We start from the raw sequence: 57,671 nt of genomic DNA, 5'->3' as shown, positions 1-57,671 counted from the left end.
TTATCGCAGGCAAGCTGCATGAAATAGTCGTCGAGTATTATGAGAATCTTGGTGATGCGCGGGTCGTCCTGATGTGGCAAAGCCCCAGCCAGGCCAAAACGGTGATCCCGCCGGAAGCTTTCTTCCTTCCATAAACAATAGGTTCGTCCTAAAGCCGGCATGTGCAGAGTTGTCCATAAACAAACCCCGGAGAGTTCTCCGGGGTTTGTTCAGATATGATCACGGTAGCTGATATTATGGGCAGCTTTTTCATCACGTACGGCTTTGCGCAGTACATCTTTTATGGTCTGGGCATTGCGGATTTTCCGGATCAGCAGTTGGGGCGCCGAAGCATCGTCGGAGAATACAATCAATGAACCGATCCCAAGCATACGGTCCGGGATGGATTGGACCACCGATAAATCGCGTACCCGCAGGAGTTCGATCTCCTCCACATTTTTGCCGAACAAGCCGGTCTTTATAATGATTCGCTGGGTGGTCAGGGTATAAGTGGTCGTATTAAGACGGAAGATTCCTTTGAAGCGGTCGGACAGACCTGCAGGTTTCCCTTCCCACAGTACAATTTCCTGCTTCGAAATCTCGTTCATTGCCTGACGGGGGACTGCTGACGGAGCGGCACCTTGCGTGCTTGCTCCACATTCTCCGCAAAATTTGGCGCCAGCGCTGTATTCTGCTCCACATAATGTACAATAAGGCATTAAATCTCATCTCCTCGAGAGTAAGGTTCATCTTGAATACGCTTCATCTTGGGGATTTGTTTCACAACCCCGTCTTTTACATTAATTTCATTTGCGCTTTACAACAAGCCACATTATTCTGTTTAGTGGGGGGAAAGAAAATGAAACATATGTTACGTACAGGGATGGTTATGGTATTCATTCTGCTTAGTGCATGCAGTGGCAAAAATTTGGCGTCAACCGTTCCGGATTCAGAAGAAGAGGTGCAGGAATCGGTACAGAATTTCTACAATCAGATGTCCGAATTCGAGCAGCTGGGGAAATCCTCCTTAGCGGCTTTTAATGAGGCACTCACTTCTTATTCGACTGGTCAGGCTACGGACAAGCAGCTTGAGAAAGCTGTAACCAAGTTCCAGAATGCGGCAGCCGAAATAGCAGACAAAGCGGAGGATGTAAAGGTGTCCTCAGATCTGCCGGAGAACATCGGAAAACTGCTAAGCGAGGCCAAAATCGCTTTTGAGAGCGCCTATGCCATCAAAGAGGAAGCTTCCAAAAGTGCAGTATCTCCGGAAGTTACTGCCGAACAATTTGAAGAAATGAATCAAAAAGCGGATGTAGCGATGCTGTATGGCATCTCCAAGCTAAATGAGGCCAGGGTTGCTTCAGGCCTGCTTGAGCCTGAGGATGGAGTGCAAAACTTACAGCAATAAAATATCAGCAAGAACAGGCGCTGTCCGCATCAGTCAGCGCTTTTTTGCTGTATACAGAATTATACATTTCTTTGGCTTAGAGCGGAAGGTTAAGGTGTCTTTTTTCCTTCTTGATTAAACCAAGCAGATACGGATATAATACAAACATACGTTCGTGTGTTGTGGAGGTTCAGTACAACTGCGGTAGGAGGAATAGCCATGAGCAAGAAGCTGGCGGGAAATGGACTGTGGGAGAGCAGCCGGATGATGCTGCCGGAGCACAAAGGCAGAATTCTGAGGGATGAGCGGGAGACCTTGCGCCGGATGAAGCCTGTTCTGGATGAACAAAAGCAGGAGGAGATTGAATGCACACTGGCTTTGTCGCTGCGCAGTCATGTGCGGGTAACCGTGGTGCTGTTTGATCCTTTTAAGGATCAGTCACTAAGCGGTTTTGTGACGTCGATTCATACCCATTCACGTGAGTTCAAGCTGCAGTGGGCGGAAGAATGGAAATGGATTGATGTGGACAGCATCGTTGAAGCTTATATCGTTTGAATTCTATGAGTCAGGCGTAGCTGCACCCGTTCCATGACAAAAGCAGCCCTATACAGGCTGCAGAGAATCAATAGCCGCTTCAATTCCGCTGACGAGGAGTCTCGTTCCTCTCGTAAGCGATCAAGGTCACCGTGGGATTGCCTGTGAGCGCAGCAAGGGCTGCTTCGGCGCTGCGGATGATCTCAACCGCAGCCTTCTGCTCACTGAGTGGAGCGACCTTGTACGCATCACTATGAATGTCCATAAGTGGATCCCGCCTTTCAGGAATAGGTTCAGGATTAGATTGCCCTTTTGGGCGGATATCATTCTTTGGTGGGCGAAGCTGCCTTGCGCGATCTTTACGTTGCCCCGGACCCTGGTCCGGGGTTTATTTGAGCATAAGCGCCGGTAGATGGGCATACCATGGAGGTTATCCGTACAAGCACAAGCACGTGAGGGGCATTAACTATACCAGAGGGGTGAGAATATGCCAACTTTGGATGAAGTGAACAATAAATCGGCAGCACGCCTGAACGGACTGAATCCTGCTGTTCGGGCTGGAACGGTGGCTCTGATTCAGCGCAGCTACGAGAAAGGCGTGCCAATCGTCATTACCCAGGGCTTACGGACCATCGCCGAGCAGAATGCGCTGTATGCCCAGGGCAGAACCAAACCCGGTCCGATTGTAACCCATGCCCGGGGCGGCACCAGTTACCACAATTATGGCCTGGCTGTAGATTTTGCGCTGCTGCTCCCGGATGGACGTTCCGTATCCTGGGACATGAACCGTGACGGGGACAAGGATACACGTTCAGATTGGCAGGAGGTTATACAGGAGGCCAAGAAGCTTGGCTTTGACTGGGGGGGCGACTGGAGTTCTTTTAAAGATTACTCCCACCTGCAGATGGACTTTGGACTATCAACGAAGCAACTGCAGGCTGGCATGCGCCCGACTGCGCAGCAGGTCAATAACGCTTTACGCCGGATTGACGGAGGTGACGACGAGGTGAACAAGGACATTAAAGTAACTGTAACCTTGAACGGGAAGAAACTTACCGATGGTGTACTCGACAGCGATACCGCCTATGTACCTGTGCGGGCTTTGGCTGAAGCCTTGGGTGCCAAGGTTACGTATGATGCCAAGACCAAAAGTGTCCATATCGTCAAGGAATAAATTTAGCATGTATAGATTATCCGGCATACGGGGAAATTATCAGCGATAACACATAAAGGGAGGCATAACATCTTGAACAAGCTGATAACAAGCCTTGCATGCTGTACTGTTTTGTCAATGACGCTTATGGGTGCCAGCTACGCCAGTCCAGCCAGTGTGACAGGCATGGGAGGCACTACTCAAGGTAAAATGGATACAAACGACGGCATTACGAACAACGGAACCGTAAACAATCCGCTGGGCAATGACAACCGTATGACGACCCCGGATGGCAACATGATGAATGGCACCACAGGCACAATGAACCGGAATAACCGCGGAGACGATTACAGAATCTCACCGCTCACTACCGCCGGACCTAATGGTAACTACCGGGCCAGAGCTACAACAGGAGCTACAAATAATGGAAACGACAATGGTGCTAACTGGGGTTGGCTGGGTCTGGTTGGGTTGCTGGGTTTGGCGGGCATGAGAAACAGATCCACAGGAGATCGCCGTTAATTCAGGTACGCATGAATGGATGGATAGGGAATGGCTCGGGCCAGTTACAGCTGGAACGGGCCATTTTTTAGATCAGCTCACCCGGTATTCCAAAAAATAGTCGTCTCTCCATATAAATTAGGATTGCGCCTTTTCCGGATACATGATATTATATTTCTTGTCGCGTTACTTAACGCAACTTACATTTCATGCCGGGGTGGCGGAACAGGCAGACGCACAGGACTTAAAATCCTGCGGTACGTGAGTACCGTACGGGTTCGACCCCCGTCCTCGGCACTAGTAGAACAAGGGTTTCAGCTCATTAGAGCTGGAACCCTTGTTTGTTTTTAAACGGGTTTGCTAACATTTTGCTAACGCCGCTTCTTTTTCGTGTAGATTCGAGGTTTCCGGTACGCTTGGAATGATGTTTGTACCGACTTTATGATCAGTGGTTCTTATTCAGGTTCTATGTTCGAGGATTCTGTCACGTTCCATTTTCAGTCGCTGGATTTCTGCTTTAATGACTTCTTTACGGCAAGATAAAGTATTTTTGTTGCTGCACTCTAAAGCAAGCTTTACATGGAGTACAGCAATGTCCAGCAGGGTGGAATTGATCTCTTCATCATCCAATACTCGCCAAACGGTATACTTCATTGAGCTGCTTCATTTGCTTTTTTGGAAAATAGATCGTTGATCTTTTGTGCTGTATCTTTTTTAGTCTCCATATCAATGTGAGTATAAGTATTGGCTGTTATGTTGATGGTTGAATGTCCCAGCCATACCTGAATTTCTTTCAGGCTTACGCCATGTTTAATCAAGTAGCTGGCTGTCGAGTGCCTGAGATCATGAAATCTGATGCGGTAATTCGTTCTTTGCGAGTATGTCTTTGAATTTATGGTTCAGGTATTCCGTCTTCTTCATGGGACTGCCGTCAGGGCAGCAACATACAAGACCGCTATCGACGTAATCTTTGCCGTACGACAGTTTGTTTTTCTTCCGCTATTTCTTTAGATGTAATAAGTAGTCTTCGAGTTTTTCCATCAAAGGCAAAATACGCTGGCTTTTTTCGCTTTTAGGTTTCTTTACGACAACCGTTTTGCCGTACTTCACGCGAACTTCTTTAATCGAGATTGTCTTTTCTTCGAAATTGATGCAATCCCACTTTAGCGCAAGCACCTCGGAACGCCGAAGTCCATAATGAGCCGCGAGATATACTGCCGTTTCTAGAAATATTGATCTTTATAATTGGGAGTTAATTTGGAGGGTTATTGGAGAGATGGCTCCTTTTAGAAAAAAAGTATCTATATAAGCTGAACAAAAGAAAATAACAAAAGGCGAAAAGGAGGGAAGGGGAAGTTTGGAACTGTAGGAGCGGTAGCGACCGCCCGAAAGCTTTCCGTAGGAAAGCTAGCATCGTAAGCATAAGCTGTCTTCGAATTTCAACCACAGGTAGGGGTTAAATTGAAGAAATTTGAAGACGGGCAGCGGCCGGAAGTCCAAACATTCACCGTAGTGACGAAAGAAGCTTACGTTAGGCTCTTAAGTTCAGCTTATATATAAGTAAAAATATAAAAGGTACCATAGTGGGCAAAGATCAAAAAATGACTCTAAAATAAACGGCATGAGACAGACTAAAAGATCCGATGGCTCCAGCCGTTAAGCTTGGCGAATGCCTCCACGAAGTAGTAGTCTCCGTATATAAGCGATACGTTGATGTTGGCGTTCTCAGGCTTATGTCCGGTGCCTTGGAGAAGAATCGCTTCATGGTCCGGATTGTCCCAGGTCGCATAATTCTCGCTAAGTGAATACAGGATTCTCTCGGCAGCCGCGTTATAGATCCGGCGTTCTGTGGATGGAACCAGCTCAGCAAGTTCGAGCAGACCGGATGCTGCGATGGCGGCAGCGGAAGTATCGCGCGGCTCGTTTTCTATGTTTTCTACGCGGAAATCCCAATACGGCACATAGTCTTCCGGCAGGGCGGCGACAAAGTAATGCGCTACCCGCTTCGCAGCGTGCAAATAACGCTCAAGTCCGGTGCATCGGTAAGCAATCGCGAGGCCATGAAGCGCCCAGGCATTGCCTCGGCTCCACGCCGAGGAGCCGGAAAAGCCTTGACCGCCCAGCGGTTCTATAAACGCGCCCGTCTCCGGATCAAAAGATAAAATATGACATACCGAGCTGTCCTCGCGAATGGCGTAACGGAGGAAGGTGTCCGCGTGACGTATCGCGATATGCTTGTAACGCGGGTCGCCGGTCGTGCGGCTTGCCCAGAACAACAGGGGGATATTCATCATGCAATCAACAATGGCCCAGCCGAGCGCCTCTTGCCCGTTCCACGCACGAATAAACTCGCCATTCACGTTGAAGCGGCCCGCGAGGAAGTTTGCCGCCTTCAAGCCAATTCGCAGACCTTCCTGATCGCCCGTTAATTCGTATTTGATGACAGCAGTCGGCAGAAACTGAAAGCCGACATCGTGATGCAATTGTACGGGATGCTCGCAGAAGCAGCGCTCCAGCTTGGCGTCCCATTCCCAAGTGGCTGCCTTGAATGACTCTTTCCCTGTTACATCATGCATAACCCAGAGCAGGCCGGGCCAGAAGCCGGACGTCCACCAGTTATCGTCTGTGCTGTCATAGATGCCGTTGGCTTTTGCCACATGTGGTGTTTTATCTCCAATTTGGTTTATCATACGCTCTACCTTTTCGGTTAATTGCGCCAATATTTTTTCTTTGTATGCCTGATTCATTTTGTAGTAAGCCTCCTCGTTGACCCATGATTGTGGTTAAGCTGCTTGCTAACATTATAGTCTCTGACAAATGGGCAAAGTTACGCTACAATGGTTAAAAATGTTGTTCTGTTGACTTGTTGAAATGAAGGGGTGCAATCAGTGAAGGGGACGCTGTTTCAGGAAATGGATTACGGGGGACTGACTTTTCTTTGGTCATACCGCAACTGGTCGCAGCAAGATTTCGAGGGGTATTACCATTGGCATCGGGGCTTCGAGGTGCTGGCTGTGCATCAGGGACACGGCTCGGTTACCGTCAATCAGAAGACGTACGAGCTTAAGCCCGGCATGCTGTTTTATTTCCAACCCTATCAGCTGCATAATGTTTATGCGGAAGTGGATGAAAGCCGGCCGTATGAACGCAGCGTCTTTCATTTCGACCCTGTATTTATGAAGGGCTACTTGAGGACGTTTCCGGCTCTTTATGACGTCTATAAACGAATGCTTCAAGGGCTTATCGCTTTGCAGGGCATAGATATGATCGATTGCAATGAAGAGTTGAATGCCGCTTGCTCCGCATTCCAGAATAGCCTGCTCGCTTCCTCCGCCAGCAGCAAGGACGAGCAGAGCGCGCTTTATTTGTTGAAGGTGCTGTCGTTAATTATACGAAAGGTTATTCCGGGGCCCAAACAGGAGGAGCATATGAAGCCGATTCGCCAATCGGAACGTGTTATGGCATGGATTGAAAATCATTACGGGGAGCCCTTTCAGCTGGAGCTGCTTGCGGACGAGCTTCATATGTCAAAATCTTATTTGTCCCGGCTGTTTCGGCAAGAGACGGGTAGCAATATTACGGGCTATTTGACAGCCCGCAGAATGCAGCAGGCTTGCAGTCTGCTTCAAACGACGAACAAATCCGTAGAAGTGATCGGCGAACAGGTAGGGTTTACGAGCACCTCTTATTTTATTAGCCTGTTCAAACGGATTATGGGCGTGTCTCCGCATCAATACCGCCTGAGGCTGTAGCGGGGAAGCAGCGGTAATATAATAGCTGCTTCGTTCCAATTAAGGATTCTCTACCTTGTGAAGCTGGTTCTGAACGCGGTATTTGCTGGGACTGGCGTGAAAATGAGCCCGGAAGGCGCGGCAGAAATAAGGATAGCTGCGAAACCCGGAGGCTTCGGCGATATCTTCCAGTTTCATGTCGCTGTATAGAATTTTCTCCGAGGCAATAGACAGCCTGATCTCGATGACATAACGCATTGGAGATTGTCCGAACGCTTGCTTGAACAAGTGGGAGGCAGTCGATACGCTGATGCCATAACGTTCGGCGATATGGGTCAGCGTCAGAGGCTCGGTAGCATGCTTCTCCAAATACTGCTTCATTTTGTAAGGAATGTTGAGCTCCGGCCTGGAGGCCGCCGCCGTCTGCTTCCGTACATACCTCTCGATAGTTAGACATAAAACTTTGATCAAAGCGTCCATCATCTCCGCATTATCCCCATGAATATTCCGCTTCTCATAGATCAGTTTTCTCCACAATGCCAAGAAGTCTTCCGCCGTATCCAGATGAACCTTGCTTGGAAAATCGTTCCGGCTGCACCACTGCTGAACCCATGCTCCGCTGCAGGATAAGTAGTAATCGGCGCTCTCAATTGGCTGAGAGACGTCAGCGTCTTTATCGGCCTCAACCACTAACCGGTAGTATTCCCCTGGCTTGCGGATGATCAGATCGCCGGGCTGCACAACATGTGTCTGATAGTTAATCTCGACACGGCATGTCCCTTTTACCTGGAAGCGCAGGAGCAAGCGATTGTCGGCTGTGCCCTTTTGCAAGGAGCCGGTGAATGGAGAAGTATGATGAGAATAACCGATCAACAGGCAATCGATCCACGATGCGTCCATCATTTGCTGCCACCTCCAAGTGAGTAAACTATTTCTACTATCATAAATGTTGCAAAATAAGTCAACAAGCAGAGAATCGGATATTCACTTCTAAATCAGTTATCACTATACTGGGGATTAATGAAGTAAAGGGAGATGGTAGTTTGTTAAAAGATAAGATTGCGGTTCAATTGTATACGCTTCGCGAGGAATGCCATGCAGATTTCCCGGGAGTTCTTCGTAAAATAAGTCAAATTGGCTATGGCGGCGTACAGTTTGCGGGCTTTCAAGGCTATGACCCGCAGGAACTCAAAGCGGTTTTGGACGAAGTTGGATTGAAGACGGCGGGCATGCATGTTGGTTTCCATGACATTGTTGCGAACACAGGCAAAGTGGTCTCGGACGCCAGGCTGTTCGACACACGGGATATTATTTGCCCGAGTATTCCCGCTGAGCTGCGAAATGAAGGCGGATACAAACAACTGAAGAAAGATTTGAACGGTATTGCGAAGCATTTGAAGGGCGAAGGCTTCCGAATCAGCTATCACAATCATGCTTTTGAATTTGAAACAGTGATAGAGGGGCAGAACGCGCTTTCGTACTTGCTTGAGGCTGCTGTAGACAATGAAATCCTTGCAGAGCTGGATGTATACTGGCTTCAGAAGTGTGGTTTAGAGCCAGTAACATTCTTCAAGCCATATTCGGACAGGATGCCGATTGTACATATGAAGGATATGACCGCAGATGGTGAGCAGGCATTTGCGGAAATCGGTACAGGTTCGATTGAATTCGAACCGATTATTCGCTGGGGAGAGGAGAACGGAGTCGAGTGGTACGTAGTAGAACAGGATGTTTGCAGAACAGCACCGATGGACTGCGTGCAAACTAGCTTTACCAATCTATATAATTTAATGTCAAATCTGCAACCGAATCTGTTCGGTGAAGCCTGAGAACGCGACTGCCGAAAGGGCGGGCCTCAGTGAGCCGCGAATTGAACAACCGGAACAGCTTTGCTGGCTTTTTTTGTAGAGAGAGGACAGCTCGTCCGAACATCAAACCATCCGGCGCTTCTCAGCTGAAGCGCCGGATGGTTTGCCCGTTATGGAAAGGGCCGGCAATACGGATATGCTCGCAGGGCTCGCCCTGGTTGGCGAGGCGCCACAGCATTTTCTCAGCCGCTTTATATCCGGTCTCCCTGATCAGAAGCTGGGGGCGGCTTAAATGCGGCAGCGCCGCCACCGGTCCGTTGGCCAATCCGACTAGGGAGATGTCCTCCGGGATGCGATAGCCCAGGGTGGTAAGGCTGTCGTACAGCCTTACGATATCTTCATCGATGCCGGCAATGATTGCTGTTGGTTGGCTGCTGCGCAGCTTGTCGATCAGCATGGACTCGTCCCAAACGTCCGTTATATGCAGTTCTGCGTCATGATCCAACTGAAGCTCACCCATCATTTCCTCAAACGCCTGCCATCTTCTTGTATACCCCCGCTGGCTGTGAGTATCTCCTACGTACATAATACGGGTATGGCCAAGCTGCGCGAGCCGGTCCACGGCCATGCAGACGGCTTCGAACACATCCCAGATTACGCTGTCGATCCGGGAAAGCGGTCTCGGATAATTAATCAGCACCTTGGGTAAAGGCAGCTCTAACAGCTTGCGCTCCGTGGAGTCCGAGAGCAGCCGGGGCGCGATGAACAGACCGTCCGCCGTCGGCAAATTGCGCTTCTCCATCCAGTCCGAGAATGCGTGATCCGGCACATCCTCATCCAGCACATAGCTTTCCAGTCGATGATCCAATTGATCGAGCCTCTCTCTTAACCCCTCTGTCAACAATACGTTGTAATTCATAGATTGCCGGGATTGTATCAATACAAATCGAAATTGGAAGGTAGGGTAGGGCGCGATGCCGCGGCTGACCATCTCACGTGCCTGAGATACAGTCAAATAGCCGCGCACGGAGGCTGTTCGTATAATGCGGCTCCGCGTTTCCTCGGACATGCCGGCTCGTCCGCTCAGTGCTTTGGATATGGTCTGAATCGAAAAACCAAGTTCTTTGGAAAGATCGTGCAGAGTAATTGATTTACGAGTCCCCAACTTCAAAACCGCCTTCCTCTTTTCTCCGTGTGGTTAGGGGATGCGAACGTAAAGCTATCGTCCACGCTAACGCTTGACAGCTCTATTTTAAACTAAAGTTCAACTACTTTAGAAGTCCCCCGGCTCCTATAATGAAAATACTTTCAGAGGAGGGGTTAAGCATGAGAAAAATAGAGACGGATATTGTGGTATGCGGCGGAGGGCCGGCGGGGATCAATGCGGCGCTGGCAGCTGGAAGAAGCGGGGCTCGAACGCTGCTGATTGAACGATACGGTTTTCTTGGCGGCATGTCGACTGCAGCTCTGGTCTATCCATGGATGACCTTTCACACGATGGATGGCAAGCAGGTCATTGCCGGAACAGCGCAGGAAATTGTAGACCGCTTGATGGCCGAGGGAGCTTCACCCGGTCACGTTCGCGATACGGTAGGTTTTGTAAAGACGATCACCCCTTATGATCCTGAAGTGTATAAGGTGTTAATCATCGATATGCTGCGCGAGGCGGGCGTGAAGGTGCTGCTGCACAGCTTCATGGACGAAGTGCAGACCAGGGACGGCCTCATTGAAACGGTACGATTGGCTACCAAGTCCGGGAAGTACGAAATTTCGGCGAAGCAGTTCATCGATGCGACAGGGGACGCCGATCTGTCCTATCTGTCAGGCGCGCCGTGCTTGCAGGGACGCGACAGCGACAATTTGACGCAGCCGATGACGATGAAGTTCCGAATGAGAGGCGTTGATCTGGCGAAGGTGAAACGGTATATGATCGAGCATCCGGACGAGTTTTACAAGAAGACACCTTTCGATGAACTGGAGGAACTGCCATTGTCCGGCGTATTGGGTTACTTCAAGCATTGGAAGGAGGCTGACCTGCCTATTAACAGAGACCAGGTCCTGTTCTTCACAGGTCCGGGACCGGACGAGGTGCTTGTCAATACGACTCGTGTTCAAGGGCTGGACGGAACTGAACTGGAGGATTTGACGGAAGGAGAGGTTCAGGGCAGGAAGCAGGTGCGCATGGTCGCGGATTTCATGGCCCGCTGCTTGCCAGGCTTCGAGAACGCTTCCATCTCTTCGGTCGGAGCGCAAATCGGCATACGTGAGAGCCGCAGAATAGACGGCTGCTATTCACTCCAGGTACAGGATGTTGTGGATGGACGCGCGTTCGACGATTGCATTGCACGAAGCGGATATCCCATCGACATTCACGATCCGTCCGGCAAGGGCGTACAGGCCGCATGGGTCCAGGGAGATGGGGCATACGATATTCCTTACCGCTGTTTGCTGCCGAAGCGGATTGACAATCTGCTCGTGGCAGGCCGCTGCATCTCGACGACGCATGAGGCGCTGGCAACGACGCGTCTGACACCTAGCTGCATGGCGACAGGACAGGCTGCGGGTACGGCGGCAGCAATTGCATGGGAGCAGGGTATATCACCGGGAAAAATCGACATTGGACTGCTGCAGGAGCGGCTAATTCATAACGGCGCGCTGCTTCGCAGCGGGCAGACTGTATAGCGCGTATCCGCCAGCAAGATAACGGCCAAATTCAATTGAAGAAATAATTGGAACATGGTAGACTTTCTCATAAGGTCGCCTCGTATCGGAAGTTTGTTGGAAAACAAACATTCTACCGGATGAGCGGCCTTTTTTACCATGTGATAGTATTTGTTTTCGCTTACAATCTGTCAGGAGGAATCGGTGAAATGAAGCGGTATATTTCGATACGAGCCAAATTTATAACCCTGTTCGTTCTGCTTATCACCATTCCATTCCTGATAAGCGGAATCAGCACTTACAACAAATTTGCGGAGGAAACCGAAAAAAACTCGAGGGCGTACTCCATGCAAATTATGAATCAAGTGAAAATTAATTTGGAAAATACGATAAAAGACGCGGACAGAATAACTGTGGCTCCCTTGTATAACGAAGACGTGCTGCGTATTTTGGAGAAGCACAGTTATGAAGAACCAGGTGAAGAGAAGCTTATTCCGTCGGAGGAAATTACCAAAATGGCAAGAGTAGCGGCTTCGCTTACATTGGATCAGCCCGGAATTGAACGAATGATCTTTTTCACTGGCGACGGCATTATGTACAGCGTCGAAGAAAAACTGACGCAGCGTTATTGGAACGAGAAAGGGAATAGCTGGCTGCAGGAGGTGCTGGATGCGGAAGGAAGGCTTGTCATTATCGAACCTCACGAGACAACTTATTACAAACGTTCGGAGCGGGTTATTTCCGCTGCCAGAGCATTGAATCACCCTGCAACAGGCCAAAGCATCGGGGTTGTCAAAATTGATTTTAACATGAAAGAGCTCGAAGCGTTATTGTCAGAAGTGTGGTTGAGCGACAACAGCCAGTTTTACTTGACAAAGGATAACGGCGAGCTGTTATTTCCGGATGAACTGGTTAATTTCCCGGATACCGGTCCGGGGGACGGAACGATAGATTGGAACGGCCAGACTTATCTGTACACAACCATGCACTCCAAATCAACGAAAGTGAATATTCACGGACTTATCCCGATGGCCGATTTGCAACGGGGCGGCAAGGAAATCGTCGGATTTACGATCCTCATTTCAGTCATATCGCTTATCATTGCCTATTTGCTTGCGATCTTTACGTCAGAGCGGCTGGTCAGGCCGATTCGTTATCTTCAGTCGCGCATGCGGCGGGTAAAGGACGGGGCTTTCAGCGAACGGGCAGATTTGAGCTTGATGAATCGCGATGAAATCGGGCAATTGGCCCAGGGTTTCAATCTGATGGTGACGGAAGTGGAGAGACTGGTCAAGGAGGTATATGAAACGAAACTGCGCGAACGCGAAGCCGAGCTGTCGGCTCTGCAAAGCCAGATTAATCCGCATTTTCTGTACAACACGTTGGAATTGGTAAGCATGCAGGCGCTGAAGGAGAGAAATCTCGAAATCAGCGACATTGTTGCCAGCTTGGGGAAAATGCTGAGATACACGGTTGACAAGCAGGAACGGCCGGTGCAATTGAAGGAGGAGATACGGTTCGTTCACGCTTATTTGCAAATTCAGTTATCCAGGCATGGCGAGAAGCTGAGTTCGGAAATGTATGTGGATCCGTCCTTCGAATCTTGTCTTGTACCAAAGCTGCTGCTTCAGCCGCTGGTTGAGAATGCATTGGAGCACGGAATGGGGAATAGCGGATTAACGATAACGATCAGGGCATCCGTGCTGGATCAGGATTTGCTCCTGACTGTACAGGATAATGGGGTGGGGATGCCGCCGCAACGTTTATTGGAGGTTCGCGAGCAGATGTTGTGCAAGCCGGAGCGGGACGGCAGCCGTCCAAAGTTTGGAGATACACTTAAAGGCTATGCCATCAAAAATATTCACCACCGCATTCAACTGCTTTATGGCGTGGAATACGGCTTAAGCGTGGAGAGCGATGAGGCTTCCGGAACACTATGGAGAATCCGGCTGCCATTACGATGGGGGGAATTGGAATGTACAATGTGATGCTGGTAGAAGACGAGAAGAAAATTCAGGAAGGGTTAAAGATAATGATCGAGGAAGTGATCGGCAGTTACAGGGTAACCGCAGAAGCGGAGCACGGTTTCGCCGCGCTGGAGCTTCTCAGAATGCAATCGGTAGATTTGCTGATTACGGATATCCGTATGCCCCAGATGAACGGAATCGAGTTATTGCGGCATGTCCGGGGGCTATATCCCGACCTTCCCGTATTAATCATCAGCGGGCATGAAGATTTCACTTATGCCAAGGCGGCGATGCGTCACAATGCGTCGGATTACATCCTGAAGCCGGTGGACCGGATTGAGCTTTCCCATTTTCTATTGAATTTGAAAGCGCGGCTGGACCGCGAGAGGGCGGTAGAGACGCCTAACGCCGAAGCGGCCCATGAAGATCTGACGATTCGAAGAGTGAAGGAACTGGTCGTCTCTTGTCTGGATCAGGATGTTTCACTTCCATTCATCGCGGAGCAAGTGCATTTGAATCATCAATATTTATCCACGTTGTTTAAAGTGAAGACCGGACAAAATTATTCTGATTATGTGACGGCCTGCCGGATGAGTAAAGCCAGAGAGCTGTTGACCCATACACATTTGAAAATATACGAGATCGCCAACCTTTGCGGCTATGCCGGCGCCAATCACTTTATGGCCGTGTTCCGGCAGCATTGCGGAGTGAAGCCTACCGAATATAGAAAAAGGCCGCTGAGTTAAGGCCGGTCAGATGATTGAGCACAAAACAAAACAGATGCTATGAATATCGTAGTTTTTCTCGAAAATGTGTTGTTTTTCACTGACAGGCTGATTTGTATACTTATTGTTAAGCGCTTCCAATTGGCGCGGAGACTTCATGTATTGCGACAGAATGACTACATTCGGATGTCCGGGAGGTGCAAGAGAAGAGCAAATGAAATGACATGAAAGAAAGGATGTGATGGATAATGACTAGTCTTACAAAAAGATCTACTGCGTTATTATTAATCCTGAGTATGCTGTTCACGGGTTTGATGGGCTCGAGCCGCGTGCAGGCCGAAGCCGATGCGGAGCCTGCCAACCGAATCGTATTCGAGGATTTCGAGAACGGCGCTCCGGATGAGTTTGTTCTCGATTCCGTCTCAGCCCCATACTCGGTTGTTCAGACGGATGATGGGAATCACGTTTACAGAAATTTTAATTCCAGTGACAAGCAGTATGCTTATTACAAAAAGGATAACTTGCCGGACGATTACAGTGTTGAGGCGGATATAAGTCTTGACTCTTGGGGCGGTCTGACTCCTGCCGTTCCCGGGCTGTTACTGAAGTATGCGGATGCCGACAACTATTATGAAATCGGTTACAAGAAAAGCGGCGGCACAGCTTCCGCCAAGTTCCATATTCGCAAGCGCTATAACCATACGACATCGTATTTGGCGATGAGTGCGCCGACAAGTTTCAATACGAATAAAGTCTACAAGCTGAGGGGTGAAATCGTCGGCAGCCGGATTCGGCTTTATGTAGACGACGTACTAATGCTTGACGTTGTCGACAGCAATAATCCGCTGACATCGGGATACCCGGGGTTGTTCGCGCTGCGGACGAATGTGGATTATGATAATTTCGCGGTGTACGACGCTACGCCTGTGGAAGTGCCGGAAGCTCCGTCCGGCCTGAACATGTCCGAGAAAACGAGTTCAACCGTGACCTTGCGATGGAATCCTTCGCCGAGTGAAGAGGTACAATCGTACCAGCTGTTCAACAACGGGGCTCAGGTTGAAGATGCTACGAGTCCGGTTTTGGATTCCGATACGGACACCTGGAGCGCCACAGCGCGCAATTTGACTCCGGAGACGGCGTACTCCTTTACGGTCAGGTCGGTGGGAAGCAATGGTCTGATATCCGAAGACAGTGCAGCAGTTCAAGTGACAACTGAGGAGGCGGCGGTTGGGCCGGAACCGCCATTCGCTGTTCACGTTATGGAGACGACGAGCACAACTGTCAAGCTGCAGTGGAATCCGTTGCCAAGCTCGGATGTAAGCCAATATGTGATCTACAACGGCGACAGCCCCGCGGTTTCCGTAAGTTCTTCCACTTATGATGCGAATGGCGGTTTATATAGCGCGCTTGTGTTCAATCTGGAGCCTAGCACCGAATATGCCTTTACCATAAGAGCGTATACGATGACTGAGCTGGCCTCTGTGCCGAGCAATGAGGTGATCGTATCCACACCGGCTCTTAGCGGAGCTTCAGCAACCCCGCTGACGGTCGCGGGTTATCGGGCCAGCGGCAGCGATTCCAATATTCCGGAATATGCCATTGACGGCGATATTCAGACAAGGTGGTCGGCGTATGATGACGGGCAATGGATAGAACTGGATCTGGGCTCGGAACAGCTGGTTTCTTATCTGGGAGTCGCTTTCTACCGGGGAGACAATCGCCGCAAGACCATTGATATCGAGGTTTCGAACGACCAGACCAACTGGACCCGCGTATACAGCGGCGACAGCAACGGCACGACGATCCAGGTTGAAGCCTTTGGTTTTGAAGCCGTCACCGCCCGTTATGTACGGGTTGTCGGGCGCGGAGCAAGCGAATGGACAAGCATAACGGAAATTCAGGTTTACCCTCCCCATGTGGACGGGTTTATATTAAGTGATGTGGAGATTCCGCCAACGGGACCGGATCCGGATTCCCCAATTCCGACAAAGGCAGGTCTCTATTATGCGGATGGAACACCGCATGTGCCACATGAGGCTCAGACAGTGACCGGCTCTACGTATAATGTCCTGGACTTCGGCGCCGATCCTGCCGACAACGGAATAGATGACGCTCAAGCTATCCGGTCAGCGCTGGCTGCAGCGGCGCTTGGGGACGAAGTGTATATTCCGAACGGACACTATCAATTAACGAGCACAGATAAGGACGGAGTTACCCATTTCATTATGAAATCCGGCGTGCAGGTGCGCGGCGAGAACCAGGATGGCGTTCTGCTGGTCTCCGACCATGCTAACGAACAGGGAGAATATGCTACGGTTGAAGGCATCGTATTCCGCATGGCCGGACAAAACAATATTAAGATCAGCAACATGACGATTACGTCCAGCTGGGACTTAAATTATTCAACGAATACGTCGGTTGCGAATCCGGATCGGGGCGGACCTAAGCAGATGATCATGATTACCTCCGCTTCCGGCAAACCGTCCTATAACATTATGCTGGACAGACTGACGATCGAGAAGTTTCAACGGATCGGCGTTGTAATTACGAACAGTCATGATGTTATCGTGGAAAATTCGCTTTTTCGCAACGCGACGGACTTAGCCGAGGGCGGAAACGGATACGGCGTTTCCATCGAAGGCAAGTCCAAGGAAAGCCGGCTCGGCAGAGAGGACGACTCTCGTTTCAATGTCGTTCGCAACAACGAGTTTATCGGTCCCTATCTACGTCACGGAACGCTGGCGCATTCTTACACGCATAACAATCTCATTGAAAACAACTACTACTTGAACTCGGCATTAGACGCTATCGATTTCCACGGAGAAGACGAGTATATGAATGAAGTAAGCGGCAACCATATCGTTGGCGGCGGCGAAGCGGCTGTCGGCGTCGGCAATCCGGGCGCTACGCATGATGCCGCGGGACCAGGCAATTACATTCATAACAATTTAATCGAGAATGTGAAGCGGTATGGGGTACAGGTGTATTTGGGATCTCCCGATACGATTATCGAGAATAATACCATTACCGGATTTACGAACGCGGGGAGCCAGGGAATACGTCTGAAAAATGCGCCCGGAACGATTGTGAAGGGCAATCAGATCGTGAACAATACGGCTTCCGACTTCTGGGGCATAATTGCCATGAAAGACGACGGCGATCCGACCAACGCCGGGAACGGCGCAGGCATACCCGAGAATATTGTCATTCAGGACAATCATGTTACGGGGAATACGAATGGCGTTATGATCTCGGACGGCACGAATATTCGTCTCTCCGGTAATGAGATCAGCGGAAATACTGGGATGGATTATGAGAATCAAGTGGCGGTTTCCGAACAACTGCCGGCAACCAAGACGGCAAGCGTACAGAAAAATGCTCAGAACGCCCCGGTTGCGGATCTCTTACAGATTAAAGGCGGAGAAGATAGCGAATCGGCGAGAAGCTATCTGCAATTCGATCTGAATTCCATTGAAGGCAAGCTGGCTACCGCATGGCTCTACGTGTATGGACAAGCGCTGGAGAGCCCTGCTGGAGAGACGGGAGCTGCAACTTCTCTCTATGCAGTGGATAGCAATGACTGGGACAGCGATACAATGCAATGGAATACGTACCAGTCTCCGCCAGAGCTTGGCCAGAAGCTCTCGACTGTGCAGCTGAATAATAACGGCGAGAACGTCTGGTATGTATTCGATGCGACTGTGTTCGTGCAAGAACGTCTGGATGGAGATCGGACGGTATCGCTTGCTTTTGCCCAGGATGCCGATCAAACCGGTTACTTGACGCAGCTATACAATGGACCCGACTCCAGCTATAGGCCTTACCTGCGGGTTGAAACTTACCCTCCCGTCGAACTTGCGGCCGTAGCGGTAACGGCGGATCGTTCGCAGCTGGTGCCGGGCATGACTACCCAACTGCATGTGACCGGCACATACAATACAGGATCGAACGTTTCGTTGGAAAATGCGGACATATCTTTCATAAGTCTGACGCCGGATCTAGTGACTGTTGATAATACGGGCGTGGTTACCGCGCTTCAAGCTGGAGAAGCAACATTGCAGGCAGCTGTCGTCTTGGATGGCGTTGCTCGCACTGGAACGTTCGTTCTTAATGTAACCAATAATCTAGCGATTACTGCGCAGTTGTCGGTCGACTCCACGCTGGGTACAAATACAAAAGATAGAGTACTTGACGGAAGCTTGGAAACCCGGTGGATATCAAACGGCTCCCAAACGCCTTATCTGATGCTGGACTGGACAACGGAGCAAACGATCAACCAAGTGAAGCTGTGGAGCGGACATGTACCGGTTATAGGCTCGGCCAACTGGCATGTCAGAGATTTTGATCTGCAGTTCTTGGAAGACGGAGAATGGAAGACGATAGCCGAAGTCCGAGATAATGATCAGGACGCTTTTTGGGGTCAGTATACGATGTTGAATTTGGAAAACCCCGTCGTGACGACTGCCTTGCGCTTCCATTTTGTCCGTCCGTCATGGGGCAATGGCAATTCGAATGATATGATGGCCAGAATCAATGAGGTGTTTGTCGGCTTCGTCAACGATTAGGAACCATCTCGGCCTAAGTCCTTGTCACGCGGGCTTAGGCCGAAGTTCTGTTATACAGCTGGTTCTATTAAAGTACTCGAATTTACATAGTTTTTCTCGATTTCGTGTTATTTTTTCTGGAAGCCATCAAATTTATACTAGTAGTAGAAAGCGATTACAAACATTGAGAGGGGCATAACAATGAAGAAATACGGGGTAGTCTTGCTGTCTGTTGTATTGCTGCTCGGCTTGCTGAGCGCATGCGGAGGAAATGGAAAGAACAATAATGGCGCCGCAAAGGCAAACAAGGAAAATGCGAACAATACGCCGAGTGCGGAAGTGGCTGCTGAGTCAAAAGATCCTGTGGAGCTTGAGATGTCCGTTTGGGGCAGCGATGCCCAGGTGGCGTTGTATGACGAGCTTGCTGAGGAATACAATAAGCTCCATCCGAATGTGACAGTCAAAACTACCGTGATTCCGTGGGCGGACTACCAGCAAAAACTGGCGATCATGGCAGCGACCAAAACCTCGCCTGATATCGTATGGATCTCAGAGCGCATGATTCCGCAATTTATGAATGGGGGCCAACTGCTGGATATTTCGTCCGTGAAAGAGGATGCGGCTTATGCGTTCGATGATATAATACCATCCACGCTCACTGCATTTGAAAAGGACGGCAAACTCTACGGCATTCCATTCTCTACGCCGCCTCAGGTCGTTTTCTACAATAAAAATCTGTTTGAAGCGAATGGATTGAAGTCGCCAATGCAGCTTTATGAAGAGGGCAACTGGACTTACGATGAGATGGTCAAAGCGTCCGAAGCGATCTCCAAACCGCAGGAAGGGGTATACGGCGTGAAGTTCATACAAAATTCCTCCAACTGGTCTGACAATCTGATTCCATTGATTTGGGCGATGGGCGGCGAAATCTTCAACGAAGACACAACGCAATTCGCTATGAACACGCCGGAGACGGCCAAAGCGATCAATCTTTTTAAAGGGCTGCTCGAAAAGAAAGCGCATCCAAGCATTGGCGAGCAGTTAACTTTCGATACAGGTAAGCTTGGTATGGCGTTTGAGAACGTTACTCGTACAAGCGCTTACCGTGACAAAGTCGATTTCGAATGGGATATTGCTCCGCTTCCGGAAGGCGACCATGGCGTCAAGATGCCTATTGGCTTTGGAGGCTATTCTATCTTCAAGGACGCAGAGTATCCGGAAGAAGCATTGGAATATTTAAAATTTATAAGTAATAAGGAAAATGCAGCTAAAGTAGCCGAGTTTTTTGTGCCGCAGAGAGAGTCTGTTCTGTACTCCGATGAGTATCTGAACAAGTTCCCGTTCCCGACTGTTGAAACGATGAAAGTGGCTGCGTACGATCGGTTGGCCGAAGGTACAATCCGGCCTTCCCATCCGAACTGGGTCAAGATTGACGAGCAGGTGACATTAAACCTGGACGCGATTTTGCTCGGTTCCACGACAACCGAGCAAGCGTTGAAAATTATGGAAGACAGCATTAATCCTCTATTGAAGTAACCCTCCAGAACGATGGAGCATTGCGAGATCGCCATATGAACAATAGGGTGATCTCGTATATTAAAGGGAGGGTTTCGTCATATTCACAACAGGAGGTGGGCGCAAATGGCCGGAGGTAAGCCAGCAGGTTTAGCAACTTTGAAATCAAAAGAAATGTGGATGGGATATTTGTTTATACTGCCTATTGTGGCGGGATATTTAATCTTTCTGTTTGGCCCGATCGTTTACGCTTTCGTGATGAGCTTTACGAATTGGTCGTTATTTGGAAATACGGCGTATATTGGTTTGGATAACTATATTTACGCCATGCGCGATGATCCTGTCTTCTGGGATACGGCCGTGAATACCGTATATTTCTCTGCGGGCTTGGTCCCGCTGAACATTGTATTATCGCTTTTGCTGGCCATGCTGTTGAAACGGAAAATATGGGGTATCGGCTTGTTTCGGACCGCGATCTTTACGCCGGTAGTCGTTTCCCTCGTGGTTTGGGGGATCGTATGGAAGTTTATTTTCTCTACGGACGGTGGATTAGTCAATCTGCTGATCCGAACGTTTGGCGGAACGGAGATTCCCTGGCTTTTCTCGGAAACTTGGACGATGCCTACCGTTATAGTGGTCAGTGCGCTTAAAGGTGTGGGCATGAACATGGTCATCTTCCTGGCCGCTCTGCACGATGTGCCGAAGGATTATTACGAGGCTTCCAAAATTGACGGCGCTTCACGCTGGGAAACCTTTAAATCCATTACACTGCCAATGATTACGCCAGCCGTATTCATGGTAACGATAATAACCGTTATCGGTTCTCTTAAAGTGTTCGGACAAATCTATGTGATGACAGGCGGAGGGCCGGGAACAAGCACGTACGTGATGGTCTTCTACATTTTCAAACAAGCGTTCCGCTCCTACGAATTCGGTTATGCATCGGCACTGGCATTTATTTTGTTCAGCATTATCCTGGTTCTGACTTTGATACAGTGGAAACTAAGAAAGAGATGGGTACATTATGAACAATAAAAAGATAACATCCAACCTTGCATCCTATCTGGTTCTAACAATCGTTTCCTCCATCGTGTTGTTTCCTTTTTTTTGGATGGTCAGCACATCCTTGAAGACGGAATCCGAGGTGTTTCTATTTCCGCCCCAGTGGATACCCGCAGCTTGGGAATGGATCAATTATATTCGCGTGTTTACGGAAATGCCGTTTCATCTCTACTTTTTTAATAGTATGTATATCGCGGTGCTCGTCACGGCAGGCACTTGTTTCTTGTCCGCATTGGCAGGCTATGCGTTTGCCAGATTGCACTTTCCATTCAAAAACGCGATCTTTCTGTTCCTGCTCAGCGGGATGATGATTCCTACCGAAGTTACGGCCATTCCTTTATTCAACTGGATGTCAAACCTCGGATTCATCGATACGCATATTCCTCTGATTCTTCCGCCAATGCTTGGATCGGGAGGGATGTTCGGCGTATTTCTCGTACGTCAGTTTCTAATTACAGTTCCTATTGAACTGGATGAAGCAGCCAAAATGGACGGGTGTTCGCCGTGGCGCACGTTCAGGTCGATTATGCTCCCGATCGCCACGCCCGCATTGGCAACCGTAAGCATCTTTACATTCATGAATAGCTGGAATGAGTTTTTTGAACCGCTTATTTATTTAAATACGAAGGAATTGTTCACGTTGCCGATCGGCTTATCCATGCTGACTACGGATGCCGGCGTGGACTGGCCGCTGCTGCTTGCCGCTTCGACCATAGCAACTGTCCCGATTCTGGTCGTTTTCTTCCTGGCTCAAAACAAGTTTATTGAAGGCATTGCCAACACGGGCTTGAAATAATGCGTTTTCTCCAAAAAGGACTGCCAAAGATCAGGACAAGATCAATGGATATTGAGGGAAAGCGAAGAATATAGCTGAAAAGTTTGGATCAATAGGAAATTGGATGTAGGAAAAAGGAATGATACCTAATATAAATGTAGTAATTTTCACATGCGAACGTCAGCCCAATAATGGACTGACGTTTGTATTTTGCAGCTACTTCGAAACGAAAAAAAGGCATATGTTAACAGTCTGTAGGTTAAAGAGGCTTTTGCTCCGTTAAGATTGAATAAGTCCGCTGGCCATTGCTTCAACCCTGCTTATTTGAGCGTAATACTGTAGTTCTGCAATGTCTGACGCTGTGACTCGTGAGGAATTCGCTGTAATGCTGATGAATGCACTAATACCGCAAGAAAAGGAAGCGCTACTTACTTTTATAGATGCAGCGGAAATCAGTTCTTGGGCTCAGAAAGCAGTCGTGCAAGCGGTACAATCAGACTTGATCAAAGGTAATGAGGATGGTGCTTTCCGTCCACATGACGATATAACACGTGCAGAGATGGCGTTAATACTCGCAAACGCTTCGGGTAAGTCTACAGGGGAGTATGGATCAAGTTTTGGAATAAGAAAAAACGGCGGATCCGAACATGATAGTTTTCTACATTTGATCAGAACGAGGCAGCCCTCAATCACCACATTAGGGCTTTTTTTCATACACACAGGATTCATGAAAAACTCTCGGCTTCTTTCGCAACGATGTGCCTACATGCAACGACTATTATCGTGTAGGGACATTTCGAAAGGAGCACACGGAATGGCAAGAGCAAGGGTTTTGAAAATTAGTGAACACATCCCCACTACGTGGGAGGGGACGTTAGAGCAATTCATGTCATGGAAGAAGGCGCAGGGGCTTAGTAAACAAACGCTAGATGACTACAAGCGTCATGTCAGTCAGTTCTATAATCGATATTCTGCACGAATGAAGGCGGCTCGTTGACTTGTTACACTTGGGGTGACCGTATGGAAATATACTCTAAGAAGCTAGGGGCGAAAATCATTCCATATAACCTTCGACACTCCTATGCGATTGGCTTTCTTCGTGGCGGGAGCGACATGAAGGAACAACATGCAATGGCTTCACCATTGAACAGACTCATGCCTATCAAGAAAAGGGCAGGGAAAAGAGGTTGAACTTATTACGCCCCTTTACAGGGGCTTTTTTGTTTTGAGTTAATAAATGGTGTGGGATTTCACTGCATACTTTTGCCTTACAAGAGTCAGACTAGGCAGGGGTGACTGTGAATTGTGAAAACTAATCGCAAAGTTGTAATCGCTTTTTTAGCTTTCTTTGTTATCGCTTCGTCCTTCAAGGTGTCTTCTAATGCTTATGAATCCATCAATCCGAACATCAATGAGTCTGACAATCAGGTGGATGTACTTGAAAAGAGGTTGAAGAACCTAGAACCAATCGAACCGACACAAATGAATGAACTCCCTTCTCAATTGGAGGAGGAAAAACTCTATCCATCTCAGACAGTCAGCATATTAGAAGTGATACATAATGGAACACAAATTCCTTGTAAGGTAATAAAAGAATTGCCTGAGTACAAAAGACCTGTTTACGATAAAACTTGGCATAGCACTTATTGGGGAGGTAGATGGAGTTACATTCCGACGAGAATGTACTATGCTCTGCACAGATTATTTACAACTTATGATATTGGACTTTCGGGACAGCTACAATTTCAGGGGAATGTTGGTATTGATTTTCCGATTTTTCAAAGTGAAACAGCACTCGATTTGTATATGGTGGTGTTCCAAACTACTGTTAGCAAAGTCTATACAAAAGGCAATCAAATAATAGTGGTGGGTAAGCCCAAAAGAACTGGTGTTGAAGTAATAACTATTACTACAGGAGATATTCAACCTTCCAATAAAGAAGAAATGTTGCTTGTACAGTTAGCAACTGATTCAGGTTATGAAATTGATTATTCACTAATTTCGTATGTTCCTCCTGATTTTTGGTTAAAGCAAAAGCAAAAACAAAAACAAAAACATAAGCATCAATGACCTTTTGAAGGTCTTGTACGCACAGCCTCTCAGAAAAAAATTGTACGGAGCAGACGAGGGAACTCTGACGAAACAACAAAAAGCGTTCGCTAGGCGCACTGGGTGGGGTCTATTTAGAAGCCCGTACAAGCCCTGTAAGATATGTTGTATCAAGCTGAGCGTTCGTTACTTATTAACGCACGAATGAACGCTTCTTGGGAAAGCCCGGATTTTTTAACTTAATTGATCAGATGCTTTTACTCCTTTTCATTCAGTCGTACAATAATCGGAATTGCTCGTTTTCCACCGGCCGACGAGGAAAGCTAAAAAGGCCATCCTTGTGGACAGCCTTTCTTTACAAAATGTCGAATCCATCGGCCATCTTCCGTCAGGTTTTCAAAGCACGACTGATCAGCCTAGCTCTTTGCGGATTTGGCACCCAGTCCGCGCAACCACTGTACCAAATCAGTGGCAGCACTGCGCCTAGCAGCGTCTAGGGGAGTAAGGCCGTCCCACACTGCAATCCAGTTCAGATCAGCCTTTCGGTCGAGCAGGTATTCGGCAGCACTTCGTTGTCCGCCGTGGCAAGCACACCAGAACGCGACGGTCACTTCGTCCGGAGGTGAAGGATGTCCCACTCCCCAAGGGTATCGCTGTGAAAGCAAATCCCCGGCGAAGTGGGCCTCCATAGCGTCAAGCAGACCTAGTGCACCCGCATGCCAAAGAGCGATCTCAGCTCCACGCTCAATCAACCTGTGTGCCGCCCGCCATTGTGCGAACGCCACTGCGTTGTCCAGTGGCGTTCCACCGGCTATGACAGCGCCGGAGGACTCGATGTCGGCACCGAAATCGAGAAGCATGTCAAGCACTTCGACGTCATCGCAGCTCGCAGCCCAATGAAGTGGCGTCTCGCTGTGCGGTCCGGTGAATCGAGCATTCACCTCGGCACCGGCCTCTATCAACGCGGCGACAGTTGCTGCATTGTTTGGGAAATGTCCGGGCCAATCGGTTACAACATGCAAGAGAGTACGCGATTCCCCGTTGCTTTTGCAGTCGTCGTCGATTCCCGCAATTCTTGACGTGGCCAGCCCAGAATTCTCAGCAAGTAGCCGCTTTAGCGACGGAACATCGCCAGTATGAATCGCTTTAACCACGGAAATAACCAGCGGGTTGTCTTTAGATAAAAAAGATATGTTCTTCTCATCGCACATAAGATAAATGCCCCCCCGTTCTTGCTCTATCGCACCGGCCACCAGTAGTCCTGTCTGCAGCCTACAATATATTCGACATAAACCGTTTGGTCTTTTATCTGGATAGACCAGATACCACTTCTCCACAAAAATCTTATGGTATTTGCTCAGGAGAATAATCTCAGCTTTGAGGAAACAGGATACGTTCCCACATATAAGACAGTGTCTGGATCGCTTCCATCAGTTTGTTTTTCGTCCGACGTAACACGGCACGTCTAGCCAGCCGATCCGCCTCGACAGCCAGCAGTTTTTCACGCAGCCTCAACATTATCTCGCGCCGGGAAAACACTTCGATGTCCATCGCGACAAGATCGCCTTCGCTGTTTTTGGTCAAATACACCGCTCTCCGGAGGATTTGCATAACTCAGTAAGTGCATTTAAATTATGTTGAATGCTTGCGGAAGCTTTGATGAGCATACCACGCCTTCCTCTTATAGCAGTATGTTGACTGTAGTATAACCTCTTTGTGCTATGCCTTCAATTTCACTTCTCTACTACACGATATCCAGTTTGCCACATGGAGCGTTCATATTGCCTCAATCTCCATTTCATCTCATCATTCACATCTTTCCGTACTGGGCGGTTTGTCAGAAATCAAAAGCGCGGGGGAGAGCCAATCTAAGTGAACAACGTTTCCTGGGGGAAGAACCGTTGAAGTTACCTCCAAAATTGTAATATCTGAGCATACGTTTTTTGATTACACTGGGTAACTCCTTTTCTATTCTTCTACAGGGTTAACGTCAATTTGATCAACGATAAACTCATTTTTGTCACGATTAAATGTATAGGTGGCAGTAAATTCACATGCTGTAATGGGGGAAGTACCCACCGAGCCTGTGAAATTTAATTTGATTTTTTGCTCTTCGACATAATAAATAATGATGGCTCCGAAACCTAATTCCGATTGATCATTCTTTTGGCACTGACTTGTCCAAACTACATCCTGATAACAAAACACTTCCCACCAGCATTAACACAGCAATTTCTTTTTCAAAGCCATATTCTCCTTTCGTCAAATTATATCAAAGCAAGTGAACCGATGAATGACATTAGATTAACCTTATTTACGGCTGCCGTATGGGTTCACCCCCGTTCTCGGCATCCTTTAAGGCTAAAACATCGTACATCTTCTCTCTTATGAAAGAAGAGTAGTACGGTTCTTTTTCGTTACTTTTTAAAAAGTCAATTTGGTGTAAATACACACTTTTTGTTTTACGAAATTCTTTAGAAGGTTTAATTTTCGACAAATATTTCACCTCTACAATCATAGTTGTGAAGGAAAATAAACATTTATTCTATTATGAAGGAATTCCTACGAACAGGAGAAGCAGATGAATTCTATGATTGAGTATCTATGGTTCGATTTGGGCTACACCTTGGTCAAGACAGACAGGGAAGAAGTGTATCAGGACACCCTGAAGGTATTTCAGATCAACAAATCGCGAGCCGAAATTACACTCGCCTATCATCGGACGGACAAGTTGTTTATGCGGGAATACCAAGGCGTGTTAGGCAAGGATGGTCGGGTATATCAGCCGTGGTATATCGGATGTCTCAATTATTTTTTGGGAGTGTCGCTGCCGATTGATGATGTGATTGCAGCTCACCGGAACGTGACCGCCCCGGGGAAGCTTCATTGGAAAGCTTTTGATTACACCATCCCCACACTTCGTTCCTTGAGGCAAAAGGGTTATCGGCTCGGGTTGATCTCTAATTGGAATGAAACCGCCAGAGAGGTGTTGGCGGACAACCGGCTTGAAGAGGAGCTTGATGAGATCATAATCTCTTCAGAGGTTGGAATTGAGAAGCCGGACCCTGCGATATTTGAATTCGCCTTGGCGAAAGCAGATGTGACAGCCAAGCAATCGCTGTATATCGGAGACAATTATTATGATGATGTCAAGGGCTCGCAGAAAGTTGGGATGGAGTGTCTGCTGATTAACCCTTATGGCAGTCAAGGCATTGAGGAACTGAACTATTCTCAGGTTATTACCAGTATTCAAGAGGTGGCTTCTTATCTTGAACTTATGAAGTCATCCGTCCCAAAGGGGCAGCTTATAAATTAATTCATTGGAGCCGGCAGAATGACAACGATTATTGAAAGAATTGAGCAGCATTTCGAATCGCTGAGCCCGGGACAAAAAAGCGTGGCTCATTATATTCAGACCCATGTTAAGGAGGTTGCCCTGCAGTCTGCGCAGCAAATTGCAGCGAATTCCGGTGTCAGCGAAGCAACCGTGCATCGGCTGGCAGTGGCCTTATCTTATTCGGGCTACTCGGTCATGCGCAAGGACCTGCAGAAGTTCGTGCTGAAGGAACAACACACCGTCAAGAGTGATGTCCGCTTAGCAATATATCAGGATAATACTTGGCTGGAAAAGCATTTCGAACAGGAAATTGAAAATATTCGTCAAACCATGTCCAATACCGATAAGGCACAAATCGAGTCGGCTGCCCAGATGCTGCTTGGAGCCAAACGAATCTGGGTTGTTGGCTGGCGGCTTGGCCTATCTGTGACCGCATTTTTGGCATATGTCCTGCGGTACATGCTGGGAAACAGTGAACTAATACCCCAGGGTGGCGTGGCTGAATACGTCTCGTATATTGAGCCGGATGATGTCATCTTCGCCAGCGGATTTCCAAGATATTGTCCAAGAACCCTGAAAGTAATCCGGATTGCCCGGGAACGGGGGGCCAAAGTAATTGCCATTACGGATTCCAGTTTGTCCCCCTTTGCCAAGCTTTCCGATCTGGTCTTGCTTGGCTCCTGCAAATCGGAAGGCTTGCTGGAATCCTATACCGCTTCATTGTCCGTCGTTAATGCCATTATTAATGAAATTGCTTATTTGGATAAAGGGCGTATTCAGCATAATATCGAGAAGATGGATATCTCACTGAGAGAATTCCGTGACCGTTTTGATTGGACAGATAGAGCAGATTGACCTATCTCACAGGTTGTCTAAAACAATGAGGAGGCATTCCCTTTGAAAACTCTAAAAAAATCATTCACTGTAGGACTATCTTCGCTTACCGTATTTGCAGTTATTTTATCCGGTTGTGGTGGCGGGAAAGCGCAAAGTGACGGGGCGGCCAACCCATCTGCATCCACTGCCAATCCATCCGCTGCAGCGGGGGGAACATCAAACAAGATGGAGGGGGGGACGGTACGGGTTGCCATGTCAACCGAACCGGATAACCTGGATCCGTATTTATCGGCAGCAACGGATACCAACGCTATGATGGACAATGTATTTGACGGCCTGTTCGAGGTCGGAGAAGCGGGCACACTTACGCCGGCAATTGCGGAATCCTATGAAGTATCCGAGGATGGCCTGAAGTATACATTTCACCTGAGACAAGAGGTGAAGTTCCATGATGGTTCCGATCTGACTTCCGCGGACGTACATTCTTCCTATGCTAAATTGGCTGGACTGGACGGGAAGGAGCCGCTTTCCTCTAAATTCTCTGCTGTCCAAAGTGTAGAGACGCCGGACGAGTATACAGTAGTCGTTACTTTAAAAACGGTTGATGCAGCTTTCTTGTCAGCCAATATTGCTGCCATTGTACCGGAAAATTATGAGCAGCAAAGCACCAAGCCAATTGGAGCAGGACCCTTTAAGTTCACCGAATATCAATCGGGTCAAAAGCTCGTTCTTGAGAAAAATGAACAGTTTTATGATAAGGATCGTGCTCCGGTGCTGGATCGGGTAGAATTTCAGTTCATGCCGGATCAGAATTCCGCGGTGTTGGCGCTGCAATCCGGTAATATTGATATGGTTCCGGGAGTCAGCGCTCAGGGCGCAGCCCAACTGGGCGATACATTCAATCTGGTGACCGGCCCGCAAAATATGGTGCAACTGATGGCACTTAATAACACAGTTGCACCGCTTGACAATGAAAAGGTCCGCCAGGCGATCAACTATACCATTGACAAAGATGTGATTATCCAGACAGTAGCTGAAGGTCAGGGAACGAAGCTTGGCAGTAATATGAGTCCGGCCATGGCGATGTTTTACCAGGAAGGGTTGGAGAATTATTACACTCCGGACTTGGAGAAGGCTAAGAAATTATTGTCCGAGGCCGGTTATGCCCAAGGATTCGATCTAGCGATTACGGTCCCTTCCAATTATCAGATGCATGTAGATACTGCACAAGTGATTGCAGAGCAGTTGAAGCCAATTGGCATTCAGGTTTCCATTAAGCAAATCGAATGGAGCAGTTGGCTGGAGAATGTATATGGCAACGGCGAATACGAAGCGACAATTATTGGCTTGACAGGAAAAATAGATCCGAATGAGGTATTAGGCAGATATGAGAGCACGTATAAAAAGAACTTTTATCATTACAAAAACAATGCTTATGATGCTCTTTTAAAGCAAGCCCGGACGGAGATGAATGAAGAGAAACGGTCAAAATTGTATAAAGAAGCGCAAAAGATGTTAACTGAACAGGCTGTGGCGGTTTATATTATGGATCCGAGCCGTACAACGGCCATGGCCGGCAATCTGGAAGGATTCAAAATTTATCCGGTTCAAAAGTTTGATTTTGCAGAAATGTATTATACGCAAAAATAAGGCTGGGAGGATATAACCTTGCGATTCTATATCCGAAAACTGGTGATGTTCGTATCCACGATACTGCTTGTATCGGTCATCACATTTCTGGTGTTCCAGATTCTGCCCGGAGATCCAGCGGAAATTATATTGGGGGTGGATGCTGACCCGCACCAAATCGCCGCGTTGCATGAGGCTATGGGGCTTGACCGCCCCGCCGCTGAACGCTACTTGAGCTGGATTGCGGACACAACCACAGGTGATTTTGGCGCCTCGCTAAAATACCAGAGACCTGTTGCGGATTTATTGATGGAACGCTTGCCTGTTACATTGTCGCTGGCTGTATTCGCCTTGGGGTTGACTGTTATAATTGGTCTTCCCCTTGGCATTTATATCACAAGAAAAGATGGGAAGATGTCGGCACTCATCACTTCGATTTTAACTCAACTGGGCGTGTCGATTCCTTCTTTTTGGATGGCATTTATTCTAATCCTGTTGTTCTCGGTAACCCTTCGGTTGTTCCCAACCTATGGGTATATACCGTGGAGTGAAAGTCCGGCAGGGGCAATCCGTTCGCTTTTTTTGCCTTCATTGGCACTTGCGATTCCCGGGATTGCCGTCGTCATCCGGTATTTGCGCAATACATTACTGGACCAGTCCCGGATGGATTATGTCCGTACAGCCAGAAGCAAGGGTCTGCGCGAACGGGCGATTATGTATAGACACATTTTGCGTAACGCATTGATTCCGGTGATTACCATTCTTGGGCTGCTAATTGCCGATACACTAGGCGGCAGCATTGTCGTTGAAAATGTATTTGCTTTGCCGGGCTTAGGGAATTTGCTGATTACTTCTATAGGCAGCCGGGATATGCCACTTGTTCAGACGTTAGTGTTATATATTGCAGTTATTGTGGTCAGTATCAATTTGATTATTGATATTCTCTATAAAATGATTGACCCACGGATTCAAATGAAAAGGTGAATGAGATGAATATAAAGTCATTTACAAAAAGCAAACCTTTAGTCGCTGGAGCTTTTCTCGTAGCTATACTCCTGTTGTTTATGCTGGTTGGTTTGTTCTATACCCCCTATGAGCCCAACGCCATGAACACCGGTATGAGGTTGGCACAACCGCAAGCTGATTATTGGTGGGGAACTGATAATTTCGGCCGGGATATTCTTAGCCGCATTATGGAAGGAGCTCAGACAGCATTTCTGGTTGGCTTTACCTCCGTTTCAATCGGACTGTTTTTTGGGGTGCTCATCGGCGCAATTGCCGGATATTTTGGCGGCTGGCTGGATGAAATCATTATGCGGGTCATGGATGCTATGTTGGCTTTCCCCGGCATTTTGCTGGCAATCATGTTGGTTTCAGTATTTGGTCCCGGGTTGAAGAATACCATCATATCACTTGGAATCATGGGAATTCCTTCATTTTCACGAATTGCCCGCAGTGGCTTTATGCAGTATAAACAGTTTGATTTTGTCAAAGCCTCCATTGCCAAAGGTGCTGGTGCATTACGAATTATCTTTAATCACATTTTACCCAATATGGTATCGCCGCTTATTGTCGCGGCTTCATTGAACTTTTCAGGCTCTATTCTGGCCGAAGCAGGCCTCAGCTATCTGGGTCTTGGTGTTCAGCCGCCTGATCCCAGCTGGGGCAGGATGTTAAATGAAGCGCAGCCGTTCATCATGAGTGCGCCATGGTATGTGACGATTACCGGTGTTGTTATTACTCTTATGGTACTTGGATTTAATCTCCTTGGTGATGGAATTCGTGATTTATATGATAAAAAGAGTTAAAGAGGAGGCAGAGGTCATGAGTCCGGCTTTGCTCACCATGGAGGATGTCGAGGTAGCCTTTACAGTTGGCGGCAAATCTTATCCTGCATTGCATCACATTACACTGGAGATTCAAAAAAATGAGGTGCTTGGCATTGTAGGGGAGTCTGGTTGTGGAAAAAGCTTAACCGCTCTTTCTATCATGGGTTTGCAGCCAGAAGCTGCTCAAATGACCCGAGGCCAATTTTTTCTTGGCGGCACGAGCCTGGCAGGACTGTCGGAGGAAGCCTGGCAGGATATCCGGGGCAAGCGGGTCTCGATGATTTTTCAGGACCCCATGACAGCATTAAATCCGCTGATTCCGGTTGGGAGGCAAATTGCCGAGACATTAAAAACACATACAAACCTATCCAAAAAAGAAGCGAGACAGCTTACGCTGGAAATGATGCGCAAGGTTGGCTTGTCCAGAGTAGAGCAGCTTTATGATGAGTATCCACACCGTCTGTCGGGAGGAATGAGGCAGCGGGTCATGATTGCAATGGCCCTGGTCTGTAAGCCGCAATTGCTTATTGCGGACGAGCCTACCACCGCCCTGGATGTGACGATTCAGGCGCAAATCTTGGATTTGCTGAGAGGGCTGAACAGGGAGACCGATACGGCAATATTGTTTATTTCCCATGATCTTGGTGTCATCCGGGAAATGTGTGACCGGGTCATTGTGATGTATGCCGGATATATAGTTGAAGAGGCTCCGGCCGAAGAAATAATAACGAAGCCGCAACATCCATATACAAAGGGGTTGCTGCACTCCCTCCCCGATATTAGCAAACGGGGTCAGCCATTGTATACCATTCCCGGCCGGGTACCTCCGCTTCATGAGCGCAAGGGCGGTTGTCCCTTTGCCGGCCGTTGCGGGCATGTTCTGCCTGAATGCACATCGGTGGTTCCGGAATTGGGTGAGGTGGCCGTCAATCACAAAGTCCGCTGCCATCTGTACACACAGCAAAACTGAAAGGAGCAGAAGATAAATGCTGGTTAAAGTAGATGCGCTCACCAAGCATTATTCCGTCCCAAAACAGAAGCTGCTGGAAGAAAAGCAGGTCGTTAAAGCGGTTGACGGTATCTCTTTTGACATTCGTGAAGGGGAGACTTTTGGGTTGGTAGGAGAAAGTGGCTGCGGGAAATCTACGACAGGCCAGATGATGGTCAAATTGCTTGAAGCCAGCAGCGGCAGTATCTGCTATCAAGGTAAGAATCTTGCAGGTCTATCGAAAAAAGCAATGAATTCATTGCGGCGTGAGCTGCAAATTGTTTTTCAAGACCCGTATTCCTCCCTTAATCCCAAGAAAAAGATTGGCTGGCTGCTGGAAGAGCCATTGATTATTCATCGCATGGGAGATAAGAGAATACGTCAACGTCTAATTGCCGAGGTGCTTGAGCAGGTTGGGATGGATCAAAGTTATATGAACAGGTATCCACACGAACTAAGCGGCGGACAACGCCAGCGGATTGGCATTGCTTCCGCACTGGTGCTGAATCCCAAATTTATAGTCATTGATGAAGCCGTCTCCGCACTTGACGTCTCAGTTCAATCTCAAATCCTCAATTTGTTGAAGGACCTGCAGCGTCAACGCAATCTGACCTATTTGTTTATTTCGCATGATCTAAATGTTGTACAGTACATGAGTGATCGTGTGGGTGTCATGTATTTAGGAAAGTTGGTCGAAATATTTGATGTCAATCCCACTGAATACACACCGGTACACCCGTATACTAAAGCCTTATTTTCAGCGGTACCTACTGTATCGGGTGAAAGAAGAGAACGAATTGTATTGACCGGAGAAATGCCAAGCCCCCTTCAACCTCCCTCCGGCTGTGCATTCCATCCGCGTTGTCCGCATGTGAAGGACAAATGCAGCATGGATGTTCCTGAGTTAACCGTATATGATGTTGGTCATCAGGTTAGTTGCCATTATTATAGAGAGGAAGTAAAGGTATGAGGATTGGCATCATTTCAGATTTGCACGTGGACGTCAATGAGCTGCCCAATGAGCCATTTATTGAAGAGGTCTTATTGGAAAAGGTAAAGCAGGCTGCGTTGGATGCGCTCATCATTGCCGGAGATATTTCAAATGATATGAATCGCAGCCTGGATGTGCTGCATATGCTGCGGGACAATACCGGTATTCCAGTGTTGTTCGTACCCGGAAACCATGATTATTGGAGTAAAACAAATGGGATAACTAATACCTGGGAAATATACAAAGAGTATCAGACATTTGATGGCTGCCTATGTGAGCGCCCTTTTAGGCTAAATGACGATTGGGTGATCATTGGAAATTCCGGCTGGTATGATTACACCATGGGAGAAGCCAATTATACATTTGCAGATTACGAGGCTATGCATGCCATGGATCGAACCTGGCAGGATAGCTTATACGTACAGTGGGGAAGTGGAAACCAGGAGATCCATCGGTTTTTTTACGAATGCCTGGAGCGTGAACTGGAGCAATACCAGGGCAAAAACATCATTATGGTGACTCATATGTTGACTCATCCGTTTTTTAAAGTTCCGCTGCCCAATAAGCAATGGGAATACTTCAATGCTTTTCTGGGGAGTACGGAATATCTGAACCTGTGCCGCAAATACAAGGTACGGTACAGCATTATGGGCCATGTACATTACCGCAAGCAACATCGGGACCAGGGCACCGAGTTCATCTGTGCTTGCTTGGGCAACCGCAGCGAATGGAGAACTTCGGATGCCGGTACGGAAATTGAAAATACGATGAGAATTGTGGAGCTATAACAACTAAATAAGCTTTGAGGTTTACTGTCATCCATGTTGCGACCGAAGCCGCAGCGTAATGGCAGTTCCCTTTCCCTTTCCCGGTCTCGACTCGATATCCATCTCTCCGCCAAGATACCCGATCTGGCTGTTAACTGAGATGAGTCCAAGGTGTCCGCCATCCATGGAACCGATCAGGAAGCCACCCGTTGGGGATTCACCTCTCCCTGGTCTGCCAGTTCCTCTTGGTGCGTTGAAATTCCTTATGGAGTCCGGCTAGCAGCTTGGCACAGCAGTTGGACCGATTCTGTGCAAATGTCGTCAATCAGCACTTTCTCCTCCGCCGAGAACATGGACAAATTACGCTTGGGTCCCATGCACAAATAGCCTTCGCCTCCATTCTCCACAGGACTAGCAAGGGCAGCGACATATTCAAAATCGAAATCTGTTTCCAATAAGCTTCGATCCATCCACCGTGCGTCATCGGCGGTTGCAAGGTTCTTATATTTGCCTGTGCCATGGATAACCGGACGTGAACCTTGTTCTTCCCTCCAGATGACGCAAAGCCCCTCCACATCCACAATATGGTGCAGCATCTCACCCAGCAAGCTGAGAATATCCCGGATATTCCGGTTCTTTGCCGCGCCTTCAACAATACCTAGAAATTTCTAATTCATGTGTAGAGCGGTTTTGAAAAAATGGTATGATTCTCATGTGTACTATGAAGCGGAATGGTGGAGAAAAATCGATGCATCATTTATTAATTATCGAAGATGATATTGCTTTAAGCAATGGCATCGTCCTTGCCCTCAAAGACGACAATGTCAAATTTGTACAGGCCTATACCATTGATGTTGCTAAGAAAAAGATAGAGTCTGTTATCTTTGATTTAGTGATTCTTGATATTAACTTGCCGGATGGCAGCGGACTTGAACTATTGGCCGAACTGCGCAGAATAACGGCTGTGCCGGTCATTGTGCTGACTGCCAATGATCTGGAAACGGACATTGTCACCGGCTTTGAACTGGGCGCCGATGACTATATCACCAAACCCTTTAGTCTAATGGTCTTGCGTGCACGGATAGGCGTTCAATTGAAGAAGCCCCGACATCATCTTGCAGACACCGTTTTGCTGGAGCATTTCTCCTTTTGTTTTGACAAGATGGTGTTCAGCAAAAACGGTGCTGCTGTCGAGCTTAGCAAAACCGAACAGAAATTGCTCCGCATTCTGATCGAAAATCGCGGCCAGACTGTTTCCCGCTCCGAGCTGGTGGACAGAATCTGGACGGATGGAGGGGAATATGTGGACGAGAACGCCTTGTCGGTAACGATAAAAAGGCTGCGTGACAAGCTGGAGGATACCCCATCCTCTCCGGTGTACATCAAAAATGTGTATGGCATCGGCTATACCTGGGCCGTTAAATGATATGACCATGCTCAATTATATGTGTATTGGAATTGCCGCTGCTGCTGTATTCCTTGCTGTGATTGTGATTCTCGCATACCGCAGTAGGATCGACAGAACCTTGAAAAGCATTGAGAACATGATCGATACGGCGATTGACGGCAGCTTTGCGCAGGGGGTTTATGACGAATCCGTTGTATCGGCTGTGGAAGCCAAACTGGCTCAATTTCTGGCGATCTGTTCCGTGTCCTCTAACCATTTGCTTGCCGAAAAAAATAAAATAAGCGGGCTGATCTCCGACATTTCGCATCAAACGAAAACGCCCATCGCCAATATTCTGCTCTATTCCGAGCTGCTTGGCGAATGCGAATTGCCGCAGGAAGGCTCCACTTGTGTAAAGGCTCTTTCCGCACAAGCTGAAAAGCTCCATTTTCTGATCCATTCCCTGATTAAATCCTCCCGCCTTGAAACAGGTATCATTACGGTATCCCCAAAGCCGGAATCTGTGCAGAAGCTGCTCGATACCGCGCTGGAGCAAGCCATGCCGAAAGCGGACAGCAAAGGGATCAAGGTTGTGAAGGAGCATACCTCCGTCCATGCCAGCTTTGACCTGAAGTGGACAGCAGAAGCTGTTTATAACATTTTAGACAATGCAATAAAGTATACGGAAAGTGGCGGAAGCATGAGCTTGAAAGTTGTCCCTTATGATTTATTTTGCCGGATTGACATTACTGATACCGGGATGGGGATTGCTGAACAAGAACAAAGCCAAATCTTTCTTCGCTTTTACCGCTCACCGGATGTCGCAGAGCAGGAGGGCGTAGGGATCGGATTATTTTTGGCCAGGGAAATTATAGCGGCCGAAGGTGGATACATCAAGGTTTCGTCGCGGCCCGGTGTGGGCTCCACCTTTTCGGTTTTTCTGCCTATGGAGCAGTAAATCTTTCAACACTGTTAGATTTCTGAAAGATCGTAGAAAGATCATTTTGGTATAGTCTGTATTGCAGAGTACTGTGATACAGACTATTTCTTTGGGGGAAAGCAATATGACCATATTGAAGACGAAGGAACTAAAAAAATGTTACGGCAGCGGAGATACTGCCGTCCATGCCCTAGACGGCGTAAATTTTGATGTGGAAAGCGGCGAATTTGTCGCCATCATCGGTACATCCGGCAGCGGCAAGTCAACTCTTCTGCATATGCTGGGCGGGCTTGACCGTCCGACAAGCGGCAGCGTCACTGTGGACGGCAAGGAGATCTTCTCCCTGAAAGACGAGGAGTTGACTATTTTTCGCAGAAGAAAGATTGGCTTTGTTTTTCAAAATTACAACCTGGTACCGGTCCTGAATGTCTATGAGAACATTGTATTGCCCATTGAACTGGACGGCAAAGAACCGGACAAGGCTTATGTAGAGAAGATTGTCGGCACTCTGGGGCTGGACAAAAAAATGCTTAATCTGCCGAACAATCTTTCCGGAGGGCAGCAGCAGCGGGTAGCCATTGCCCGGGCACTGGCGGCGAAACCGGCCATTATTTTGGCGGATGAACCGACGGGGAACCTAGACAGTAAAACAAGCCTGGATGTTATGGGCCTGCTCAAGGTTAGCAGCCTGCAGTTCCGCCAAACCATAATTATGATTACCCATAACGAGGAAATTGCCCAGATGGCCGACCGCATTATCCGCATTGAGGATGGCAAAATCACCAGCGGTGATGCCAAATGATTAAAGTAAAGAACAACAAAGCCATTCGCAACTTATCCGGTAAAAGCTTCAAAATGAACAAACCCCGCAACCTTATTGCCATAATCGCTATCGCGCTGACAGCATTGCTGTTTACAACACTCTTTACCATGGCACTTGGGGCTGTGGAGAACTTCCAGCGGGCAACGATGCGCCAGGCCGGTGGAGATGGTCATGCTGTACTTAAATACATTACCGATGAGCAATTTGACCGCGTAAAAAGTCACCCGCTGATTAAAGAAATTGCCTATGGTCGTGTGTTAAGCGAAAACGTTGTGAACAGAGAGCTTTTAAAGCGCCATGCGGAGTTCTGGTATTACGACGATGTGGCGCTGAAGCTTGGATTAATCGAGCTGGCTGGCGGACATAAGCCTGTGGCCACAAATGAGGTGATGGCCGACTCCAATACCTTGCAGCTGCTGGGTGTTCCCCTGAAACCTGGCGCAACCGTAACCTTGAATCTTGACATCCGGGGCAGCGGCGAGGTGGTGCAGCGCGACTTTGTTCTCTCCGGCTGGTGGGAGAGCGATCCGGTCTTTAATGCTGGTCAAATCCTTGCTTCCAGAGCTTATGTCGATGCCCATACAGCGGAGCTCAAGAATACCTACAAGGAGAACCGTATTTCAACAGGCGTAATTTCTGCCACGATTATGTTTGGCAACAGCCTGGATCTGGAGAGCAAGCTTCATAAAGTGATTACCGAGAGCGGTTATTCCCTTGACAAGAAGGCGCCTAACTATATGGGCGGCAATGTCAATTGGTCTTATCTATCAAGCAATTTCGGCATGGACCCGGGTACAATCGTGACGATAACTTCCGGGCTGCTGCTTGTCACTTTTACCGGCTACCTGATCATCTACAATATTTTCCAGATTTCAGTAATTCGGGATATCCGCTTTTACGGTTTGCTGAAGACGATCGGCACCACCGGCAAACAAATCCGCCGCATCATCCGCAGACAAGCGTTGATCCTGTCAGTCATCGGAATTCCGATTGGACTCCTTGCCGGATTTTTTGTTGGCAAATCACTTGTTCCGCTTATACTGCAAACGGCGAACGCCAACACGTTCTCTAACACTACGGTAACGGTCTCGCCCAGTCCATGGATTTTTATCGGGTCGGCCTTATTTGCCTTGATTACTGTGCTGATCAGCACGTTCAAGCCGGGCCGGATTGCCGGTGCCGTGTCCCCGGTAGAGGCTGTGCGATTTTCAGACAGAAACGTCAAAAAACACGCTATACTCAAAAAGTCAACCGGCGGCGCCAAAATGCCCCGTATGGCTCTCTCCAACCTGGGGCGCAATAAAAAGCGCACTGTGCTGGTCGTGTTGAGTTTATCGCTCAGTCTTATCCTCCTGAACACAGCGTTTACCCTGTCCCGGAGTATAGATATGGACAAGTATTTGTCTCAGTTCCATGATACTGACTTTATCATTGCACATGCCGAATATTTTCAAATCCCCTATTTCAGCGGCCCTGAAAATGAAGTTTCGGAGAGCTACATTCAGGCTGTACAGGCACAGCCTGGTTTTGAAGAAGGTGGGCGATTATACGGACATCCATCGGCACTTACAGTGGATACTGCCAATCCGGGCGCAGCATTAATCCAGGACATAGTTCCCGATGCCGCCGGCAACTTTTTTTCAGACGTATATGGACTTGAAGAGCTGCCACTGCATCTGTTGAAACAAATTGACGGAGAGCTGGATGCAGACAAATTAAACTCCGGTAAATATATCCTTGAAGGAGTCGTATTGGACGACAACGGCAGGCCGGAAATGGAAACGGCAAACTATAAGGTGGGCGAGAAGGTTATTCTTCATAATTACATAGCTCCGGACAAGGCTGGCTTGACCAAAGAGCTTCACACTTATGAATTCACTGTTATCGGTCATGTTGGTATTAAAGTCACCAATACGAATCGGACGTTAGGGACATACACCTTTTATCTTCCGGCGGATGTCTATAAACCACTGGTGGAACAGCCCGCCGTGATGAGCTATGTCTTCAACGCAGCCGACGATCAGGAGCAGGCAATAGAGGAATTTCTGAAGGGCTATACGGAAATCAGGGAACCGGTAATGAACTACTCCTCCAAGTTAACTTCAAAGCAAGAGCTATCCGGCATGCAGAACACCGTTCAGATGATCGGCGGTACACTCAGCATAATTATTGGCCTGATCGGTATCCTCAACTTTGTCAACGCCATTCTGACCAGCATCCTGACCCGCCGCCGGGAATTTGCCATGCTGCAAAGCATCGGGATGACACAGAAGCAACTGCGGAGCATGTTAATCTATGAAGGGCTGTATTATGTTATCGGCACCAGCCTGTTTTCCATTCTCTTCGGGATCGTATTTTCTGTGGCCGTTGTGAAACCACTTTGCAGCATGATGTGGTTTCTGAGCTATCAGTTTATTATCTGGCCGCTGCTGGCCGTACTGCCTTTCCTGTTGATCCTTGGCGTCATCATTCCATTGGCGGCTTATTCTACGGCCAACAGGCAAAGCATTGTGGAGCGGCTGCGTGAAGCGGAGTAATTGCTGACGGGAAAAGAAAACTGATAAACAGCTAACCAACTGAACAGAGTGATTATAAGAGGCGGCCTTATCCGGTATTGTACCCGGTATGGCCGTCTTTTGCATTCCGGAAAGGATCAGCGAAACGTAAATTTTTTTGAAATAATATTACATGAAGTTAACAGATATCTAGTAATAATATTACATATGAGCTATAATAGGTCCAACAACATAAATAAAGAAAATGGTCACAAGGCTCAAAGACCACTGGATGAATGACTAGTTTAGAGGAAAGGATGAATATTTTGCTGGAGAATTTAACCACGGAAACAAGAAATCAACGGACGTTGGAGCTGGACCAGTTATCACCTGCATCTGTACTCAAGCTCATGCAGGAGGAGGATGAGAAGGTATCCTTGGCAGTGAAAGAAAAGCTGGGGGAGATCGAAAAGGTAGTAACCTGTGTCATCCAAAGCTTTAAACAGGGTGGACGTCTGATTTATACCGGGGCAGGAACTAGTGGAAGAATGGGGATTCTCGATGCAGTAGAATGTGTACCTACATTTGGAACCGGTCCGGACATAGTGCAGGGTTTGATCGCAGGTGGAGAAACAGCAATCAGACTGGCGGTAGAAGGTGCAGAGGATTCAATAGAACAAGGAGAAACCGACCTTAAGCTGATCAATCTGACGCCTAATGATACTGTAGTGGGAATTGCCGCCAGCGGACGAACGCCATACGTCATTGGCGCACTGAAATATGCCGCCCGGATTGGAGCGTCTACAGCCAGCTTGTCCTGCAATGAGAAAGCAGAGATTAGCAGGTATGCGCAATACCCGATTGAAATCTTGACAGGGGCGGAGATATTAACCGGTTCTACTCGCTTGAAGGCCGGAACAGCTCAGAAGATGGTGCTGAACATGATTTCCACCGCAGCTATGATCGGGATAGGCAAGGTATACAGCAATTTAATGGTGGATGTGCAGCCGACCAATGAGAAGCTGGTGCTCAGAGCTAAATCGATTATCAGCGAGATCACAGGCTGCGATATGGACACAGCCTCCATTTATTATGAAAGAAGTCATCATCAGGTGAAGGTAGCTGTAGTTATGCTGCTTGCGGGACTTGGGCTTGAAGAAGCACAGCAAAGATTGCAGGAATCGGGAGGATTTATTCGTCAAGCGGTACAACACCACAAGGGGGAATAACCATGTCAAAAGAAAAGGATTTAGCACATGGCATTTTGGGTACGGTGGGAGGGATTGAAAATGTGGAAATGATTACCCACTGTATGACACGTGTCCGAATCACCTTAAGAGACGAAAGCTTGGCGAGCATTGAGAATTTGAAGCGTGTTCCCGGTGTTATAGGCGTAATCGAGGAATCAACACTGCAAATTATTGTAGGTCCTGGACTGGTAGAGAAGGTCTCCCGGGTGATTGCAGACATCAGCGGAGTGGAGCTGGGAGAAGTCATTCCATTAGAGAAGACAAACGGATTAAGCGACAAAGAGAAGGCAGCGGGGCTGGCGGCACAAAATAAAGAGAAGTATAAACAGCGGAACAACACACCTGTTAAAAACTTCTTGAAATCGATTTCAAACATTTTTATTCCGCTGGTACCTGCATTTGTTGCGGCTGGTCTCTTGGCGGGGATTACCTCCGTTATTGGCAATTTCATTACAGCGGGACATCTGTCCGGTGAAGGCTGGGCGCAATTTAACCTAATTCTCAATGTCATCAAAAACGGCATCTTCTCCTATATGGCTATTTTTGTGGGCATCAACTCTGCCAGAGTATTTGGTGCAAGCCCATCATTAGGTGGTGTTATTGGCGGTGCGACTCTTCTCACCGGTATGAAGCCGGAACTGCCTATCCACAATTTATTTACGGGAGAACCTCTGATTGCCGGGCAAGGCGGGATCATTGGTGTTGTGTTGGCGGTTTGGATTTTATCCGTGATTGAAAAAAGATTGCATAAAATTATGCCTAACTCCATCGATCTGATTGTTACTTCGTTTCTGAGTGTACTAGCAACCGGATTGCTGACCATCTTTTTGATCATGCCCTTTGCCGGGTTTGCTGCTGACAATCTGCTCATAGCCGTTAACTGGATATTATCTGTAGGCGGGGCGTTTGCAGGCTTTTTCCTCGGTGGAATCTGGCTGGTTATGGTAATGCTTGGTCTGCACCATATCATGACACCCATTCATATCGAATTGATTGCACAGACAGGGATGACCATATTGCTTCCGATTCTGGCCATGGCTGGGGCAGGTCAGGTAGGTGCGGGACTGGCACTTTGGATCCGCCGTAAGAACAAGCAGCTTACGGGTATTATTAAAGGAGCTTTGCCTGTAGGTGTGCTTGGCATTGGCGAACCGTTGATTTATGGCGTAACCCTTCCTTTGGGTAAGCCATTCGTAACTGCGTGTCTGGGCGGGGCATTTGGTGGTGCGGTCATTGGATATTTTGGCAATGTAGGGGCCATGTCCATTGGCGCGTCGGGCATTGAAATGCTGCTGCTGATTGCTGACGGTAAATGGTGGGTGTACCTGCTGGGTTTAGTTACAGCGTATATCTTTGGATTTATCTGCACCTATTTGTTCGGTACGCCAAAAGAAGCACGTGAACCAAAGGAAGCCTGAGACAATAAACAACGATCCGATGAAAAGGAGTGTTAGCAACATGAGTGGAGTATTGGTGTCACTAACTGAGCAGAGTCTTGATAAGACAATGGAATATTTGAGCTATATGCAAAAAAATGGATTCAACTCTATTTTTACTTCTCTGCAGATTCCGGAGGAGGATCCACGGGAGCTGCTGGAGCCGCTAACACGGATCGGAGAGTTTGCCCTCAGACACAATATGCTTTTCATGGTGGATGTGTCTCCAAGAACCTTTAACCATTTCTCGTTACAGCAGTTGAAGGCTAGCGGTGTTACGGGATTAAGAATTGATAACGGTATGGAGATTGCTGAAATTGCCCAACTGTCCCGCGAGTGGCGTGTTGCTCTGAATGCAAGTACGATAGATCAGGCGTTTTTGGACGGCTTACGCGAGCAGCAGGCGAATTTCGCTTCCTTAGAGGCTTGGCACAATTATTACCCAAGACCGGAGACAGGTCTTGAACTGACAGCTTTTCAGAACCAGAATCGCTGGTTACAATCCCAAGACTTAACCGTTGCGGCTTTTATTCCTGGAGACGGAGATTTAAGAGGCCCGCTGCATGAGGGGCTGCCAAGCCTGGAGAAACATCGTCATATGTCTCCATTTGCCGGCTACTTGGAATTGGTGCACGAGTGTTTTGTGGATCATGTTCTCATTGGCGATTTATCGGTAAGCCCTTGGACGATGCAGCAATTTCTTGCCTGGAATGAGGGGACCGTGTTATTGGGCGTTGAGAAGCAAAGACCGTCACATGTATGGGAAGCTGTCCACCATAACCGTCCGGATATAGCACGTGACGTAATTCGTTCCGAGGAAGCTCGGCATCATTTTAGAGGAAGTATTCTTCCGGAGCATACCGTGGAACGTCCAATCGGAGCCCTAACGATCGATAATGATAAATATTTACGGTATCGCGGTGAATTTCAAATTGTACTCCGTCCTTTGCCTGCCGATGAACGGGTTAACGTAATTGGGTATGTCGCCCGAAGAGATATTCCTCTGCTGCCGTTTCTGCATAAGAGCCGGCATCCCTTTCGATTTCTTGCCACAGCGTCCTATAGTGAATAGTATTAAGGTATAATTTTATTGTTCACGTGATAATGGAGGTGCTGGTATGGGTGTGGGAGTGGGGCAAATTTTATCGAGAATTGAAAATGTGCTGCCCAAATTAACAAAATCCGAGCAGAAGGTAGCCCGCTTTGTACTGGAGGCTCCGGATGAAGCGATGTTTATGTCTGTGCAGGAAATGGCATCACGTTCTCTTTCCAGCAGTGCATCGGTTGTGCGTTTTTGCCGTTCGATAGGCCTAAAGGGCTTCCCCGAATTAAAGGTAGCCTTGTCTGCTGATCTGGCTCAGGGGCAAAAAACAGGTTACTTCGATCTGAATAAAAATGAAAATACGACGGTGTTAGTCGATAAAATTTTGTCCAACGTGATCCAGTCACTTAAGGATACAGTAGGCCAGCTTGACGTAGAAATGATTGAAAAAGTGGCACACAGCTTGTACAAGGCCCCCGTTATATTTGCCTACGGTATTGGTGCATCGGCGTTGGTTGCAGAGGACATTGCCCAAAAATGGCTGCGGATGGGGAAAAACGTATATGCGTTTCATGATATCCATGTACTCACAATGAGTATGGCTAATGCACCGAAAGGAAGCGTATTTATTGGGATTTCGTATAGCGCTGCTACCAAGGAGGTGCTGCAGCTGATGAAATTTGCCCAAAAAAGTGGATTGACCACCGTTAGCTTTACGGGGTTTGGCCGCAGCGAGTTATCGGATATAAGCGATTTTAATTTATTCACTTCACTTGCTCCTGAAGCAAAGGTAAGAAGTGCAGCGACCAGCTCCAAGCATAGCCAGTTTTTTGTCGTGGATGTGCTGTATTATGCATACGCTTCAATTAATATTAACGATTCTATCGATAAGATTACGAGAACCCGTAAGGCGACAAATGAACTGAAAAACTTGTCGGAGACATAACTTTAGAGAGGAGAGAAGGATATGTTTGGCTGGAGAAAAAACAAAATCGAAGAAAATACCCTGGATATTATCTCCCCGGTCCCCGGACAAGTAGTGGGTCTTGAGCAAGTACCGGATGAAGCGTTTTCCACGAAAGCCATGGGGGAAGGATTTGCTGTTCAACCTGTCAAAGGCGATGTGAGAGCCCCCTTTTCCGGTAAAGTAGCCCATATTATGAATAAAAGCAAGCATGCGGTTTTGCTGGAAAATGAAGATGGTATTCAGATTCTCATTCATGTCGGGGTAAATACTGTATCGCTGAAAGGTGAGGGCTTTGTGTCCCATGTTGTAACAGGGCAAACGGTTGAACAGGGTCAACTGCTGCTGGAATTTGATATAGCCAAGATTAAAGAAGCAGGATTATCCTATATCACCTCAGTAATTGTGCCAGGCGGCCAAGAGAAGGTTCAGCGGATTGAAGGCTTGCAGGAAGAGGATGCTGTACTACGTGTTTATTATTAGACAAAATGAGTGCGAAGTGAGATAGGGGTAACACCAGCAAATCGCGAATTTACAACGTTAAGGCAAATAAAAAAGCCCGATTTCTCAATTTAATTCTGAGAAATTGAGCTTTTTTCGTCATTTAGGAAATGATGCAATGCCCAAAAAATGTGGATATCTTGGAAGCTTCAGATGAAATAGGCGGTGCAGGAGGATTGGGCTCCATCAGCGGAGTGAAGCGGACAGAGAAGACCCTATTTCGTGAAAAAGTCATCTTTCCTGGCGATTTCGGACTCAGGAGCCGTTATATCGTTCGTTTGAGCCTAGAATGAAGGCAGATAGGACAATTAGCGGAATCTCTGTCCGTTTGTCCTGCTGAATAGACGAATCCTCCCCAATAACGGATTTCCTGTCCGCATCAGCCGCGGATAAATCGTGAAGGGACCTCATCGTGTCCGCAGAGGGGCCTACTCCAAATCGCACAGTCAACAATTGTCTTAACCACGCTATATGAGCGAGAGTTGTGCGGGTTGGATGCTGTCGCACGCATTTGCGGCATGGGCTGGAGTATTGAGACCTTGCACTAGCGCTATATATTTATACAAGCTTATGTTTGTAAACTCTATTAACCATTTCTGAAGATACAAACATGATACTAAAAAGTAGAAGCAAAATAATGGGTACCATAAACATACCAAATTGGCTTGCAATAAACCCCATTAATAAAGGTATCAGAGTAGAACCTGTATAAGCACTTGCCATTTCGAGTCCAATTACACTCGAAGAAGCTTTTTCCCCGAACCGTTCCGGTGTGGCATGAACAATACTCGGATAGATTGGCGCTCCACCTAGTCCCACAATGAGCAATGCTCCTGCAGCAACCCAAGATGGAACCGGTAAAATAAGAATCAGAAGTCCGACACAGCCAACTAACCCACCGTATCGTATCAGGCTTTTACTTGATAAGTTAGTCGAGAGAAATCCGGAAAAAATACGTCCTATTATGATTCCAATATAAAATAGGGAAGAAAAGGCTGCTGCTGTGCCAGGAGAAATTCCTTTGCTTTCAATAAAGAAGGATGCCATCCATAGACCAGCGGCTGTTTCCGAACCATTGTAACAAAGCATCGAGACCATGGACATTTTCACACCCCTGATTCGTAAGGCTTCTCTGTTACTGATGAGCGTCTTCTCGCCGCCTTCTTCTATCTTACCGTTCTCAAAAATCTTCCACAAAGACAGCGATCCCAATAATATTATAGCTATGATAGTAAGTACTATCCCTATAGTAAGGTATCCCATACGCCAGTTATTTCCATTATCCAGCGAAAATGACATTACAATAGGTCCCGTCATTGCTCCAATCCCCCAGAAACAATGCAACCAGCTCATATGCCTGGCTTTAAAATGCAGCGCTACATAGTTACTTAATGCTGCATCTACAGAACCAGCGCCTAATCCCAAAGGAATCGCCAGAAGTATAAAGAATAAGAACTCGTTTGTGAAAGAAAAACCAAATAAGGCAATCGTTGTTGATAGGATACTGAACAATGTTACCTTTCCTGTGCCAAATCTATGCAACAATCTGCTTGCAAATAAACTGGATACAACCGTACAGAATGAAACCGTTAACGATATATAACCTGCCATTTCTGTTGTGGCACCAATATCAAGCTTCATAATAGACCATGCACTTCCAAGCAAGGCGTCAGGCAATCCGAGACCTATAAATGCGAGGTAAATAATAATCAGTAATAACGTAACCATCTCTGTTCTCTCCTCAATTTGTGCAATCACTTCACAATAGCATTATAACGATAAAAAAATATATTAAATAGCAATTATCGATTAATTAATAACACTATATTGATATCAAAGTCGTGGTGCTTTCGATGATGCCGGACGATACGTACATCACGCTGTCCACGGGAGACGCGGGCATCCTGTTGAGCTTTCAAATCAAGATATCGAACCTACCATTCAGAATACACAAACAAAGATTCAGAAAATTATGGATTCTAAATCCTGATTCGTAACAGCTACTATTCAGTATTCATGCATCTCGCATTCCTGGAAACAAGATCCCAACGATTGTAGAGGCTCTAAAGCCTAACGGGATCATGCTCCATATTTCCTCTACAGTTCGGGAGATTAACTCTGATAAAATATCGCGTATGTTCTTCCTCCCTCCAGATCAAATCGACATAGAGTGAAGAGGGCAGCAGTTCTGCATAATCAATCCCCCGACAAAAAAGACACCCCTAGAGGCCCTAGAGGTGTCTTTTTTTCTGGCTATTTATCGGGTTACATTTTACTTCGAACCCCAAATCGACTTGTTGTTCGTACCGATCAAGGAGAAGGTCATTACTTCATTGTGGCTGGACAGTTCATTGCGCTGCTTGAAGAACACGCCTTTATACGTTACGCCGTCAATGACCATCGTACAGTAGTAGGTTCCTGACGTGTTGGACCATGTGCCTGTCACAGAACCGGTAATGGTTCCATTGCTGTTCAGGGTCACACTCTGGGTGGTCAGCATGCCAACATTGGCCGTAGAAGCATCCAATCCCATGTTGATGAATTGATAGGTCCCCGCCATTTCACTGGCACTGTACCCGGTGGAGGCGATACTGCTGCCCAGAAATTCATACACCGCAGTAACCGGCCATTTGTCCTGATTCATAAATTGCTGATGTACGCGAACCTCATGCGCCTCGGTGCCGTTATTGAACCGGGTGTGGTACACCAGATATCTCCTGCCGTCCGTATCGATCAGTGCAGAATTGTGGCCACCCGATTTATACCCCTGACTAGTTCCCGATAAGTTATAATTCCCAAACAGTTTGATGCCGTAACCCGACTGGTCCACGGAAGCGGAGGAATAGACAGCCGAATTGCCGGCGGCATCAGTGTAGGTTCCGTCGATGGTGGTCGAGCGGTACAGACGGATGTGGTACCCGCCCGCATTGGCCAAACCGCCATAAGTGACGTAAAGGTAGTAATAGCCTGATGAGGAATCATAGACGATGTAAGGAGCTTCGCCCGTTTTACCGTACCCTCCGGCAATCCGCTTGCCAAAATAACGGTCGACATTGCCATTGTCGGAGCCTGGGTAATACGGCTTGCCGGTGGCTGGGTTAATCTGCAGAATATAAATGCCTCCAGACCAGGAGCCGTAACTCATCCACAGCTTGCCGCTGTTGTCATACACCAGTGCCGGATCTATCGCATTCGGGAAATTGGTGTTGTTGAATCCGCCGCTGCTGTTAAACCAGCCGCTTCTGGTTCCGGATAAGGTGCCGTTGTCGATCAGCTCGGGGATATTGGTGTTCTTGAACCATATATCCACCGTTTTGGTCCCTAACGACGAGGTCGTTGTAATCGGGTTGCTGCCGCTAGTGAAGCCGGAATAGACAATGGTATCGACATATTCATAAGGTCCGGAGACCGACTTGGATACACTGTAGGCGATAGCCGAACGGATATACGTCGAGGAGGTGCAATAGTAGAGCATATAAGCTCCCGTCGATCCGTCTGCCCACACATACGAAGAATTATACACCGGTCCCGGCGCCCATACGGATTGTCCGCCTGAACTGTCCTGATCGTTATACCCGGCCCAGGCAAAAGGCACCGCGAGCGCAGAATTTAATGCTGCTCCGGCGATTCTGGCGGAGTTGCCGGTTCCCCCTGCCTTGACCAGCTCCCATTTCTGCATATCGCCGCCCCAGTAATTCCATTGCTGGACGTTCGCACCATTCGCTGTGCTGCCGTCCGCTACATCAATTGCGGCAGTATAGTTGGATGCCTTGGTTAGGAACGCAACCGTTCCGTCGGCATTTTGCTGGATTCTAAACAGCTGCATAGTGCCGCCCCAGTACGTCCATTGATCAATGTTGGCACCGTCGGCGGTAGATCCTTCGAAGACGTCAAAACCGCTTGTATAAGCGGAATTGCCTGTAAGGATGTAATAATCCCCGCTTCCGTAATACATAATTCTGAACTTCTGCGCATCCGAGCCATTATACGACCATTGCTGAATATTCGTGCCGTCAGTCGCCGAGCCATTGACTACATCCAGATATAATCCACTGTTCTTGTTCTTGATATAATAATAGCCTTCAAAAGTCGAAGGGGCGTACAAGCTGGTGTTCGTGTAGCCCTGTGTCCCCATGTAGGACCAGTTCCTCAGATCTGTACTTGATGCCTGCGCCAGGTGTGAGCCAAATATATAATACTTGTTCGTGGAAGCATCATAGGAAATCGAAGGGTCATGCACAGATACCCTTGTGGTGTTAGAGGTAGTGGATGAACTTGCCGCCCCGAAAACACTGCCGCTACCTACGATCACCGACAATAAAGCGAATACAATAGCCAGAGTAACAATTTTATGGCTCCTCATTTTGTGGATCAGCTGCATATGGATCAAATCTCCCTTCGTTTTCCATTAATTTAACCGCTTACATTCTGTTGGATGGATGTAGTTTTTTCATTTACTTTACTAGCTCTCGCTTATCCCTCCCTCAACTGATAAATATTTTGCAGTATGGAAATTACCCCCTTTTTCTTAAGCTAATATTAGTCCGAACGTGGTGTCTAAGTAAGGCTTATTTTGTCGTCAAATAATAAATAATTTAAAAAGATTTAGTGATATGTTGATATTAAAAAGATTCAGGGAATTCGAAAAGAAAATCAAGAATGGAAAAATAAAATAGGAATTAAGTAGTCCAAGGTTCCATGAACAGTTGAACAGAATAAGTGATGTACTTTCTGGATGTGAAAGCAGCGGAAATTCAGCCAATGAAACACTGGAAGGGGCACAGATTATTTTTGGAGATTTTACGGAAGGAGGATCCTATTGTTCTTGCAGTTACCGTCCTCATGTAGTTTACGCCAAAGTTTTTGCCTGTTACTGTAACTGAAATCTGCCATAAACCTGGCTGCAAATGACTTATAAAGCTTTGGGGTATTATGAAACTGCTTTGAGTCCAACAACACCGACAACAATGATAATGAGACTTATAATGCGCCCAATACTTTTTGATTCATTGAAAAAAATCATGTTTACCAGAACCGCAGCGGAAGTGCCTATTCCAATCCAAACAGCATAGGCAATGCTGACTTGAAGATAGTTAAAGGAAGTGTATAGAAAAGCAAAAGCACCTCCAAATCCACCAAAGAACATAATCATATTCAAAATGGATTTCCTTTGGCTGAATTTTTTTAAACCGATAACACCAGTAAGTTCAAATAGAGCAGCAATAAAAACGAATATCCAACCCATATCAATGATCTCCTCCTGCTGATCTGGATTCTGGTTTATTATCGAATAGTTTCAATGCAATAACCCCAATGACCAGAATCCCCATAAACAGACCTTTTGCAATACTAAATTCTGCTTCAAAAATAATAATGTCCATTAGAGCCGTACCTACTGTACCTGCTGCAGCAAAAATGGCATAAACAGTACCTGTCGGCAATGATTCACATGCTTTTGAAAGAAACTGCATATCGATGATAATAACGGTAATAATGATAACCCAGTGCCACCAAGTATCGGCAACATTAAATCCAAACACCCAAAATAATTCAAAAAGAGAAGTTAAAATTACGAAAATCCAACTTTTATTCATAGACCATGATCCTTTCCGAAAATAATAAAAGTCACCACAAAAATAATGAATGAATGTCAGTCATATCATTACAAAAGAATGCAGAATTACTAATACTTCTTCATATTTTACATAAAGATCTTTTTATGAAATTAAATACTCGAGTCTTAAATACATCCAGAGGTTCTTCTTGTTCAAATCCAATATAAAATCGTTCGGCAGCATTTTCAATCAAATTTATGAGAAGTTTGGCCGTCCATTTTGGATGAAGATCATTGATGATCTCATTATTGTTTATGGCCTTCAATAATATATCTTCAAGCCAATCATAATAAGGAGAATAGATTTCTTCCCATTTTTCCATGGAATGATCAATAGCAAGACCGGAATAACAAAGAACAAGGACTTCTTTGTATGAATCGGTGATGTAAAAGGTTTCGTTTATTACAATACCCAACACCTCCCAAAAGCTTCTTTTATCTTGAACTTTTTCTTTGATATTACTAAAAGTAATGGTCAGGAGATTATCTGCAATCGCTGGAATTAACGCTTTTTTGGATGAGAAATATAAGTAAAACGTTCCTTGTGCAACACCTGCTTTTTTTACGATATCTGAAATGACCGTCTTATCGTATCCTTTTTCTGTGATGACATCAATAGCCGCATTTAATATGAGATTGTATTTCCCATCAGATAAGTTTACCAATATTCATTCCCCTCCTTCTTGAACATGAATGATTGTCATTCATTATATGAGAATGCGATTATACTGTCAAAAAATTATTCCCAGCAGGTGATTAATTGATTGATAAAAACATCGAAATGATCCAGAGATGAGAGCAGATTCACATTATTATCGTCCGTCAATATGGTGGCGAGTGCATCGAATACGTCGCGGAATATTTTTCGATCCTCCTCACTGAGGGTGATTAACAAAACAATTTTCACAGTAGAAGTATCCCACTTGATACCATTCGGATTTATATAAATAAACATGCCTGTTTTGCGGGATTCCATTTTTATTGCATGAGGAAGGGCCACTTGCCCAAATGCAGTAGACGATATCGCTTCCCGTTCCATAATTTTGGCGAAAAAATCATCGTCTGTATAACCATCCCGGTTCATGATATTACATATGAACCGTAAAACCTCTTCTTTTTCGGATTTTGTCGTGGAGTGGTAGAAATGTCTTTCATCCAAAAAAGATTTCAGATGGAGATTAAATTGATTTTTCTTTTTTTGCTCTTTTAATTCAAATATTTTATTCGATACTTTTTCCCGATCATTTTCAATAAAAAACGGAGTAATCACGACATAGGAGGCTTCCGGAATTTTGTGCAATTGGACGGAAGAAATAATAAGATCGCTCGTTGCATAATTTAAATCACTCTCGTCCGTAACAATCGAATGAATTGAAATATCGTCGCCAAAATACTGCTGTAATTTATTGATCATTTGCACATTCATATTGTAGTAGAGCGGAAACAATACCGTACATGAGATTTTCACATTCGTTTGCCGCTGCAATTCAATAGCATACCCCAAGTGAAAAGCCAAATAAGCAATTTCATCATCGCTAATTCGATAATTAGTTTTTTCTTTAATCACATGGGAAGCATGAACAGCGCAATCGTAAATAAGAGGGCATTCCCTTTTGATCGTATTCGTTAAAGGATTTTTTATCGAATGATGGTTTTGTAATCGCATCAAAAGGTTTTTGACATGGAGCGTAAAACGTGTAATAAAATCGGCATCGGCAATATTGATGTAGTAATATTTATTCAAGTCAGATGCGATTTCGCTGACCAAATCAATACAGTCTTTCCCGGCGATCTGTTCCAGGTCACTAACTTCAATTTGCGTAAAGTTGATGTTTGTCCCATTACATGAAATTAAGATCGCCAAGTCTGCGATTTCTTCTTCTGAATATTGCACGTGAAAATAAGATTCCAATTTAAAGGAAATATCCTTAGCGATTAAATATGCGGCGTTGTCGGTGTTATAATTCACGGTCTTATTTAAAAACTGGAAATTGTGTTTCATTCTGTCCAATGCAATGGTGATGTGGATGATCACATTGGTTAAATAAAAATCATTGGTGAAAAAGTGATGGGAAGAAAAGGTTTCAACCACAACTTTTCGAATGTGATCTACATTTAGATCCCGATAAAATCCTTTGAGTTTGTCAATATCAATAAAGCTTCCGTTGGCCTCCTCGTACAAAATGCGGCTCATTAATTTGCGCTTGTCTTTTTCTTTGCCTCGCAAACCTAGATGATCCTTAACCATGCTCAATTCCAGATTGTTTTTGATAAGTTTTTCCTTGATCAGTTTTAAATCTAACCTAAGCGTTGATTCGCTGATAAACAGAGAGTCGCTTAAATCATACATATAAATTGGTTGAGTGGTTTGCACCAGTTTTTTCAGAATAAAAGCCACTCTTTCGGATTGATTTTGCGGAACGGCATTCTGTTCTTTAGTTAGAAAGGCGTTTACCTGTTCCGTATCGACCTTATAGCCTTTACTTGATGATAGGATTAACTCGTGGTGCATTTGATTAATTTCACTGATATGGGATTTGATGGTACGTTTAGACACACCGTATTTATTGGCTAAATATTGTGATGAAATCCAATGGTTGCAGGAACTTAAATATTGAATTAAATCAACGTACTGAGGTTTCATAGCAGTTCCTCCTTTAAAAGATTGCATCGTAGGGGTGCAGTTTTTTATTTGAGACCGGTTCTGGAATTGTAATATAGTTTGGTTGTAAGAATGATAGCGCTACCACATTCTGATTATAAAAAATAGCAGGGAGGATTACAAATGTCAAATACAGGCGAAATGCTAAACGTTTTATTAATCTGCGGGTCGGGAGCAAGCTCCGGGTTTATGGCTGCCAATATTAGAAAGGCTGCTAAAAAGCGGAACCTGAATATGGACATCAAAGCCAGAGGGGAGGCGGAAATTGAAAATTATATAAATGATATTGATGCTTTATTAGTCGGTCCCCACTTGGCCTATATCATGGATGATATCAACGAGCTTACCAAAGGTACCGATGTCAAGGTGCTCTTAATGAAGTCTTCTTATTATTCCACTTTGGATGGGGAAGCGGCTTTGGATGATTTGCTGAGTGAGCTGAACAGTTAAAGGGGATAAGAAAAATGAACAAATTAATGGAATGGCTTAAAAACGACTTCTCTCCGAAGATGAATAAAGTCAATAACAATGTCTGGATCGTAACCCTCAAGGATTCCGTCATGCAATTACTGCCTTTTATTCTTCTGGGATCGGTATTTTGCCTTCTGACCATACCTGGTGATGTCTATCAAATCAAAAACTACCCTAATTTCTGGGTTCCGTTTGGATGGACGATGGGGATGCTTTCGTTGCTGGTTTCTTTTCTGATTCCGTTTAATTTGATGGAGAAGAAGAAGTTAAGAAAACAGCGCTTTATTGCCGGATGCACCAGTATGATTACGTTTCTGATCATTGTTACTCCCCAGGTCGTAAAGGACGGTACGGTTGGTTTTACTCATAATTCTTTGGGAACCGGAGGCATGTTCGTTGCCATCATAGCCGCTCTTTTCACCGGTTATATCATGAGTTTGTTCGGAAAATTCTCTTTTTTCAAAGAAGATTCCGTCATCCCGGACTTTGTCAGATCCTGGTTTGATTCCATGCTTCCCATCGGGATCACCTTGGTTATGGCTTGGGTGTTGGTCGATATCGTTCATGTTGAAATATACAACATCATTTTAAATATTTTTATGCCGTTGGCGGGCGTGGTAGAGACGCCTTGGGGATTCATGCTGATTATATTTTTATACTGTTTCTTATATTCCATGGGGATCTCCAGCTGGGTGTTAACCCCTGTCACCAAACCGATCTTTCTGGCGGCCATTACTGCAAACGCGACCCTGGGGGCGCATAATCTCGTAACGTCGGAAACGATTTTTTCGGCATACTTGTTTGTAGGCGGCGTGGGCTGTACGTTGCCTCTGGTTATTATGCATGCATTTTCAAAAAGCGCTAAGTTAAAAGCACTGGGACGCGCATGTTTTGTACCTTCTATATTTAATATCAATGAGCCTATAGTATTCGGTTCTGTAGTATGGAATCCACTAATGATGTTACCCATGTGGCTAATTGGTTTAATTTTACCGGCAATTGTTTGGGGAGGGACAAAAGTAATTCACTTTGCTTCAATACCAAAAGTTGTTTTCGATATGTGGTACGCTCCTTTTCCCATTTCAACTTGGATTACAACAGGAGCCATTACAGGAATTATTTTAATGTTAATCTGTGTAACAGTATCAACTCTTATTTGGTATCCATTTTTCAAAACGTACGAAAAGCAAGAACTAGAAAAAGAATTGGCGCAAAACAAATAATCTTAATCTGTTAAGGAGACTTTATTATGACCTCGGAAGAAGTGGCCCAGAATGCGATGCAAATCATTTTACACGCAGGGGAAGCAAGAAAATATTGTATGGATGCATTAAAGGATATTGAAAAAGGCGACTTTGATGGGGCTAAGGATAAGATGAAATTAGCCAACGCTGAAATTGTAAAATCCCACCGCGTACAAACCAATTCTATACAAAAAGAAACACAAGGCGAAAAAGGAGAGTATTCGGTTTTATTTGCCCATGCGCAAGACACGTTAATGACGGTTTATAGTGAAATTAATCTGGCCAAACGGTTAATCGACATTTTCGAGAGCTTTCATCAGAGGCTGACCCAATTAGAAATGACCAATAAATAAAGAGAGGAAGTAATAAAAATGAAAAATAATCCATCAGGATTTCCAGCCGATTTTTTATGGGGGGGAGCCATCGCTGCCAATCAGGCAGAAGGCGCTTATGATGTGGACGGAAAAGGGTTAAGCGTAGCGGATATCAATGAATTTACGGATAAAATTCCTTTAGAGAAAAAGTACAATTTAGAACTGACTACGGACTATATTAAAGAAGCTATTCAAAGCGAAGAGCGGATTTTTCCCAAGCGTTGGGGAATCGATTTCTATCATACTTATAAAGAAGACTTGAAATTGTTGAGCGAACTTGGACTTAAAACCTTTCGCACCTCGATCAATTGGACAAGAATTTTTCCGAACGGCGACGAAGAGCAGCCGAATGAAGAAGGTTTGAAATTTTATGATAACCTGATCGACGAAATTATAGCGAACGGGATGGAGCCGATGATCACCCTGTCCCATTATGAAATGCCGCTTCATTTGACCCTGGCCTATAAAGGGTGGTACTCCAGAGAAATGATCGAGTTTTTTGTCCGCTTTAGCCAAGTGATTCTTGATCGGTACCATAAAAAGGTGAAATATTGGATTATTATTAATCAAATCAATTTAATTGTTCATGAATCCTTTAACCATCTGGGCATTGCGGAAGATGTTGTGGATGATTTAGCCTCCGCCAAATATCAAGGTGTGCATAATGAAATGGTAGCTTGCGGTTTGGTCACGAAGTATGCCAAAAGCCTGGATTCCAACTTGCAAATCGGGATGATGCTCTGCGGGGGACCGGCTTATCCGGCTACCTGCAAACCGGAGGATGTGTTCGCCACCGTGCGCAATAATCAAATGGAGTACTTTTTCTCCGATGTGTTACTGCGCGGATATTATCCCGGCTATGCTTTCCGTTATTTCCACGACAATAATATTACCGTTGAATTCGCGGAAGGCGACGAAGAAGCATTGAGAAATACGGCTGACTTTATGTCATTTTCCTACTATTATACGCGCATTTTTGATGAAGAAAGTTTGAAAAACAAAACAGGACCTTACCGCAATTTTGAACTTCCGGCCAATTCATGGGGATGGACGATTGATCCTATCGGTCTTCGCACCATGCTTAACCTGTTCTATGACCGGTATCAGTGCCCTATTTATATCACGGAAAATGGGGTTGGCTACCATGACAAATTAGAAGAGAATCATTCGATCCATGATCCTTATCGGGTTGACTATTACCGATCTCATATTGAGCAAATGAAAGAGGCTATTAAAGATGGGGTAGATTTAAGAGGATATTATGCTTGGGGACCAATTGATATTATTAGTTGTTCTTCCTCGGAAATGAGTAAACGCTATGGATTTATTTACGTAGACCAAGATGATTATGGAAAAGGCAGTAAAAAGCGAATCCGTAAAGACAGTTTTTACTGGATGCAAAAAGTTATCGCTTCTAATGGAGAAAACTTGAATTGAGGTTTCGCAATGCCTATTTTCCGGAAATTTGGTAAACGATTATTTATTTTAGTACTTGCTATGGTTTTTAGCGCTATAGGAGTTAGTTTATTTATAGAATGTAATATAGGATCCGATACATTAACCGTTTTATTAGATGGATTGCATAAAAGTTTCGGAATTAGTTTAGGCCTTACAAGCTTTTTGTTGAATATTATTTTTCTTCTATATAGAAGGCAATTAAGAAACTGTCGCTGTCACTTCAATCGCCAAATCGGGTAAG

The 57,671-nt window shown here is 46.4% G+C and carries 57 protein-coding genes and 1 tRNA gene (1 of these 58 running past the window's edge); 39 read left to right on the top strand and 19 right to left on the bottom strand.

Annotation, left to right across the window (positions count from 1 at the left end; translation table 11 throughout):
- A protein-coding gene (locus IEY53_RS27540; RefSeq protein ID WP_189030695.1) for a glycosyl hydrolase crosses the window boundary here: on the top strand, positions 1-134 show its final stretch. The gene continues 1,342 nt to the left of window position 1, outside the view; the window shows 134 of its 1,476 coding nt (coding positions 1,343-1,476); the start codon falls outside the window, past its left edge; its stop codon occupies positions 132-134.
- A gap of 75 nt (positions 135-209) precedes the next feature.
- Here the strand turns inward: IEY53_RS27540 and IEY53_RS27535 are convergent, their stop codons facing one another.
- Positions 210-698: a zinc ribbon domain-containing protein gene (locus tag IEY53_RS27535; protein WP_189030694.1), complete on the bottom strand. Its 489-nt coding sequence runs from the start codon at positions 696-698 to the stop codon at positions 210-212.
- Positions 699-838: 140 nt separating this feature from the next.
- Here IEY53_RS27535 and IEY53_RS27530 point away from each other — a divergent pair, with 140 nt between their 5' ends.
- Positions 839-1,387 (top strand): hypothetical protein, encoded by a 549-nt coding sequence (locus IEY53_RS27530; RefSeq protein ID WP_189030693.1) that lies wholly within the window; start codon positions 839-841, stop codon positions 1,385-1,387.
- A 198-nt stretch (positions 1,388-1,585) separates the two neighbouring features.
- A complete protein-coding gene (locus tag IEY53_RS27525; RefSeq protein ID WP_251038527.1) occupies positions 1,586-1,921 on the top strand; it encodes a YolD-like family protein in 336 nt (111 codons plus the stop codon).
- Positions 1,922-2,000: 79 nt separating this feature from the next.
- Here the strand turns inward: IEY53_RS27525 and IEY53_RS27520 are convergent, their stop codons facing one another.
- Complete coding sequence (locus IEY53_RS27520) at positions 2,001-2,165, bottom strand: hypothetical protein (protein ID WP_189030692.1); 165 nt, start codon at positions 2,163-2,165, stop codon at positions 2,001-2,003.
- Positions 2,166-2,387: 222 nt separating this feature from the next.
- Here IEY53_RS27520 and IEY53_RS27515 point away from each other — a divergent pair, with 222 nt between their 5' ends.
- From IEY53_RS27515 to IEY53_RS27505, 3 genes are all read left to right on the top strand, one after another.
- The gene (locus tag IEY53_RS27515) at positions 2,388-3,074 is read left to right on the top strand and encodes a M15 family metallopeptidase (protein ID WP_189030691.1); all 687 of its coding nucleotides are present in this window, start codon (positions 2,388-2,390) and stop codon (positions 3,072-3,074) included.
- 72 nt (positions 3,075-3,146) lie between these two features.
- Positions 3,147-3,575, top strand: a complete 429-nt coding sequence (locus tag IEY53_RS35405; RefSeq protein WP_229696394.1) for a WGxxGxxG family protein — start codon at positions 3,147-3,149, stop codon at positions 3,573-3,575.
- 190 nt (positions 3,576-3,765) lie between these two features.
- Positions 3,766-3,851 (top strand) — tRNA-Leu (locus tag IEY53_RS27505).
- Between the two features lie 162 nt (positions 3,852-4,013).
- Here the strand turns inward: IEY53_RS27505 and IEY53_RS27500 are convergent.
- From IEY53_RS27500 to IEY53_RS27485, 4 genes are all read right to left on the bottom strand, one after another.
- The gene (locus IEY53_RS27500; RefSeq protein WP_189030689.1) at positions 4,014-4,184 is read right to left on the bottom strand and encodes a hypothetical protein; all 171 of its coding nucleotides are present in this window, start codon (positions 4,182-4,184) and stop codon (positions 4,014-4,016) included.
- Between the two features lie 20 nt (positions 4,185-4,204).
- Positions 4,205-4,450 carry a tyrosine-type recombinase/integrase gene (locus IEY53_RS27495; RefSeq protein ID WP_189030728.1) on the bottom strand — a complete coding sequence of 82 codons (246 nt, stop codon included), beginning with the start codon at positions 4,448-4,450 and terminating at the stop codon, positions 4,205-4,207.
- Between the two features lie 103 nt (positions 4,451-4,553).
- Positions 4,554-4,787 (bottom strand): tyrosine-type recombinase/integrase, encoded by a 234-nt coding sequence (locus IEY53_RS36180; protein ID WP_189030726.1) that lies wholly within the window; start codon positions 4,785-4,787, stop codon positions 4,554-4,556.
- A gap of 398 nt (positions 4,788-5,185) precedes the next feature.
- Positions 5,186-6,301 (bottom strand): glycoside hydrolase family 88 protein, encoded by a 1,116-nt coding sequence (locus tag IEY53_RS27485; protein WP_189030687.1) that lies wholly within the window; start codon positions 6,299-6,301, stop codon positions 5,186-5,188.
- Positions 6,302-6,442: 141 nt separating this feature from the next.
- On the opposite strand from IEY53_RS27485, the gene IEY53_RS27480 reads away from it, so the two are divergent.
- On the top strand, positions 6,443-7,306 hold the full coding sequence (locus IEY53_RS27480; RefSeq protein ID WP_189030685.1) for an AraC family transcriptional regulator: 864 nt from the start codon (positions 6,443-6,445) through the stop codon (positions 7,304-7,306).
- 39 nt (positions 7,307-7,345) lie between these two features.
- On the opposite strand, the gene IEY53_RS27475 is transcribed toward IEY53_RS27480, so the two are convergent.
- Positions 7,346-8,188 carry a helix-turn-helix domain-containing protein gene (locus IEY53_RS27475; RefSeq protein ID WP_189030683.1) on the bottom strand — a complete coding sequence of 281 codons (843 nt, stop codon included), beginning with the start codon at positions 8,186-8,188 and terminating at the stop codon, positions 7,346-7,348.
- 140 nt (positions 8,189-8,328) lie between these two features.
- On the opposite strand from IEY53_RS27475, the gene IEY53_RS27470 reads away from it, so the two are divergent.
- Positions 8,329-9,114, top strand: a complete 786-nt coding sequence (locus tag IEY53_RS27470) for a sugar phosphate isomerase/epimerase family protein (RefSeq protein ID WP_189030681.1) — start codon at positions 8,329-8,331, stop codon at positions 9,112-9,114.
- Positions 9,115-9,235: 121 nt separating this feature from the next.
- Here IEY53_RS27470 and IEY53_RS27465 read toward each other — a convergent pair whose 3' ends face one another.
- Entirely contained in the window at positions 9,236-10,264 is a 1,029-nt protein-coding gene (locus IEY53_RS27465; protein ID WP_189030679.1) for a LacI family DNA-binding transcriptional regulator, read from the bottom strand.
- A 155-nt stretch (positions 10,265-10,419) separates the two neighbouring features.
- Here IEY53_RS27465 and IEY53_RS27460 point away from each other — a divergent pair, with 155 nt between their 5' ends.
- The 9 genes from IEY53_RS27460 (at position 10,420) to IEY53_RS27420 (ending at position 24,412) form a co-directional block, all read left to right on the top strand.
- Positions 10,420-11,775 (top strand): FAD-dependent oxidoreductase, encoded by a 1,356-nt coding sequence (locus IEY53_RS27460; RefSeq protein WP_189030677.1) that lies wholly within the window; start codon positions 10,420-10,422, stop codon positions 11,773-11,775.
- A 188-nt stretch (positions 11,776-11,963) separates the two neighbouring features.
- Positions 11,964-13,742: a cache domain-containing sensor histidine kinase gene (locus IEY53_RS27455; protein ID WP_189030675.1), complete on the top strand. Its 1,779-nt coding sequence runs from the start codon at positions 11,964-11,966 to the stop codon at positions 13,740-13,742.
- The gene (locus IEY53_RS27450) at positions 13,730-14,467 is read left to right on the top strand and encodes a response regulator transcription factor (protein WP_189030673.1); all 738 of its coding nucleotides are present in this window, start codon (positions 13,730-13,732) and stop codon (positions 14,465-14,467) included. The genes IEY53_RS27455 and IEY53_RS27450 overlap by 13 nt, the downstream gene beginning before the upstream one ends.
- 227 nt (positions 14,468-14,694) lie before the next feature.
- Complete coding sequence (locus IEY53_RS27445) at positions 14,695-19,011, top strand: discoidin domain-containing protein (RefSeq protein WP_189030671.1); 4,317 nt, start codon at positions 14,695-14,697, stop codon at positions 19,009-19,011.
- Between the two features lie 180 nt (positions 19,012-19,191).
- Complete coding sequence (locus tag IEY53_RS27440; RefSeq protein ID WP_189030669.1) at positions 19,192-20,526, top strand: ABC transporter substrate-binding protein; 1,335 nt, start codon at positions 19,192-19,194, stop codon at positions 20,524-20,526.
- Positions 20,527-20,631: 105 nt separating this feature from the next.
- On the top strand, positions 20,632-21,540 hold the full coding sequence (locus IEY53_RS27435) for a carbohydrate ABC transporter permease (protein WP_211296342.1): 909 nt from the start codon (positions 20,632-20,634) through the stop codon (positions 21,538-21,540).
- Complete coding sequence (locus IEY53_RS27430) at positions 21,530-22,363, top strand: carbohydrate ABC transporter permease (RefSeq protein ID WP_046230501.1); 834 nt, start codon at positions 21,530-21,532, stop codon at positions 22,361-22,363. The genes IEY53_RS27435 and IEY53_RS27430 overlap by 11 nt, the downstream gene beginning before the upstream one ends.
- 364 nt (positions 22,364-22,727) lie before the next feature.
- The gene (locus tag IEY53_RS27425; RefSeq protein ID WP_189030667.1) at positions 22,728-23,339 is read left to right on the top strand and encodes an S-layer homology domain-containing protein; all 612 of its coding nucleotides are present in this window, start codon (positions 22,728-22,730) and stop codon (positions 23,337-23,339) included.
- A 308-nt stretch (positions 23,340-23,647) separates the two neighbouring features.
- Positions 23,648-24,412 carry a hypothetical protein gene (locus IEY53_RS27420; protein WP_229696392.1) on the top strand — a complete coding sequence of 255 codons (765 nt, stop codon included), beginning with the start codon at positions 23,648-23,650 and terminating at the stop codon, positions 24,410-24,412.
- Between the two features lie 395 nt (positions 24,413-24,807).
- Here IEY53_RS27420 and IEY53_RS27415 read toward each other — a convergent pair whose 3' ends face one another.
- From IEY53_RS27415 to IEY53_RS27405, 3 genes are all read right to left on the bottom strand, one after another.
- Positions 24,808-25,602, bottom strand: coding sequence for an ankyrin repeat domain-containing protein (locus tag IEY53_RS27415; RefSeq protein ID WP_189030666.1), 795 nt, complete (start codon positions 25,600-25,602; stop codon positions 24,808-24,810).
- A 160-nt stretch (positions 25,603-25,762) separates the two neighbouring features.
- Positions 25,763-25,975, bottom strand: coding sequence for a hypothetical protein (locus IEY53_RS35400; protein ID WP_229696391.1), 213 nt, complete (start codon positions 25,973-25,975; stop codon positions 25,763-25,765).
- A gap of 384 nt (positions 25,976-26,359) precedes the next feature.
- Positions 26,360-26,599 carry a hypothetical protein gene (locus IEY53_RS27405; protein WP_189030664.1) on the bottom strand — a complete coding sequence of 80 codons (240 nt, stop codon included), beginning with the start codon at positions 26,597-26,599 and terminating at the stop codon, positions 26,360-26,362.
- A 373-nt stretch (positions 26,600-26,972) separates the two neighbouring features.
- Here IEY53_RS27405 and IEY53_RS27400 point away from each other — a divergent pair, with 373 nt between their 5' ends.
- Genes IEY53_RS27400 through IEY53_RS27365 form a run of 8 tightly spaced genes read left to right on the top strand, consistent with a single transcriptional unit; the run spans position 26,973 to position 34,790 of the window.
- Positions 26,973-27,707, top strand: a complete 735-nt coding sequence (locus IEY53_RS27400; protein WP_229696390.1) for an HAD family hydrolase — start codon at positions 26,973-26,975, stop codon at positions 27,705-27,707.
- 18 nt (positions 27,708-27,725) lie between these two features.
- Positions 27,726-28,583: a MurR/RpiR family transcriptional regulator gene (locus tag IEY53_RS27395; protein ID WP_189030662.1), complete on the top strand. Its 858-nt coding sequence runs from the start codon at positions 27,726-27,728 to the stop codon at positions 28,581-28,583.
- Positions 28,584-28,625: 42 nt separating this feature from the next.
- On the top strand, positions 28,626-30,215 hold the full coding sequence (locus tag IEY53_RS27390; RefSeq protein WP_189030660.1) for an ABC transporter substrate-binding protein: 1,590 nt from the start codon (positions 28,626-28,628) through the stop codon (positions 30,213-30,215).
- 18 nt (positions 30,216-30,233) lie between these two features.
- Complete coding sequence (locus IEY53_RS27385) at positions 30,234-31,178, top strand: ABC transporter permease (protein WP_189030658.1); 945 nt, start codon at positions 30,234-30,236, stop codon at positions 31,176-31,178.
- A 5-nt stretch (positions 31,179-31,183) separates the two neighbouring features.
- Positions 31,184-32,002 (top strand): ABC transporter permease, encoded by an 819-nt coding sequence (locus IEY53_RS27380; RefSeq protein WP_189030720.1) that lies wholly within the window; start codon positions 31,184-31,186, stop codon positions 32,000-32,002.
- 16 nt (positions 32,003-32,018) lie between these two features.
- Positions 32,019-32,993 carry an ABC transporter ATP-binding protein gene (locus IEY53_RS27375; RefSeq protein ID WP_189030656.1) on the top strand — a complete coding sequence of 325 codons (975 nt, stop codon included), beginning with the start codon at positions 32,019-32,021 and terminating at the stop codon, positions 32,991-32,993.
- A gap of 16 nt (positions 32,994-33,009) precedes the next feature.
- Entirely contained in the window at positions 33,010-33,981 is a 972-nt protein-coding gene (locus IEY53_RS27370) for an ABC transporter ATP-binding protein (RefSeq protein WP_189030654.1), read from the top strand.
- Positions 33,978-34,790, top strand: a complete 813-nt coding sequence (locus tag IEY53_RS27365; protein WP_189030652.1) for a metallophosphoesterase — start codon at positions 33,978-33,980, stop codon at positions 34,788-34,790. Before IEY53_RS27370 ends, IEY53_RS27365 begins: the two co-directional genes overlap by 4 nt.
- A 27-nt stretch (positions 34,791-34,817) precedes the next feature.
- Here IEY53_RS27365 and IEY53_RS27360 read toward each other — a convergent pair whose 3' ends face one another.
- Positions 34,818-34,955 (bottom strand): hypothetical protein, encoded by a 138-nt coding sequence (locus IEY53_RS27360; protein WP_189030650.1) that lies wholly within the window; start codon positions 34,953-34,955, stop codon positions 34,818-34,820.
- Positions 34,956-35,032: 77 nt separating this feature from the next.
- A complete protein-coding gene (locus tag IEY53_RS27355) occupies positions 35,033-35,365 on the bottom strand; it encodes a hypothetical protein (protein ID WP_189030648.1) in 333 nt (110 codons plus the stop codon).
- A 152-nt stretch (positions 35,366-35,517) separates the two neighbouring features.
- On the opposite strand from IEY53_RS27355, the gene IEY53_RS27350 reads away from it, so the two are divergent.
- The 9 genes from IEY53_RS27350 to IEY53_RS27310 all read left to right on the top strand — a co-directional run bounded on the left by IEY53_RS27350 (position 35,518) and on the right by IEY53_RS27310 (position 45,589).
- Positions 35,518-36,195 carry a response regulator transcription factor gene (locus IEY53_RS27350; RefSeq protein ID WP_189030646.1) on the top strand — a complete coding sequence of 226 codons (678 nt, stop codon included), beginning with the start codon at positions 35,518-35,520 and terminating at the stop codon, positions 36,193-36,195.
- Position 36,196: 1 nt separating this feature from the next.
- Positions 36,197-37,114 carry a sensor histidine kinase gene (locus IEY53_RS27345; protein ID WP_189030645.1) on the top strand — a complete coding sequence of 306 codons (918 nt, stop codon included), beginning with the start codon at positions 36,197-36,199 and terminating at the stop codon, positions 37,112-37,114.
- A gap of 106 nt (positions 37,115-37,220) precedes the next feature.
- A complete protein-coding gene (locus tag IEY53_RS27340) occupies positions 37,221-37,898 on the top strand; it encodes an ABC transporter ATP-binding protein (RefSeq protein ID WP_189030644.1) in 678 nt (225 codons plus the stop codon).
- Positions 37,895-40,456 carry an ABC transporter permease gene (locus IEY53_RS27335; protein ID WP_189030643.1) on the top strand — a complete coding sequence of 854 codons (2,562 nt, stop codon included), beginning with the start codon at positions 37,895-37,897 and terminating at the stop codon, positions 40,454-40,456. The genes IEY53_RS27340 and IEY53_RS27335 overlap by 4 nt, the downstream gene beginning before the upstream one ends.
- A 254-nt stretch (positions 40,457-40,710) precedes the next feature.
- Entirely contained in the window at positions 40,711-41,643 is a 933-nt protein-coding gene (gene murQ / locus IEY53_RS27330) for an N-acetylmuramic acid 6-phosphate etherase (RefSeq protein ID WP_229696389.1), read from the top strand.
- 2 nt (positions 41,644-41,645) lie between these two features.
- Positions 41,646-43,082, top strand: a complete 1,437-nt coding sequence (locus tag IEY53_RS27325) for a PTS transporter subunit EIIC (RefSeq protein WP_189030642.1) — start codon at positions 41,646-41,648, stop codon at positions 43,080-43,082.
- A 40-nt stretch (positions 43,083-43,122) separates the two neighbouring features.
- Positions 43,123-44,172: a DUF871 domain-containing protein gene (locus IEY53_RS27320; RefSeq protein ID WP_189030641.1), complete on the top strand. Its 1,050-nt coding sequence runs from the start codon at positions 43,123-43,125 to the stop codon at positions 44,170-44,172.
- A 46-nt stretch (positions 44,173-44,218) separates the two neighbouring features.
- A complete protein-coding gene (locus IEY53_RS27315; protein WP_189030640.1) occupies positions 44,219-45,088 on the top strand; it encodes a MurR/RpiR family transcriptional regulator in 870 nt (289 codons plus the stop codon).
- 21 nt (positions 45,089-45,109) lie between these two features.
- Positions 45,110-45,589: a PTS sugar transporter subunit IIA gene (locus IEY53_RS27310; RefSeq protein ID WP_189030638.1), complete on the top strand. Its 480-nt coding sequence runs from the start codon at positions 45,110-45,112 to the stop codon at positions 45,587-45,589.
- Between the two features lie 576 nt (positions 45,590-46,165).
- Here IEY53_RS27310 and IEY53_RS27305 read toward each other — a convergent pair.
- From IEY53_RS27305 to IEY53_RS27280, 6 genes are all read right to left on the bottom strand, one after another.
- Positions 46,166-47,335: an MFS transporter gene (locus tag IEY53_RS27305; protein WP_189030636.1), complete on the bottom strand. Its 1,170-nt coding sequence runs from the start codon at positions 47,333-47,335 to the stop codon at positions 46,166-46,168.
- A 544-nt stretch (positions 47,336-47,879) separates the two neighbouring features.
- On the bottom strand, positions 47,880-49,970 hold the full coding sequence (locus IEY53_RS27300) for an RICIN domain-containing protein (RefSeq protein ID WP_308424262.1): 2,091 nt from the start codon (positions 49,968-49,970) through the stop codon (positions 47,880-47,882).
- Between the two features lie 567 nt (positions 49,971-50,537).
- Positions 50,538-50,852 carry a DMT family transporter gene (locus IEY53_RS27295; protein ID WP_189030632.1) on the bottom strand — a complete coding sequence of 105 codons (315 nt, stop codon included), beginning with the start codon at positions 50,850-50,852 and terminating at the stop codon, positions 50,538-50,540.
- 1 nt (position 50,853) lies between these two features.
- Positions 50,854-51,201: a DMT family transporter gene (locus tag IEY53_RS27290; RefSeq protein ID WP_189030630.1), complete on the bottom strand. Its 348-nt coding sequence runs from the start codon at positions 51,199-51,201 to the stop codon at positions 50,854-50,856.
- A gap of 100 nt (positions 51,202-51,301) precedes the next feature.
- Positions 51,302-51,886, bottom strand: a complete 585-nt coding sequence (locus IEY53_RS27285; protein WP_189030628.1) for a TetR/AcrR family transcriptional regulator — start codon at positions 51,884-51,886, stop codon at positions 51,302-51,304.
- A 74-nt stretch (positions 51,887-51,960) separates the two neighbouring features.
- Positions 51,961-53,865 carry a BglG family transcription antiterminator gene (locus tag IEY53_RS27280; protein ID WP_189030626.1) on the bottom strand — a complete coding sequence of 635 codons (1,905 nt, stop codon included), beginning with the start codon at positions 53,863-53,865 and terminating at the stop codon, positions 51,961-51,963.
- A 159-nt stretch (positions 53,866-54,024) separates the two neighbouring features.
- On the opposite strand from IEY53_RS27280, the gene IEY53_RS27275 reads away from it, so the two are divergent.
- The 5 genes from IEY53_RS27275 to IEY53_RS36385 are packed head-to-tail and all read left to right on the top strand — an operon-like array spanning position 54,025 to position 57,670.
- Positions 54,025-54,333 (top strand): PTS sugar transporter subunit IIB, encoded by a 309-nt coding sequence (locus IEY53_RS27275; protein ID WP_229696398.1) that lies wholly within the window; start codon positions 54,025-54,027, stop codon positions 54,331-54,333.
- 14 nt (positions 54,334-54,347) lie between these two features.
- Positions 54,348-55,577 carry a PTS sugar transporter subunit IIC gene (locus IEY53_RS27270; RefSeq protein WP_189030622.1) on the top strand — a complete coding sequence of 410 codons (1,230 nt, stop codon included), beginning with the start codon at positions 54,348-54,350 and terminating at the stop codon, positions 55,575-55,577.
- 26 nt (positions 55,578-55,603) lie between these two features.
- Positions 55,604-55,951: a PTS sugar transporter subunit IIA gene (locus tag IEY53_RS27265; protein WP_189030620.1), complete on the top strand. Its 348-nt coding sequence runs from the start codon at positions 55,604-55,606 to the stop codon at positions 55,949-55,951.
- Between the two features lie 18 nt (positions 55,952-55,969).
- Entirely contained in the window at positions 55,970-57,409 is a 1,440-nt protein-coding gene (locus IEY53_RS27260; RefSeq protein WP_189030617.1) for a glycoside hydrolase family 1 protein, read from the top strand.
- A gap of 9 nt (positions 57,410-57,418) precedes the next feature.
- Positions 57,419-57,670 carry a DUF6198 family protein gene (locus IEY53_RS36385; protein WP_505820367.1) on the top strand — a complete coding sequence of 84 codons (252 nt, stop codon included), beginning with the start codon at positions 57,419-57,421 and terminating at the stop codon, positions 57,668-57,670.
- Position 57,671 lies beyond the last annotated feature (1 nt).

Source organism: Paenibacillus albidus (genome assembly GCF_014644435.1).
GTDB classification, from domain to species: Bacteria; Bacillota; Bacilli; order Paenibacillales; family Paenibacillaceae; genus Paenibacillus_AQ; species Paenibacillus_AQ albidus.
The sequence above is the reverse complement of the archived record's forward strand: the minus strand, read 5'-3'. Positions and strand labels throughout refer to the sequence as shown.

What these genes read in the sequence shown, in the direction of transcription:
- IEY53_RS27535 (WP_189030694.1), bottom strand. Translation starts at nt 698, where the DNA reads ATGCCTTATTGTACATTATGTGGAGCAGAATACAGCGCTGGCGCCAAA.
- IEY53_RS27530 (WP_189030693.1), top strand. Translation starts at nt 839, where the DNA reads ATGAAACATATGTTACGTACAGGGATGGTTATGGTATTCATTCTGCTT.
- IEY53_RS27525 (WP_251038527.1), top strand. Translation starts at nt 1,586, where the DNA reads ATGAGCAAGAAGCTGGCGGGAAATGGACTGTGGGAGAGCAGCCGGATG.
- IEY53_RS27520 (WP_189030692.1), bottom strand. Translation starts at nt 2,165, where the DNA reads ATGGACATTCATAGTGATGCGTACAAGGTCGCTCCACTCAGTGAGCAG.
- IEY53_RS27515 (WP_189030691.1), top strand. Translation starts at nt 2,388, where the DNA reads ATGCCAACTTTGGATGAAGTGAACAATAAATCGGCAGCACGCCTGAAC.
- IEY53_RS27485 (WP_189030687.1), bottom strand. Translation starts at nt 6,301, where the DNA reads ATGAATCAGGCATACAAAGAAAAAATATTGGCGCAATTAACCGAAAAG.
- IEY53_RS27475 (WP_189030683.1), bottom strand. Translation starts at nt 8,188, where the DNA reads ATGATGGACGCATCGTGGATCGATTGCCTGTTGATCGGTTATTCTCAT.
- IEY53_RS27460 (WP_189030677.1), top strand. Translation starts at nt 10,420, where the DNA reads ATGAGAAAAATAGAGACGGATATTGTGGTATGCGGCGGAGGGCCGGCG.
- IEY53_RS27455 (WP_189030675.1), top strand. Translation starts at nt 11,964, where the DNA reads ATGAAGCGGTATATTTCGATACGAGCCAAATTTATAACCCTGTTCGTT.
- IEY53_RS27450 (WP_189030673.1), top strand. Translation starts at nt 13,730, where the DNA reads ATGTACAATGTGATGCTGGTAGAAGACGAGAAGAAAATTCAGGAAGGG.
- IEY53_RS27445 (WP_189030671.1), top strand. Translation starts at nt 14,695, where the DNA reads ATGACTAGTCTTACAAAAAGATCTACTGCGTTATTATTAATCCTGAGT.
- IEY53_RS27440 (WP_189030669.1), top strand. Translation starts at nt 19,192, where the DNA reads ATGAAGAAATACGGGGTAGTCTTGCTGTCTGTTGTATTGCTGCTCGGC.
- IEY53_RS27435 (WP_211296342.1), top strand. Translation starts at nt 20,632, where the DNA reads ATGGCCGGAGGTAAGCCAGCAGGTTTAGCAACTTTGAAATCAAAAGAA.
- IEY53_RS27430 (WP_046230501.1), top strand. Translation starts at nt 21,530, where the DNA reads ATGAACAATAAAAAGATAACATCCAACCTTGCATCCTATCTGGTTCTA.
- IEY53_RS27425 (WP_189030667.1), top strand. Translation starts at nt 22,728, where the DNA reads ATGCTGATGAATGCACTAATACCGCAAGAAAAGGAAGCGCTACTTACT.
- IEY53_RS27415 (WP_189030666.1), bottom strand. Translation starts at nt 25,602, where the DNA reads ATGTGCGATGAGAAGAACATATCTTTTTTATCTAAAGACAACCCGCTG.
- IEY53_RS27400 (WP_229696390.1), top strand. Translation starts at nt 26,973, where the DNA reads ATGAATTCTATGATTGAGTATCTATGGTTCGATTTGGGCTACACCTTG.
- IEY53_RS27395 (WP_189030662.1), top strand. Translation starts at nt 27,726, where the DNA reads ATGACAACGATTATTGAAAGAATTGAGCAGCATTTCGAATCGCTGAGC.
- IEY53_RS27380 (WP_189030720.1), top strand. Translation starts at nt 31,184, where the DNA reads ATGAATATAAAGTCATTTACAAAAAGCAAACCTTTAGTCGCTGGAGCT.
- IEY53_RS27375 (WP_189030656.1), top strand. Translation starts at nt 32,019, where the DNA reads ATGAGTCCGGCTTTGCTCACCATGGAGGATGTCGAGGTAGCCTTTACA.
- IEY53_RS27370 (WP_189030654.1), top strand. Translation starts at nt 33,010, where the DNA reads ATGCTGGTTAAAGTAGATGCGCTCACCAAGCATTATTCCGTCCCAAAA.
- IEY53_RS27365 (WP_189030652.1), top strand. Translation starts at nt 33,978, where the DNA reads ATGAGGATTGGCATCATTTCAGATTTGCACGTGGACGTCAATGAGCTG.
- IEY53_RS27360 (WP_189030650.1), bottom strand. Translation starts at nt 34,955, where the DNA reads ATGGATGGCGGACACCTTGGACTCATCTCAGTTAACAGCCAGATCGGG.
- IEY53_RS27355 (WP_189030648.1), bottom strand. Translation starts at nt 35,365, where the DNA reads ATGCTGCACCATATTGTGGATGTGGAGGGGCTTTGCGTCATCTGGAGG.
- IEY53_RS27350 (WP_189030646.1), top strand. Translation starts at nt 35,518, where the DNA reads ATGCATCATTTATTAATTATCGAAGATGATATTGCTTTAAGCAATGGC.
- IEY53_RS27345 (WP_189030645.1), top strand. Translation starts at nt 36,197, where the DNA reads ATGACCATGCTCAATTATATGTGTATTGGAATTGCCGCTGCTGCTGTA.
- IEY53_RS27340 (WP_189030644.1), top strand. Translation starts at nt 37,221, where the DNA reads ATGACCATATTGAAGACGAAGGAACTAAAAAAATGTTACGGCAGCGGA.
- IEY53_RS27335 (WP_189030643.1), top strand. Translation starts at nt 37,895, where the DNA reads ATGATTAAAGTAAAGAACAACAAAGCCATTCGCAACTTATCCGGTAAA.
- murQ (WP_229696389.1), top strand. Translation starts at nt 40,711, where the DNA reads ATGACTAGTTTAGAGGAAAGGATGAATATTTTGCTGGAGAATTTAACC.
- IEY53_RS27325 (WP_189030642.1), top strand. Translation starts at nt 41,646, where the DNA reads ATGTCAAAAGAAAAGGATTTAGCACATGGCATTTTGGGTACGGTGGGA.
- IEY53_RS27320 (WP_189030641.1), top strand. Translation starts at nt 43,123, where the DNA reads ATGAGTGGAGTATTGGTGTCACTAACTGAGCAGAGTCTTGATAAGACA.
- IEY53_RS27315 (WP_189030640.1), top strand. Translation starts at nt 44,219, where the DNA reads ATGGGTGTGGGAGTGGGGCAAATTTTATCGAGAATTGAAAATGTGCTG.
- IEY53_RS27310 (WP_189030638.1), top strand. Translation starts at nt 45,110, where the DNA reads ATGTTTGGCTGGAGAAAAAACAAAATCGAAGAAAATACCCTGGATATT.
- IEY53_RS27305 (WP_189030636.1), bottom strand. Translation starts at nt 47,335, where the DNA reads ATGGTTACGTTATTACTGATTATTATTTACCTCGCATTTATAGGTCTC.
- IEY53_RS27300 (WP_308424262.1), bottom strand. Translation starts at nt 49,970, where the DNA reads ATGAGGAGCCATAAAATTGTTACTCTGGCTATTGTATTCGCTTTATTG.
- IEY53_RS27295 (WP_189030632.1), bottom strand. Translation starts at nt 50,852, where the DNA reads ATGGGTTGGATATTCGTTTTTATTGCTGCTCTATTTGAACTTACTGGT.
- IEY53_RS27290 (WP_189030630.1), bottom strand. Translation starts at nt 51,201, where the DNA reads ATGAATAAAAGTTGGATTTTCGTAATTTTAACTTCTCTTTTTGAATTA.
- IEY53_RS27280 (WP_189030626.1), bottom strand. Translation starts at nt 53,865, where the DNA reads ATGAAACCTCAGTACGTTGATTTAATTCAATATTTAAGTTCCTGCAAC.
- IEY53_RS27275 (WP_229696398.1), top strand. Translation starts at nt 54,025, where the DNA reads ATGCTAAACGTTTTATTAATCTGCGGGTCGGGAGCAAGCTCCGGGTTT.
- IEY53_RS27270 (WP_189030622.1), top strand. Translation starts at nt 54,348, where the DNA reads ATGAACAAATTAATGGAATGGCTTAAAAACGACTTCTCTCCGAAGATG.
- IEY53_RS27265 (WP_189030620.1), top strand. Translation starts at nt 55,604, where the DNA reads ATGACCTCGGAAGAAGTGGCCCAGAATGCGATGCAAATCATTTTACAC.
- IEY53_RS27260 (WP_189030617.1), top strand. Translation starts at nt 55,970, where the DNA reads ATGAAAAATAATCCATCAGGATTTCCAGCCGATTTTTTATGGGGGGGA.
- IEY53_RS36385 (WP_505820367.1), top strand. Translation starts at nt 57,419, where the DNA reads ATGCCTATTTTCCGGAAATTTGGTAAACGATTATTTATTTTAGTACTT.